Genomic DNA, 54,964 nt, shown 5'->3' with positions numbered 1-54,964 from the left:
TGGCGCACCAGGACGCCGGTAACGAGTACGACCTGTCGAGCCTGTTCCTGCTCGCCAGCACCGCCGCACTGTTCTCGACCAGTCTCAAGGAGAAATTCCTTGAGCTGCTGCCGAATCGGATCATCACCGACTCGATCGGCTCCTCGGAGACCGGCTTCGGTGGCACGTCCATCGTGGCCAAGGGCCAGTCGCACACCGGCGGCCCGCGCGTCACGATCGACAAGAACACCAAGGTCCTCGACGAGGACGGCAATGAGGTGGTTCCAGGTTCGGGCGTGCGCGGCATCATCGCCAAGTGCGGCCACATCCCGGTCGGCTACTTCAAGGACGAGAAGAAGACCGCCGAAACCTTCAAGACCATCAACGGTGTTCGCTACGCGATCCCCGGCGACTTCGCCGAGGTCGAGGCCGACGGCAGCGTGACCATGCTGGGCCGCGGTTCGGTGTCGATCAACTCCGGTGGCGAGAAGATCTACCCCGAAGAGGTCGAGGCCGCCCTCAAGGGTCACCCGGATGTGTTCGACGCCTTGGTCGTTGGCGTTCCGGACCCGCGTTTTGGTCAGCATGTCGCAGCCGTCGTGCAGCCGCGTGAGGGCACCAAGCCTGCGCTGGCCGATCTGGATGCATTCGTGCGCAGCGAGATTGCCGGCTACAAGGTGCCGCGCAGCCTCTGGCTGGTGGACGAGGTCAAGCGGTCCCCGGCGGGCAAGCCCGACTACCGGTGGGCCAAGGAGCAGACCGAGGCGCGTCCGGCCGACGAGGTGCACGCAAAACACGCCGCCGTACAAACATAGGAATCAGCATGAAAACCGAACTCTGCGAACGGTTCGGGATCGAATACCCGATCTTTGTCTTCACTCCGTCGGAGAAGGTGGCCGCCGCGGTGACCCGCGCCGGCGGCATGGGAGTGCTGGGTTGTGTGCGATTCAACGACCCCGACGACCTGGAAAACGTCCTGCAGTGGATGGACGCCAACACTGATGGCAAGCCGTACGGCGTCGACGTGGTGATGCCGGCCAAGATCCCCACCGAGGGGACATCGGTCGACATCAACAAGTTGATCCCGCAGGCGCACAAGGATTTCGTCGCGAAAACCCTTGCCGACCTTGGTGTTCCGCCGCTGCCCTCGGACGAGGAGCGCAGCGAGGGCGTGCTGGGTTGGCTGCACTCGGTGGCCCGCTCGCACGTGGACGTCGCGCTCAAGCATCCGATCAAGTTGATCGCCAATGCCTTGGGCTCACCGCCAAAGGATGTCATCGAACAGGTGCATGCCGCCGGAGTTCCGGTGGCGGCGCTGGCCGGTAGCGCCAAGCACGCGTTGCGTCACGTCGAGAACGGCGTGGACATCGTGGTGGCCCAGGGGCACGAGGCCGGTGGCCACACCGGTGAGATCGGCTCGGTGGTGCTATGGCCGGAAATCGTTGACGCCCTTGATGGCTCAGCCCCGGTGTTGGCCGCTGGTGGCATCGGCAGCGGTCGCCAGCTGGCCGCCGCGCTCGCGCTGGGTGCGCAAGGGGTGTGGATGGGCTCGGCGTTCCTCACCTCGGCGGAGTACGACCTGGGCGTGCGCCTGGAGTCCGGCCGCTCGGTGGTGCAGGAAGCCATGCTCAATGCCACCTCGGCCGACACCGTGCGCCGCAAGATCTACACCGGCAAGCCGGCTCGCCTGCTCAAGAGTCGGTGGACCGACGCCTGGGACGCCGAAGGTGCGCCCGATCCGCTGCCGATGCCGTTGCAGAACATCCTGGTCAGTGAGGCACACCAGCGGATGAACGAGTCGGGTGACCCGACCGCGGTCGCGATGCCCGTCGGTCAGATCGTCGGCCGGATGAACGAGATCCGTCCGGTCGAGGTCATCATCGCCGAACTCGTCGCCGAGTTCGAGGCCGCCACCAAGCGACTGGACGCCATCCGCGACAACTGATTTCGCGCGCGGCAGGTGAAGGTCAGCGCTACGGCGTGATCTTCACCTGCTTGGCCACCACATCGGTGGCTGCCTGGATGATGGGCGTCTGGTCCGCCGCGCCGTCTGAATTCAGTTGCAGGACATAGGTGGCCCCGTCAGACGGGAAGATCACCGTCTGCTGCGCGACGAACTTCTTCTTGCCGTCGGACACCCAGGTGCCGGCGATCCGGTAGGCGGGGTAGTCGCGCACCGTGGTCTCGGTTCCGGGGCCGGACGGCGTGAAGCCCGGCAGGTTCTGAATCTCGCCGGGCGCGGTGGCCATCAGCGCCTTGGCGTCGACGTCACCGGTCAGCTTCGACAGCAGCGCGACGACGCTCGGCGCGTAGTTCGCCGCGTCGACGGGTCCGTTGTAGATGATCGAGTCGTACGCCCACGACGGATTGTCGTCGCCGGTGGCCCGCCAACCGTCCGGCTTCGGCAGGTCGACCTTCGGCTCTCCCGGATCGGTGCGGTGCACCTGCTGTTCGGTGATCTTGTGCTCTTTGATGTAGCTGGCGATCGTCGGGTTGGGCCCGTCGGCGGCCTTGTTGCCGGCGTCCGCCGCGGTCGGCGCAGCGCTTGTCGCGGTGTCGGACGCTGCGCTCGCATCTTTGCCGGAGTCGCAACCGGCCAGCACCACAGACAGTGCGGTCGCTGCCGCGACGAGGCCGGTGATCGCGGACGTTCTCATACGGCCGAGACTAATCGACAATGCCCGGGCTGATCCTGTGAGCCGCACCCGCGCCGCCGCGAAATCGGCTCTAGCGTGGGTGTTAGCTGTGGCATTACTGTGTGCCCGTGGCAAACGCGCAGAAATCACCGCCCGGCTGGCTCATCGACGGCATCGGCCGGGTCCGTGGCGGCTTGAGCCAGTTGCGTCAGGCCGTGGTGCCGGCCAATCTCACCGTGTTCGAGATGGTGCAGGGCGGCTGGCTCACCCAGGCCATGTATGCGGCTTCCAAGCTCGGCATCTTCGACGAGCTGGCTACGGCACCGGCAACGGCCGAGGACATCGCCGGCCGGGTTGGCTCCCATCCTGCTGCCACTTTCCGGTTGATGCGGGCCTTGGCCAGCAACTCGCTGCTCAAACAGGACAGTGACGGGCGGTTCGCGCTGACCCGGCTCGGTCAAGCCCTGCGGTCCGATGCGCCGGGATCCATGGCGCCCATGTTGCAGTTCACCGGTCATCCGAAGCACTGGGAGCACTGGGGACAACTGCTGTATTCGGTGCAGACCGGGAAAACTTCGCTGGAGATGCTGCGGGGCATGCCGGCCTTCGAATACCTCGAGACCGATCCCGAACTGGCTGCGGTCTTCAACAACGCGATGACCGGACTCTCGGACATGGTGGTCGAAACTCTTTTGCCCGCTTACGATTTCAGTAAATTCAGCACCATCGTTGACGTCGGCGGCGGGCACGGCAGGTTGCTGGCCGCGGTGCTGCAGCAGGCGACTGCCGCGCGGGGCGTGCTGTTCGACCTACCATCGGTCGTCGCTGGTGCGGGTCCGGTGCTGGAGGCGTCCGGCGTGTCCGACCGGATCACCGTCACAGGTGGCTCGTTCTTCGAGTCGGTTCCCGAAGGCGGGGACGCCTACCTGCTGAAGACGATCATCCACGACTGGGACGAGGACAGCGCGCTGGTGATCCTGCGGAACATCCGCAAGGTGATCGACCCGGCCGGAACCCTGGCCCTCATCGAGTTGGTGCTGCCGGAAGGCACGCCGTATCACCCCGGCATGCTGCTGGACCTGGAGATGCTGGTGGCTGCCGGCGGCCAGGAGCGCACCGGTTCGGAATACGCGGAACTGTTGGCGCGCGCGGGCTTTCGGCAGACCCGCGTGGTTCCGACGGCCGGGCCCATGTCCCTCGTCGAGGCCGTCCCGGTCCACGACTAGCGGGCGATCGCGAAAACCGGATCGGCGCAGTCGGTGCCCTCGGCCGACAGCTGGCGCTTGATGACCTTGAAGGTCTCGGTGCGCGGCAGGTTCGTGGCGACGCGGACGAACCGGGGCCACTGCTTGGGGCCCAGATCCTCTTGCGCGGCAAGGAAAGCGCTGAAGTCGTCGGCGGAGAATGTCGCGTGGTCGAGCAGGACGAGTGCCGACATCACCTGATCGCCGACGGCGGGGTCGGGGATCGGGTAGACGGCTGCTTCGACGACGTCGGGGTGCCGCAGCAGCACCTGCTCGATGGGTGCGGTGCCGAGGTTCTCCCCGTCCACCCGCATCCAATCACCAAGGCGCCCAGCGAAATAGATGAATCCCGCTTCATCCCGGTAGGCCAGGTCGCCGGTGTGGTAGATACCGCCTGCCATGCGCTCGGCTTCGGCGGCCTCGTTGTTGTAGTAGCCGCGGAACCAGCCGCGGCCCGTCGGGTTCACCAGTTCGCCGACGACGCCGGGCGGGCACGGCAGGCCGGTCTCCACGTCGACGATGGCCACCTCGTCGGTCAGCGGACCGAGCGCACCGGGCGGGGTGTCCGGCGTCCGGGCGATCGCGACGCCGCCCTCGGTGGAGCCGAAACCGTCGACGACGACGACGCCGAAACGCTGTGCGAACCGGTTCAGGTCACGTGGGGCACCCTCGTTGCCGTACATGAACTTCAGGGGATTGTCGGTGTCGTCCGGCCGGGCCGGGGTGGCCAGGATGTATGACAGGGGCTTGCCGACGTAGTTGGCGTAGGTGGCGCCGTAGCGGCGCACGTCCCGGAGGAATCCGGACGCGGAGAACTTGCGGCGCAACGCGATCGAGCCCTGCGCCGCCAGCGCCACGGCCCAGCCGGCCATCACGGCGTTGGAGTGGAACAGCGGCATCGACAGGTAGAAGGTGTCGTCGCGGCCGAGGCCGAAACGGCCGGCCAGCATCTGCCCCGGAAACGCCACCTTGTCGTGTGTGACCCGCACGGCCTTCGGATCACCGCTGGTGCCCGAGGTGAAGATCAGCATGAACAGATCGTCGGGATCGACGTCGGCGAACTCCACCGGCGTACCCGCAAATCCGGCGAGTTCGGTTGCCCACGAAGCGGATTCGACGTCGATGACGTCGATGCCCACGGCGTCGAGACCGGCCGGTACCAGGTCCGGGTTGTCGGCGAGTACCAACTGGCAGTCGGAGCGTTCGGCGTCGCCGACCAGCGCCGCCCCGCGCCGGGTCGGGTTGAGACCGACCGGGACCAGCCCCGCCAGCGCGGCGGCCACCAGCAGCGAAGAGAAGAACGTCGTGTTGCTCAGCAGCACTCCGATGTGCGGCGGTTTGGCCGGGTCGAGTCGTGCCTTCAACGCCGCGGCCAACTGTGCGCCCGCCGCGATGTGGTCGGCCCAGCTGATGAGATCAGCCGAGCCGACCGGAGCATCGCCGGCGGAGCAGTCGTACAACCCGCGGTCGGTGACGCCGACCAGCGGGCGCAGCAGGTCGCTGACAGTCGGACGGGTGGACATCGACTAGACGGGCGTCTCGGCCAGTTCGCGCCCGATCTGCAGCAGCTGCCCGGTGGCGCTGCCGACCGCAAACTCGGTCTGCTTGGCCGCCAGGAAGTACCGGTGCACCGGGTGGTCCATGTCGATACCCACGCCGCCGTGCACGTGCACCGCGGTGTGCGCCACCCGATGTCCGGCCTCGGCGGCCCAGAAGGCCGCAGTGTTCACGTCCACGTCAGCGGGCAGACCCTCGGATACTCGCCAGGCTGCCTGGGTCAGCGTCAAGCGCAGCGCCTTGACGTCGATGTACCCGTCGGCCAACCGGGACGACACTGCCTGAAAGCTGCCGATCGGACGGTCGAACTGCTCACGCTCACGGGCGTACAACGCGGTGAGCTCCAACGCGCGCTCCACCACGCCGAGCTGAAATGCGCTGCGGCCCAGGGCGCTGTGCAACTGCAGCCAGGAGACGACGTCCGCACCGCCGACGACGCGGTCAGCGGCGACGGCTACGCCCTGCAGGTCCAGATGCGCGACGCTGCCGTGGCCGGTGGTGTCGAGCGAGGTGACGGTGACACCCGCATCAGCAGCGGCAACCAGGAAAACCTTGACGCCGGAATCGGTTTCGGCCGGGACCAGGAAGGCATCGGCGACCGGGCCGTAGGCGACCTGGGCGCGGGTACCGGTCAGGGTGTACCCGGACTCATCGGAACCGGTGGCCTGAACTGGGCCCTGGCCCATCTCGCCGTCCAGCGCAGGCACAACGATCTTGCTGCCGGCGACCGCTGGGGCGGCCCACTTAGATTGCAGTGCGGCAGAACCGAATTCGGCGATGGCGCCGGCGCCGAGCAGAGTCGACTCCAGGTATGGCACGGCGGCGAGCTGACGACCCAGTGCGGTCAGCACGGAAACCTGCTCCAGCGCACCGAATCCGCCGCCGCCCACCGATTCCGGTGCGGTGGTGGACAGGATGTCCGAGTCGATCAGCTTGTCCCACAGTTCGCGGTCGAAGCGCTCGTCGAGCTTGTCCAGCTCTTTCTGCCGCTCAGGGGTGACCACCGACTCGGTGATCGAGCGGACCAGGCCGCCGAGGTCGTCAGATGCTTCAGTCGTCTTGAAATCCATGATGTCCCTTACCGATTGACCCGGGGCAGGCCGAGAGCAACCATGCCGATGATGTCGCGCTGAATCTCGTTGGTGCCGCCGCCGAAGGTCAGGATCAGGCACGACCGGTGCCAGCGTTCGATCCGGCCGCGCAGCAGCGCGCCGGGGGTGTCCCGACGCAGCGTCGCCGAGGTGCCAAGTACCTCCATGAGCAGGCGGTAGGCCTCGGTGGCCAGCTCGGTGCCGTACACCTTGGCCGCAGAGGCGTCGGCGGGGGAGGGGGCAGAGTCGGTGGCCGAGGCCAGCTCCCAGTTGATCAGCTTGAGGACTTCGGCCTTGGCGTGCACGCGGGCCAGGTTCAGCTGCACCCACTCGGAGTCGATCAGTCGCTTGCCGTGGTGGTCCTTGGTGTTCTGGGCCCATTCGCGAACCCCGTCCAGCGCAACGAAAATCGGCTGCGCGGACACCAGCGCGACGCGCTCGTGGTTGAGCTGGTTGGTGACCAGCTTCCAGCCGCCGTGCTCCTCGCCGACCAGGCTGGTGGTCGGAACGCGAACGTCCTGGTAGTAGGTGGCACTGGTGTCGACACCGGACATGGTGTGCACCGGTGTCCACGAGAATCCCTCGGCGGTGGTCGGCACGATCAGCATCGAGATGCCGCGGTGCTTCTTGGCCTCGGGGTTGGTGCGGGCCGCCAACCACACGTAGTCGGCGTAGGCGATCAGCGACGTCCACATCTTCTGGCCGTTGATGACGTAGTCGTCACCGTCGCGGACGGCGGTGGTGCGCAGCGAGGCCAGGTCGGTGCCGGCGCCGGGCTCGGAGTAGCCGATGGAGAAGTGCAGCTGGCCCGCGGCGATCTTGGGCAGGAAGAACTTCTTCTGCTCCTCGGTGCCGAAGTGCATGATCGTCGGCGCCACCGAGTTGATGGTCAGGAACGGCACCGGGACGTTGGCGATGGCGGCCTCGTCGTTGAAGATCAGGCCGTCCATCGGCGGACGGGCCTGGCCGCCGTATTCCTTCGGCCAGCTCAGCGTCAGCCAGCCGTCCTTGCCCATCTGTTCGACGGTCTCGCGGTAGACGTTGCCGCGTCCCATCTCGCCATCGTTGGACGCCAGTGCCTCGGCGCGCTCGGGGGTCATGAGCTTGGTGAAGTACGAGCGCAGTTCGCGCCGCAGCTCCTCCTGCTCGGGCGTGTAGCCGATCCGCATCGAACTCATCCTTTATCAGTTGAATTGGGCTAGGTCTTCGGTCCGTTTGTCATGTTGCTGGGGCCGCTTTCGGCGACCCATGCCTACTCAAACTTGTAACACGTTCTAGTCTTGGGGTCCAGAGCGTGCCACACTGGCATCGCCATGGCGGGGTCGTTATGTTGGCCTCACCGTCGAAATCCGGGCTCTCAGGAGGGTGTCATGCGGGTTGAAGTTGATCACGATCGCTGTGAAGGAAACGCGGTTTGCGTGGGAATTGCGCCGGACCTTTTCGATCTGGACGACAACGACTATGCGGTAGTCAAGGCTGATCCGGTGCCTGCCGACCAGGAAGCACTGGCCGAGCAGTCCATCGCGGAATGCCCGCGTGCCGCCCTTCTCCGCAAAGACTAGAGGTATTCATAAAATGACGCCGCGCACGCGAGGAGCAAGATGACGGAAGCAATCGACTCGACAGATCTTTCCGGCAAGGTGGCCGTGGTCACCGGTGCCGCCGCGGGCCTGGGCCGCGCCGAGGCCATCGGCCTGGCGCAGGCCGGCGCCACCGTCGTGGTGAACGACATGGCCGGCGCGCTGGACAAGTCGGACGTGCTCGCCGAGATCGAGGCTGCCGGCTCCAAGGGCATCGCGGTGGCGGGGGATATCAGCGCCCGCAGCACCGCCGACGAACTCGTCGAGACCGCCGACAAGCTCGGTGGGCTGAGCATCGTGGTCAACAACGCGGGCATCACCCGCGACAAGATGCTGTTCAACATGACCGACGAGGACTGGGACGCGGTCATCGCGGTCCACCTGCGCGGCCACTTCCTGCTGACCCGCAACGCCGCGACCTACTGGCGCGCCAAGGCCAAGGAGTCGGCCGATGGCAAGGTGTACGGCCGGATTGTCAACACCTCGTCCGAGGCCGGCCTGGCCGGTCCGGTGGGGCAGGCGAACTACGGCGCCGCCAAGGCCGGCATCACGGCCCTGACCCTGACCGCGGCCCGCGGTCTGGAGCGCTACGGCGTCCGCGCCAACGCGATTGCGCCGCGGGCGCGTACCGCGATGACGGCCGATGTGTTCGGTGCGGCTCCTGGTGAAGGAGAGGTCGACCCGCTGTCGCCGGAACACGTTGTGAAATTGGTGCGTTTCCTTTCCTCGCCCGCGTCGGAAAACGTGAATGGCCAGCTCTTCATCGTTTATGGTCCGACTGTGACCCTGGTAGCAGCCCCGACCGTGGAGAGCCACTTCACGGCGTCGTCCGCTGAGTGGGACATGACACAACTGAGTGCCACGTTGCGCGGATATTTTGCTGACCGCGATCCGGAGCGGAATTTCTCGGCGACTGCCCTGATGGAGTCGAGGGACTGAACGTCCCGGATCGAGTGCTGACGCGGCGTAGAAAGCGCCGCGTAGGCACTAGAACTTGTTACAGTGACGGCAACGTCAAAATATATCCTGAGCTGCGATTATATGTCGTTTCTCAGTGATTTTGCTGTTCTTTTGCCAGTGCGAACATGTTCTAGCTACTAGGAGCCGGCTCACAAGAGCCATGCATTGCAACGTGGTGATCAGGCCGCTGTGGAAGAGGGAAACCCCACTCTTCGCCGTGACTGCTCAGCCCGGACCGAGAATGGAGTCGAAGGTTGATCGAACAGCTTGCGGCTCCGGCCCGGGCCGTCGGCGGGTTCTTCGAAATGGCCCTCGACACATTCACGAAGATGTGGCGTCGCCCTTTTCAATTCCGGGAGTTCTTCGAACAGACCTGGATGATCGCCCGCGTATCGCTCGTGCCGACCCTGCTCGTCGCCATTCCGTTCACCGTGCTGGTCGCCTTCACGCTGAACATCCTGCTGCGTGAGATCGGCGCCGCCGATCTCTCCGGCGCCGGCACCGCGTTCGGAACGGTCACCCAGCTGGGCCCCGTCGTCACGGTGCTGGTGGTCGCCGGCGCCGGCGCCACCGCAATCTGCGCCGACCTGGGTGCCCGCACCATCCGCGAAGAGATCGACGCGATGCGCGTGCTCGGCATCGACCCGATCCAGCGGCTGGTCGTGCCCCGCGTTCTCGCGTCGACCTTTGTCGCGGTGCTGCTGAACAACCTGGTGTGCGCCATCGGCATCTCGGGCGGCTACGTCTTCTCCGTCTTCCTGCAGGGCGTCAACCCGGGTTCGTTCATCAACGGCCTGACGGTGCTGACCGGCCTGGGCGAGCTGATGCTCGCCGAGATCAAGGCCGTGCTGTTCGGCCTGCTGGCCGGCATGGTCGGCTGCTACCGCGGCCTCACCGTCAAGGGCGGCCCCAAGGGCGTCGGCATCGCGGTGAACGAGACCGTGGTCTACGCCTTCATCTGCTTGTTCGTCATCAACGTGATCATGACCGCCATCGGCGTCCGAGTACTGGTGAGGTGATCCGGCCATGAGCTACGACGCGACACTCCGATTCAAACGCATGTTCCGGGCACTGCCCGGCATCGTCGACGGCCTCGGCGAGCAGGCCCTGTTCTACGGGGAGTCCTTCCGGTACATCCCCAACGCCCTGACCCGCTACCGTCGCGAGACCATCCGGCTCATCGCCGAGATGACGATGGGAACCGGTGCGCTGGTGATGATCGGCGGCACCGTCGGTGTCGCCGCGTTCATGACGCTGGCCTCCGGCGGCGTCATCGCCGTCCAGGGCTACTCCTCGCTGGGCAACATCGGTATCGAGGCGCTGACCGGCTTCCTGTCGGCCTTCCTCAACGTGCGCATCGTCGCGCCGATCATCGCCGGCATCGCGCTGGCCGCGACCATCGGCGCCGGCTGTACGGCGCAGTTGGGCGCCATGCGCGTGGCCGAGGAGATCGACGCCGTCGAATCGATGGCCGTGCACTCGGTGTCCTACCTGGTGTCCACGCGCATCATCGCGGGCCTGATCGCCGTCATCCCGCTGTACGCGCTGGCCGTCCTGGCGTCATTCTTCGCGGCGCGGGCCACCACGGTGTACATCAACGGCCAGTCGGCTGGTCTGTACGACCACTACTTCAGCACCTTCATGGTGCCCACCGACCTGCTGTGGTCATTCCTGCAGGCCATCGTCATGTCCGTCGCGGTCATGCTGGTGCACACCTACTACGGCTACAACGCCAGCGGTGGACCCGTGGGCGTGGGCATCGCCGTCGGTCAGGCCGTGCGGACCTCGCTGATCGTGGTCGTCACCATCGTCCTGCTCATCTCCCTGGCCGTGTACGGCGCGTCCGGCAACTTCAACCTCTCCGGATAGGGGGTGCACGACGATGTCTTCCGGCGGTCCTAAACGCAGCCATGTGAGGCTCGCGGCAGCGGTGCTGATCAGCATCATGCTGGCCGCCGTGGTGTTCACCTATTTGTCGTACACCGCGGCCTTCACCCCCACCGACACCGTCTCGGTCATGGCGCCCCGCGCCGGTCTGGTCATGGACCCTGATGCCAAGGTCAAGTACCGCGGCATCCAGGTCGGCAAGGTCGAGCAGATCGACTACGCCGGTGACCAGGCGAAGCTGAAGCTGGCGGTCCTGAGCGACCAGATGCGCTACATCCCGTCCAACGCCCGCGTCCGGCTCGGCAGCACGACGGTGTTCGGCGCCAAGTCGGTCGAGTTCCTGCCGCCGGAGCATCCGTCGAAGGAGTCACTGCGTCCCGGTGCCCAGGTGCAGGCCAAGGACGTCCAGCTGGAGATGAACACCGTCTTCCAGACGCTGACCGACCTGCTCGACAAGATCGATCCGGTCAGCCTGAACGCCACCGTCACCGCGCTCGGTGAAGGCCTGCGCGGCCACGGTGACGACGCCGGCGCCGCGGTGGCCGGGTTGAGCAAGTACCTGGAGTACTTCAACCCCAAGCTGCCCACGCTGCAGCAGGATTTGAAGGACACCTCGACGGTCGCCGGCATCTATGGCGACGCCGCGCCCGACCTGGCGAAGGTCCTGGACAACGCGCCGACCGTCAGCAAGACGCTGGTCGACGAGAAGGACGACCTGAACGCCGCGCTGCTCGCGTCCACCGGGTTCGCCAACAACGCGTACGCGACCATCTCACCGGCCGCCGACGACTACATCGCCGCAATCCAGCGGTTGCGGGCCCCGCTGAAGGTTCTGGGTGACTACTCACCGGAATTCCCATGCCTCATCCAGGGCTTGTCGAAGGCCGTCGACCGCTTCGGCCCGGTGTTCGGTGGCGTCAAGCCGGGCTTGTTCGTCTCCTCGAACTTCTTCCCGGGTGCGCCCAACTACACCTACCCCGAGAGCCTCCCGATGGTGAACGCCTCGGGTGGTCCGAACTGCCGTGGCCTTCCGGACGTGCCGTCCAAGCAGTACGGCGGCTCGTGGTATCACACGCCCTTCTTGGTGACCGACAACGCCTACATCCCGTACCAGCCGAACACCGAGCTGCAGTTCGACGCGCCCTCGACGCTGCAGTTCCTGTTCAACGGTGCCTACGCAGAGAAGGACCGCTACTGATGTCCGCGAGTGAGTGGGGCCGCCCATGAGACACAAGCGCGCAATGATCAACGTCACGGTGTTCACCGTCGTGATGTTGCTGGTCGCCGCCGGTCTGGTGGTGGTGTTCGGCCAGTTCCGCTTCGCCTCGTCGAACACCTATCACGCCAACTTCACCGACGCGTCCCGGCTCAAGGCCGGCGAGGACGTCCGCATCGCCGGTGTCCAGGTCGGCTCGGTGAAGAGCGTGAAACTCAAGAGCGACAACACCGTCGACGTCAAGTTCACGCTGAACGATCGCTACCAGCTGTACACCTCGAGCCGCGCCGTCATCCGCTACCAGAACCTGGTCGGTGACCGCTACATGGAGATCACCTCCGGCCCCGGCGAGCTGCGCAAGCTGCCCGCCGGCGGCACCGTTGCCCTCGCCAACACCCAGCCGGCGCTCGACCTCGACGCACTGCTCGGCGGTCTGCGCCCGGTCGTGAAGGGTCTGGACGGCAAGAAGGTCAACGAGATCACCGCCGCCATGATCGAGGCCCTGCAGGGGGAGGGCGGTGCGCTGAGCGACCTGCTGTCCAACACCGGTTCGTTCAGCCAGACGCTGGCCGAGCGCGACCAGCTGATCGGCGACACGATCACCAACCTCAACACGGTGCTCGGCACGGTCGACGCCAAGGGTGCTCAGTTCAACACCAGCATCGACCAGCTGCAGCAGCTCATCACCGGCCTGGCCAAGGGGCGCGACCCGATCGCCGGTGCCATCGGCCCGCTGGCCTCGGCCGAGAACGACCTGACCGAGATGCTGCAGAAGTCGCGGCGCCCGGTGCAGGGCGTCATCGAGAACGCCCGGCCGTTCGCGCAGCGTATGTACGAGCGCCGGGCGGAGGTGAACCCGGTCATCGAGAACCTCGCGGAGGACTACCTGCGACTCAACGCCCTCGGTGCCTACGGCGCGTTCTTCAACATCTACTACTGCTCGGTGAAGATCAAGATGAGTGGCCCCGCGGGTAGCGATCTGATCGTTCCGTTCGGTGGTCCCGCGGATCCGTCGAAGGGCAGGTGCTCCGAAAGTGGCTAAGCCAGAAAAGGATCCGGTTCGCACCGGCATTCTCGGTGTGTTCATCGTGGTGTGCCTGGTGCTGATCTCGTTTGGCTACACCGGCCTGCCGTTCTGGCCGCAGGGCAAGAACTACTCCGCGTACTTCGGCGACGCCGGTGGCATCACCCCGGGCAGTGACGTGCGCGTCGCGGGTATCAAGGTCGGCAAGGTCGGGGACGTGGAGCTCGCCGGGACCTCGGCGAAAGTGAACTTCACCGTCGACCGTCAGATCGTGGTCGGCGACCAGTCGCTGGCATCGATCAAGACCGACACGGTGCTGGGGCAGAAGTCTCTCTGGGTCACCCCGAAGGGCACGAAGGAAGCCACAGTTATCCCGTTGGGCCGCACCACGACTCCGTACACCATCAGCACCGCGCTGCAGGACCTGGGCCAGAACACCAGTGAGCTGGACAAGCCGCAGCTGCAGCAGGCGCTCCAGGTGCTGACCGACACGCTGCACGACGCGACGCCGCAGCTGCGTGGCGCGCTCGACGGGGTAGCTGCCCTGTCGCGCAGCCTGAACACGCGCGACCAGGCGCTCGAACAGCTACTCGGGCACGCCAATAAGGTGTCCGACACCCTGGCGCAGCGCGCCGACCAGGTGAACAAGCTGGTCATCGACGGCAATCAGCTGTTCGCCGCGCTGGGCGAGCGGCGTCAGTCGCTGGGCACGCTGATATCCGGTATTCGCGTTGTCTCGCAACAGCTTTCGGGATTTGTGGCGGACAACAAGCGCGAGTTCGGTCCGGCCCTCAAGCAGCTGAACCTGGTGCTGGACGAATTGCTGAAGCGCAAGGAACACATCAGCGAGGCGCTCAAGCGGCTGCCGGGTTACGCCACCACACTCGGCGAGGTGGTCGCTAACGGTCCGGGCTTCAACATCAACCTGTACGGCCTGCCGCCCTCGACGATGTCGGAAGTCGCACTCGACGCGTACTTTCAGCCGGGCAAGCTGCCGGCCAGCCTCGGCGACATGCTGAAGGGCTACATCTCTGAACGGATCGTCGTGAGGCCGAAGTCGCCATGATGAAGAACATGAACTCGCGGGGCGCGATCCTTGCGGTCGTAGCCGTGGTGGTCGCGCTGGTGGCTGCCGGCGCCTATCTGCTGTGGCCGTCACATGGCGGTCACAAGGTGGTCGCTCACTTCACCAACGCCGTGGGCCTGTACGCCGGCGACGAGGTGCGAGTGCTGGGGGTTCCGGTCGGCACCATCGATTCGGTTGAGCCGCAGGCTAATTCGGTCAAGGTCAGCATGACCGTCAAGGACGGCGTGAAGATCCCGGCCGACGCGCGGGCGATCATCATCTCGCCGAACCTGGTGGCGGCGCGGTTCGTGCAGTTCACCCCCGTCTACAACGGCGGAGCGGCGCTGGCCAACGGCGCCGAGGTGCCGCTGGCCCGGACCGGTGTCCCGGTCGAGTGGGACGACGTCAAGAAGCAATTGACCCAGCTCAGCGCTCAGCTCGGCCCGCAGGACGGTGCCCCGCAGGGTCCGCTCGGTGCGTTCATCAACCAGGCCGCCGACACCCTCGATGGCAAGGGCGATTCGTTCCGCAACGCCTTGCGTGAACTGTCGCAAACCGCTGGGCGCCTTGGTGATTCGCGTGGCGACCTGTTCGGCACCATCAAGAACCTGCAGATTCTGGTCAACGCGCTGTCCGGCAGCAACGAGCAGATCGTGCAGTTCACCGACCACGTCGCGTCCGTCTCGCAGGTGCTGGCGGAGAGCTCGGCCGGTCTGGACCAGACCCTTGGCGCCCTGAACCAGGCGCTGGGTGACGTCAAGGGCCTGCTGAAGGACAACAACGCGGCGCTGATCGACCAGGTCGGCAAGCTGGCCGAATTCACCCAGGTGCTGACCGACAACAGCGACAATATCGAGCAGGTTCTGCATATCACGCCGAACGGTCTGGCCAACTTCTACAACATCTACAACCCGGCGCAGGGCTCGCTGGACGGTCTGCTGTCGCTGCCAAACTTCGCGAACCCGGTGCAATTCCTGTGCGGCGGCAACTTCGACATCGGTGCCTCTCCGGACAACTACAAGCGGGCGGAAATCTGCCGTCAGCGCATGGGTCCGGTGCTGCGCCGGATCGCGATGAACTACCCGCCCGTGCTGTTCCATCCGATCAACAGCATCACGGCATATAAGGGCCAGGTCATCTACGACACCCCGCAGACTGAAGCCAAGGCGCAGACTCCGGTGCCGTACCTGCAGTGGAACGCCGCCCCTGGCGTCGTCCCGCCGAAGGTCCAGCCGGACGGGACGCTCAGCGACCTAATCCTGCCGCCGCCGGCCATTCCGGGTCAGATTTCGCCGGCCACGCCGCCGGTGGGACCGGGCTCGACGCCGCTGAACGGTTCTGGTCCGCTGCCCGGCCCCGCCCCGGCGCCCGCAGCCCCGGTGGGCGCACCGCTGCCCGCTGAAGCCGGAGGCAACTGATGAAGACGGTTGGAAAAGTCCTGGCACTCGGATCGAGTGCCGTGGTGCTCGCCGGTTGCCAGTTCGGTGGCCTGAACTCGCTGGACATGCCGGGTACCCAGGGCCACGGCGCCGGTTCCTACACCGTCACGGTGCAGCTGCCGGACGTCGCGACGTTGCCGCAGAACTCGCCGGTGATGGTCAACGACGTCACCGTCGGCAGCGTGTCGGGCCTGGACGCGGTCCAGCGTGCGGACGGCACGTTCTATGCCGCGGCGAAGCTGTCGATCAACGGCGATGTGAAGCTGCCGGCGAACGCGCGGGCGAAGGTCGCCCAGACCTCGCTGCTCGGCTCGCAGCACGTGCAGCTGTCGGAACCTGTCGGGGAAGCGCCGCAGGGCCGGCTCAAGCAGGGCTCGGAGATTCCGCTGGCGCACACCGGCCGGTATCCGACCACCGAAGAGGTGCTGTCGTCGCTGGGCCTGGTGGTGAACAAGGGCAATCTCGGTGCGCTGCAGGACATCACCGATGAGGCCTATGCCGCGGTCGCCGGCCGGGCGGGGCAGTTCGTCGACTTCATCCCGCGGTTGGCCGAGCTCACCCAGTCCCTGGACAAGCAGACCACCGACATCATCGGGGCCATGGACGGGCTGAACCGCTTCGCCTCGATCCTGACCAAGAGCAAGGACAGCCTGGGCCGCACGCTCGACACCCTGCCGGGGGCGATCAAGGTCCTCAATGACAACCGCAAGAACATCGTGGATGCGTTCACCGCGCTGCGGAAGCTCGCGGTGGTCGGTGCCAAGGTCATGGCCGCAACCAAGGATGACTTCGCGGCCGACTTCAAGGACCTCTTTCCTGTCATCAAAGCGCTCAACGACAACGCCGACGACTTCATCCACGACCAGGATCTGATGGCGACGTTCCCGTTCTCCAACAAGTACTTCAAGAACGCGGTGCGCGGTGACTACCTGAACGTGTACGTGACGTTCGACCTGACGCTGCGCCGCCTCGGTGAGACCTTCTTTGCGACCTCGGGGGGTCTCGACCCGAACATGAGGCGCCTGGACGAAGTGGTCAACCCGCCGGACTTCCTGTTGGGCGCACTGGCGAACCTGTCCGGACAGGCCGCCGATCCGTTCAAGATTCCGCCCGGCACAGCGACGCAACATGGAGGGGTGAAGCCGTAATGTTGTTGCCCCGTCTTGCGCGTTTCCAGCTGGCGATCTTCGGTGTCGTCACCGTCATCTGCCTCGCGCTGATCACGACGTCCTACCTGCACCTGCCGGCGGCGGTCGGCCTGGGAGTCTACAACGTGGACGCCAAGTTCGTCGTCGGCGGCGGCATCTACCAGAACGCCAACGTCACCTACCGCGGCGTGACGATCGGCCGGGTGATGAACGTCGGTCTGAACGACAACGGCGTAACGGCCCAGATGCGGCTGAACACCGACAGCCCGGTGCCGGACAACGTCACCGCCACGGTCAAGAGCGTCTCCGCGATCGGTGAGCAGTACATCGATCTGGTGCCGCCGCCGGCCGACCCCTCGAAGAACATGCTGAAGAACGGCGCCACCATCGGTGTCGACCGGACCGCGGTCGGCCAGGACATCGTGGACCTGCTCAACCAGGCGCAGTCCCTGGTCAGCAGCATCAGCAACACGCGCTTGCAGGACCTGCTCCGCGAGTCGTTCAAGGCGTTCAACGGATCCGGTCCGGAACTGGCGCGCATGATCCGGTCGTCGCGGCTGTTGGTCGATGAGGCCAACGCCAACACGAACGAGATCGACAAGCTGATCGACCAGGCCGGCCCGCTGCTGAAGGCACAGATTCGTGCCGGCGCCGACATCAAGACCATGGCGAGCAGTCTCGCGACGCTGACCGGCGAGGCCGCCCAGGCCGCCCCGCAGCTCCGTGCGGTGCTCAAGACCGTCCCGGGCGCTGTCCAGACCGTCAACGAGACGTTCGACGGCATCCGCCCGACGTTCCCGATGCTGGCGGCCAACCTGGCCAACTTCGGCCGGATCGGCGTCATTTACCACAAGTCCATCGAGCAGGCGCTGGTGATCTTCCCGGCGCTGATCGCGGCACTGCTGACCGACGCCGGTGGCGTGCCCATCGACGAAGGCGCGAAGCTGGACTTCAAGATCAGCCTCGGCCAGCCGGCGTGCTCGACGGGCTTCATCCCGGCTCCGGAGAACCGCACACCGGCCGACACCACCGTGCGCGATCTGCCGAAGGACCTGTACTGCAAGACCGCGCAGAGCGACCCGAGCACCGTCCGTGGTGCCCGCAACTACCCCTGCATGGAGTACCCGGGCAAGCGCGCCCCCACGGTGCAGATCTGTCGTGACCCGCGTGGTTACGTGCCGATCGGCAGCAACCCGTGGCGCGGTCCGCCAGTGCCGTACGACACCCCGGTCAACGACCCGCGGAACATCACCCCGCCGAACCGGTTCCCGATGATTCCGCCGGGTGCCGACTATGACCCGGGCCCGCCGTCGGTGCAATTGCCGCCGGGGGTGCCCGCCGGGCCGGGACCTGCGCCCAATGCGCCGTTCCCGCTGCCGTACCCGCCGAGCGATCCGGGTCCGCAGCCGCTGCCCTGGCCGTTCTTCGCGCCGCCGGATCAGGTGACTCCGCCGTACGCGATCAACAACCCGCCGGCGCCCGGCCCCGAGGGCCAGCCGCAGGCAAGCGGGCCGAAGGGGCCGCAGAGCACGACGTACGATGCGAATACCGGGGTCTTCGCTGACCCTGCCGGCGGTACTGGAGTGTTCAACGCCGGCTCGAGTAACGGCGACGCAGGCGAGTCCTGGGTCGACCTGATGAAGGATCCAAGGCAGGTTTGATGAGTGACGAACCGGCTGCGACGGACGAGACGTCGAAGCCGCCGGTGACCCGTGCGCGTCGGCGGGCCTCACGGCCCGCCGGCACCGCCGGTTCAGCAGAGGCAACAGTGCTCGACGTGGCGATCCCGTCGACAGCGAGCAAGACATCAGCAACCGAATCGGTGACCACCAAGGCGCGGCCCGCGGTCCAGGTGCCGCGACGGCAACCGCACCGGTCGCTGGTCATGACCATCGGCCTGGCGGTCGTTGCCGTGCTCGTGGCGGCGCTGGCCGGCGGCACCTGGTTCCTCCGGCACGGCAACGGGCAGATCGAGGCGACACAGGACCGCGATCAGCGGTTCGTGGACACCGCGAAGCAGACCGTGGTCAACATGTTCAGTTACACGCAGAACACCGTCGATGAGAGCGTGAACCGCTTCGTCAATGGCATCGGCCCTGGCCCGCTGCGCGACATGATGAACCAGAGCAACAACGCCGACAACCTGAAGTACCTGTTCAAGCAGACGCAGGCCAACTCGGAGGCCGTCATCACCGCGGCGGCGCTGGAGAGCATCGACAACACCTCCAACATCGCGAAGGTGCTGGTGACGGTCCGCGTGACGCTGTCCGACATGAACGGGGTGAACCAGCCGTCGACGCCGTACCGGCAGCGGGTGTTCATCCGCGAGGACGACAGCGGTCACATGGCGGCCTACGACATCAAGTACCCGGATGGAGGCAACTGATGAACCGGTTGCTGGTGGCGCTCGGCGCACTTTTGGCGGTCGCCGTGGTGGCACTCGGGGCGCTCGGCGGGTCGGCGTTCTGGAACCACGTGGAGCTCTCCGGAGAACAGGCGACGGCCGACGAGTTGCCGAGCCTGGCCAGGTCCCAGATCCCACAGATCCTCGGCTATGAGTACAGCAGCGTGCAGCGTTCCACGACGCAGGCACTGACGCTGATGACTCCGGCGTTCCGCAAGCGGTACGAGGAACTGACGGCCAAGAACAACATCTTCAACGACGCGGTGAAGCGCAAGCTCATCAGTCAAGTGAATGTCGTTGGCGCGGGCATGATCTCGTCGCACCGCGACTCGGGGACGGTTCTCGCTTTCGTGAACCGGGTCATCACCGATGAGCGCAAGCAGCCCAACTACGAGGGCAGCCGGCTGAAGGTCGACTACCGCAAGATCGACGGCAAGTGGCTGATCGACGAGATGACGCCGATCTTCTAGTACCCCAACCTGATTCAGGCCCCGGAGCACTGCTCCGGGGCCTGAATTCTTGGTCGGTCAGTCGCGGGTGTGCGACAGGGCGTCGAGGAACGCCCGGGCCCAGCGGTCGACGTCGTGGGCCAACACCTGCCGACGCAGCGCGCGCATGCGACGTCGGCCCTCTTCCGGGGACTGGGTGAGGGCGTCGGCAATGGCGTCCTTGACCCCGTCCAGGTGATGCGGGTTGGTCAGGTATGCCTGCCGCAATTCCTCTGCGGCGCCGGTGAATTCGCTGAGCACGAGGGCGCCGCCGAGGTCGCTGCGGCATGCCACGTACTCCTTGGCCACCAGGTTCATGCCGTCGCGCAGCGGCGTCACCAGCATGACGTCGGCCGCGACGAAGAACGCGATGAGTTCCTCGCGGCCGATCGCCCGGTGCATGTAGTGCACCACCGCGTGACCGACCTCGCTGTACTCGCCGTTGATGTGCCCGACCTGGCGCTCGATGTCTTCGCGCATGACCTTGTAACTGTCCACGCGCTCGCGGCTCGGAGTGGCCAGCTGTACCAGCACGGTGTCGTGCCGGTTGGCCCGGCCCTCGGCGAGCAGCTCCGAGAACGCGCGCAGCCGCACGTCGATGCCCTTGGTGTAGTCCAGCCGGTCCACGCCCAGCATGATCTTGCGCGGGTTGCCCAGCTCATCGCGGATCTGACGGGCGCGCTGCCGGATGGTGCGACTGCGGGCCTGAGCGTCCAACGCCGCCGAGTCGATCGAGATGGGGAACGCGCCGACCTTGACCGTGCGGCCGTCGTGGCTCACCTCGCCGAGCCGGGACCGGACACCGATGGTGTGGCGCGATGTGTTGGCATCGAGCAGTCGACGGGCCAGCACCAGGAAGTTCTGCGCGCCGCCGGGCAGGTGGAAGCCCACCAGGTCGGCGCCGAGCAGGCCTTCGATGATCTCGGTGCGCCACGGCATCTGCATGAACAGCTCGACGGGCGGGAACGGGATGTGCAGGAAGAACCCGATGGTCAGGTCGGGCCGGAGCTCCCGCAGCATCTTGGGGACCAGCTGCAGCTGGTAGTCCTGCACCCAGACGGTCGCGCCCTTGGCCGCGGTGCGGGCCGTGGCCTCGGCGAAGCGCCGGTTGACCGCGACGTAGGCGTCCCACCAGTGCCGGTGGTAGATGGGCTTGACGATGACGTCGTGGTACAGCGGCCACAGCGTCGCGTTGGAGAAGCCCTCGTAGTAGTCGGCGATCTCGTCGGCCGACATGCTGACCGGGCACATCGTGAGCTCGTCCTGGACGATCGGGTCTTCGTCGCTGTCGGCGACGCCCGGCCAGCCGATCCAGGCGCCACGCTGCTTGCGCAGCAGTGGCTCCAACGCGGTGACGAGCCCGCCGGGGCTGCGCTTCCAGGTGACCGAACCGTCAGGGAGCCGCTCCATGTCGACGGGCAGCCGGTTGGCGACCACGACGAAGTCGGAGTTGCCGACGGGCTTCACGGCGGACTTACCGCCCTTGGAGGATTTGGGACTCGCGGTGGACGCCGCAGAAGCGTCGTTGCCTCCGCGGGCCGTCACGCGTCGAGCTTCGTGGGCCCGATACCCAGCATGGACAGGAACATGCGACATTCGTCGGCATCGTTGGCGTACGCGGCCACGACGCGGCGGGCCTGACGGGCGGTGCTGTCGGCCAGGGGCTCCACGTCGCCGATATCGGCGGGATCAGTTTTTGCAGGCATTACACAACCTTAGGCGACTGTTGTTACGGGCTGGAACTCACCGACGAGTGCGGGTGCACCTCGGGCACCTGTTCTTCCGAGAGGCCGATGCATTCGCCGGTGTTGTGGCCGGTGCACGGGATGCCGTCGACCTGGCCAAGCTGGTTCGGTGCCGCTTCGACAGGGCCGGGTGCCTGCTCGTTGCCGCTCTCGAAACAGGACCCGCTGATGGGGTTCGCCGTCATGCCGGGCGGGCAGCTGGTTTCCCCGAGTAGTGCGGGGGACGCGGGGCCGCTCAGCGCGAGTACGGCGGGCGCGGCGACCGTCGCGACGGCGAAGCCGCCGGCGACCAGGAGACGTCGATGGATCGGGATGCTCATGGCGTCACCGCTTTCGTCGGGGAAAATTTCAGCGTACGCCCAGGTGCTGTGTAGCGAACGGGGAAATTGGCCGCCCGACCAGCATTGTATACAACTTTTGAAAAGTGTATACAGGACGTGTCCCCGTCGATCTGTCCAGAGGAGTACGTCGGTGCAATTTTCAGTCCAGGGTTGGCTGACGGACCGGACGGTGTTGATCACCGGCGGTGGCAGCGGCATCGGTAAGGCCATCGCCCAGGGCGTCGTGGCCGCCGGCGGCAACGCGCTCATCTTCGGCCGTACCGAGGCCACGTTGCAGTCGGCAGTCGACGAGATCTCGGCCGCCGGGGGACCGGGCGCCATCCGCTTCCAGACCGCCGACGTCACCAACGAGGACGACGTCGCCGCCGCTGTCGCGACCGCCGCCGCGTGGAACGGCAAGCTCTCCGGCGCCGTGCACTGTGCCGGTGGCTCGCTGACCGTCGGGCCCGTCACGCACCTGGATTCGGAGATGTGGCGCCAGACCGTCGACCTGAACGTCAACGGCAGCATGTACGTCGTCAAGCACACCGCGCGGGAAATGGTGCGCGGCGGCGGCGGCTCGTTCGTCGGCATCTCGTCGATCGCGGCGAGCAACACCCACCGCTGGTTCGGGCCGTACGGCGTCACCAAGTCCGCGCTCGATCACCTGGTCCAGCTGGCGGCCGACGAACTCGGCGCCTCTTGGGTGCGCGCCAACAGCATCCGCCCCGGCCTGATCCGCACCGATCTGGTGGCGGCGAGCATCTTCGAATTCGAGCCGCTGCGAGAGGATTACCGGCAGTGCACGCCGCTGCCCCGGGCCGGCGAGGTCGAGGACGTCGCCAACCTGGCGCTGTTCCTGCTCAGCGACGCATCGCAGTGGATCACCGGCCAGCTGATCAACGTCGACGGCGGCCAGAAGCTGCGCCGCGGCCCCGACTTCTCGGCCATGATGGAGCCGATGTTCGGCGCCGACGCCATGCGCGGGGTTTTCGCCGACTAGGCGGGCGCTGCGCCTACTTCGGCGCGACCACGCCGTGGTCGTACGCGTAGACGATGGCGGCCGCGCGGTCCCGTAGGTCCAGCTTGGTGAAGATCCGTCCGATGTGGCTCTTCACCGTCACCTCTGAGATGACCAGTCGGCCGGCGATCTCGGCGTTGGTCGCGCCCGACCCGATCAGCTGCAGCACGTCGAGCTCGCGGGCGGTCAGCCGGTCGGCGACGTCGTCCGACGGGGCGCCAGGGGCGCGCCGGTAGCCGTTCAGCACGCGCGCGGTGACGGCCGGGTCCAGGTACGCCTCGCCGCGTGCGACGGCGTGCACGGCCCGGATCAGTTCCTCGGCCGGCGAGTCCTTGAGGACGAAGCCGGACGCCCCGGCGCGCAGCGCCGCGGACAGCAGGTCGTCGTCGTCGAATGTGGTGAGCGCCAAGGCCGGTGGGCCGCCGCCGGCGCGCAGCGCGCGGATCGCGTCGACGCCGCTGGCGCGCTTCATCCGCAGGTCCATCACCACCACATCGGGACGGCACCGGAGCACTTCCCGCGGCACCTCGTCGCCGTCGGCGCATTCACCGACGATCGAGAAGCCGTCCTTGCGTCGGAGGATCCGGCGCAGGCCCGAGCGGACGAGTTCCTGATCGTCGACCAGCAGGACGTCAACGTCAGTCATGGCGAACCTCGTTGCGTGACAGCCGGATTCGGTGCATGGCGCAGTGCGCGGCGGTTGCCGTGGCGACCGGTACACGCGCCTGCACCGTCCACCCCTGCGGTCCGGGACCGGCCTCGAATTCGCCGTCGAGCAACGCGATGCGCTGACGCATCCCGGGGAGCCCCGCACCGGCTGTTGCGCCGGCCACGGGTCTCGGTAGCTCGTTGTCGACCGACAGGACGGCTGCGCCCTTCTCCACATACAGCCGCAGCCGCGCCGCCGAGGACGGGGCGTGCTTGGCGACGTTCGCCAGTGACTCCTGCGCCACCCGGTACAGCGCCAGGCCGATCCCGGGAGTGACCGACGCCGGGTCGACCTCGATGCTCGACTCCACGTGCAAGCCCGCGTCGGCGAAACTCGTCACCAGATCGGGCAGGTCGGACAACCCCGGTTCGGGGGCCAGCCGCAACGGGGCGGCGTCGCGCGCGCCGAGCAGACCGACCGTCTGCCGGATGTCCGACATGGCCTGCCGGCCGAGACGCTCGGCGTCGAGCAGGCCGTCCACCGCCTCGTCGACGTCGCTGTCCTCCTGCAGGGCGCGCCGGGCGCCCGTCAGGTGCAGCATGGTGACCGACAAGGAGTGGGCGATCACGTCGTGCACTTCGCGGGCGATGCGTCGGCGCTCGTCGGCTGCGGCCTGTTCGGTGAGGACGTCCTGACGGGCACGTTCCTCGATGACGAGACGCTGTTGCAGTTGCAGGATGTGCCCCATCATCGCGGCGATGGCCAGGAAGAACAGCAGGTAGGGCACGAACGTGCTGAGGTGTCCCGTGCGGGACGCGCCGATCAACAGCAGCGCGCTGGCGAGCAGACTCGCGAGGCCGATGCGCATCGGACCCAGCGCGAACACCTCTCCGAGCATGAACATCAACAGGAACGGCGCTGCGTCGAGGAAGACCGGCGGCCAGCACAACAACAGCAGCGCCACCCCGGCCAGCACCGACGCCGCGCTGACCGCAGTCGACGGCTTGTAGCCGCCGACGATGAACGCGAGGATCGGCGCGAACACGAGCCCGACGGCGACGAGCAGCAGCCACGGCTTGGTGAAATCCCGCTGCGTCGCGGCGGTTGCCGCGACCACCAGCGTGCCGGTGTACATCACGATGGGGACCGTGAATGGGTACTGGTAGGCCACGAGCTCGCGCCGACGCAGCGCGAAGTCACGGAGCCAGGCCATACCGCCAGCGTAGAGCCGGTGCCGGGATTTACACATCATTCGCGGGACGGCTCGGGCCTCCTACCACGGTAGGAGGCCCGGTCTCGTCCGCAGCACGACGCTTCCGGGCCTTCGCCGCTCGTAGGTTCGGAATCCATGTGGGACGTCATCGCAAGATTCTGCAGCCGCTTCGCGGTCCTGATCATCGGATTGTGGGTGCTGGCCGCGGCGGCGGGCAATCTGCTTGTGCCGCAGGTGGAAACCACCGCGCACAACCACGCGCGGGGCTTCCTGCCCGCCGATGCCCCGGTGAACCTCGCCGGCGTCCAGATGGACGAGCAGTTTCATGACGGGTCCGGCGGCAACCTCAATTACCTGGTGCTGGAGGGCGATCACCCGCTCGGCGCGCCGGAGCGGGCCTACTACGACCGCCTGCTGAGCACCTTGCGCGCGGATACCGAGGATGTGGATTCGGTGATGGACCTGTGGTCCGACCCGGTGACGGCGGCCGGCGCGCAGAGCACCGACGGCAAGGCGGTGTACACGATGCTGCGGATTCGCGGCGAGCTCGGTGCCGCAAAGGCGAACGCCGCACTGGACGCGGTGCGGCGGATCGTCGCGGCCGCTCCCGCACCTGCGGGCCTGCACGCGTACGTCACCGGACCGGGCGCCACCATCGCCGACGAGCTCAGCGCGATCGACAAGCAGATGCTGATGATCACCGGTGTCACAGTCGTTCTGATCGCGGTGCTGCTGTTCGTCGTCTACCGCTCGGTGATCACGTCGGCGATCCCGCTGCTGACCGTCGGCCTGGGCCTCGGGGTCGCGCGGGGCGTCGTGGCGTTCCTGGGGGAGCGGGACCTGATCGAGGTGTCGATCTTCTCGGTGTCGCTGCTGGCGGCGATGGTGCTCGGGGCGGCAACGGATTACGGCATCTTCCTGCTGGGCCGCTATCACGAGCAGCGCCGCGCCGGCGTCGATCACGAGCAAGCGCTGGTGATAGCGAACCGCAGCGTCGCGCCGGTGATCGCCGCGTCGGGCTTGACCATCGCGGCGGCGCTGTCGTGCCTGCGGTTCGCTCAGGTCGGCATGCTGCGCAGTGCCGGATTGCCCTGCGCCATAGGCATTCTCACCGGTATGTTCGCATCGCTGACGTTGTTGCCGGCGTTCATCGGGCTGGCCGGGCGGCATGGCCTGGCGCAGCCCCGCCGTCGTGCCGCGGCGAAGGTGCCCGGCCGGAGCTGGCGCCGGGTCGGGACCGTCGTCGCCCGGTGGCCGGGGCCGGTACTGGTGGCGTCGTCGCTGGTTCTGGTGGTCTGTGCCATCCCGGTGGCCGGCATCCGTCTGGGCTTCGACGAGCTTGCCGCGCAACCCGATTCCACGCATGCCAACCGGGGCTACCAGGCCATGGACCGGCACTTCCCGCCCAACCGGCTGTTGCCCGAGACCGTCTCGATCGAGACCGACCACGACCTGCGCAACCCGGCGGGCGTCATCGCGGTCGAACGGGTGACCCGGAAGATCATGGAGATTCCCGGGATTCGCATGGTGCAGTCGGCATCGCGGCCGGCGGGTTCGCTGCCCGAGCAGGCGGCCCTGACCGATCAGGCCGGCACCATCGCCGACCAGCTCGACGACGGGGTGGCCCAGCTGAGCAAGCGGCTCGGCGCCGTCAACCAGCTGTCCGCGACGCTGGACCAGTTCTCCTCGGCCATAACGCAATTGCAGAACGGGCTGGGCGGCAGCGTCCGTGGCCTCGGGCAGTTGGGCTCGGGAATCGACGCCATGCACGGCGGCATGCAGCAGTTGCGGGACAACGTCACCTCGGTGTCTCAGTACATGGATCCGTTGCGCGGCTTCACCAATGCCAACCCGAACTGCGCGGGCGATGCCATCTGCTCGCTGGTGCTCAAGGTCGTCGAGCCCATGGATTCCGTGGTGGCGGCCACCAGCACGCTGACTGACAGCACAGTGGGTTTCAGCGCGGGCACCACCGAGATGGCCAAGTCGCTGACCGGCGCGCAGGCCTCGGTGCGCTCGATGCGGGCCGCGGTCGACCAACTCGGCGCAGTCACAACACAATTGACCAAGACCGTCGGCGAGACCCGCGGCATGTTCTCCGGCCTGACGGACTATCTGCGCGGCGTGCGGGCGGACTTCCAGGACAGTAGCGAGGGCGGCTTCTATCTGCCGCAGCGCGCGTGGCAGGACCCGCGCTTCCAGCGTGCGGCCGGGCTGTACTTCGCGCCCGACGGCCGGTCGACGCGGCTGCTCGTCTACGGCGACGGCAAGGTGTTCGGCACGGACGGGGCGCTGCGCTCGCCCGAGATCCTGGCCGCGGTCCAGGAGTCCACGAAGGAGGGCACCCTGGTCCGAAACACCGTCTTTGTCACCGGTTTCGGCACCGGCACCGCGGAGCTCCGTGGCTATGTGTCGGACGACTTCCTGTTGCTCGCGGGCGTCGCGCTCGCGCTCGTGTTCCTGATCATCCTCATCATGCTGCGCAGCCCGGTGGCGGCCGCGGTGGTGATCGGCACCATCGTGGTGTCCTACGCGTCGGCGGTCGGGGTGAGCAGCTTCATCTGGCAGGACCTCCTGGGCAGAGAGCTGCACTGGGCGGTGCCGTCGATCGCGCTCATCGCGTTGGTGGCCGTCGGCGCCGACTACAACCTGCTGCTGACGATGCGGCTGCGTGAAGAGGTGAGCCGGCCGGACTCGGGGTTGAAGACCGGCATGATCCGGACGTTCGGCGGTACCGGCGGCGTGGTGACCACCGCCGGAATCGTCTTCGGCATCACCATGTTCGCGATGCTGTCCAGCGACGTGCTGAGCATCGAGCAGGTCGGTACCACCATCGGCGTCGGTCTGCTCATCGACACCTTGATCGTGCGGACCTTCGTCGTGCCGGGCATCGCGGGGTTGCTCGGCCGGTGGTTCTGGTGGTCCCCGGTTCCCCTGGTGCGCGGAGTGTTGTCGCGGACGTTCACGCGTCGGCCGTCGCGACCGCGGCGGGACCTGCCGTTGATCGCCGGCACGGCGCCGGGTCGAGAAGTGTTGCAGGGTGCCGCGGGCTGAACTCAGCCGCTCACCTTCGCGGTCAACGTGATCAGTTGGTCCAATAGCCCGGCCAGTTCTCCGGCACGCCGCTCCAGCGGGGTGAAGCCGTCGGCGCCGAACTCGGTGAACAGGGACAACGACACCTGAGCGCGGACGTCGAGCATCTGGAAGTTGGCGACGATCTGCCGCCACTGCTCCACGGCGCGCACCCCGCCGTCGGCACCGTAGGACACGAAAGCCACTGTCTTGCCGAACCATTCAGAACCGAGGCTGTCCACCGCGTTCTTGAACGCACCAGGGACACCGTGGTTGTACTCGGGGGTGACGAAGATGAATCCGTCGCAGGCATCGATCGTCGCGCTCCACCGCTGCACGTTCTCCGATTCGTACTGCTTCTTGGCCGCGGCGGGAACGGTCGCGGACGTGAGCAGTGGCACGTCGAAGGTTTTCAGGTCGACTATCTCGAACTGGGCGTCGTCGCGCCCGGCCGCCTGTTCGGCAACCCAGGTGCCGACGCCGGCGCCGGCGCGCCCGTCCCGAATCGATCCCACGATGATGCCGATTTTCATGTAGTGCTCCTCTTCTGCGTCGTGACCCCGATGGCGGCTCCTGACAGCCTGCCGAACTCGGGGTACCCGCGCGGAAGAATGGCAACCACTCACACAATCAATGCCCGGCGTCGAACTCCACCGACAGCGTCTGCGGCCCACTGACCGCCATCAGCGGCTTCCACGGTGCCGGACCCGTGCGGCGAATGTTCGGCATCCGCTGCGTCAGCACGGTGAGTGCGCGGACCAGTTCCAGGCGCGCGAGATGCGAGCCGAGGCAGTAGTGCACACCGCCGCCGAACGTGAGCATCGGCGGTACGTCATGCCGCGTGATGTCGAACTGATCGGGGTTGTCGTACACCAGCGGATCACGGTTCGCCGCAGCGGTATTGGCGACGACGAGCGAGTCGCGCGGAAAGAAGAACCCCGACAGCTCCACGTCTTCGGTGACATACCGTGGCACGTTCAGGACGATCGGCGCGAACCGCATCACCTCGTCGACCGCCTGGGGCACCAACTCGGGATGTGTTGCCAGGAGCGCCCATTGGTCCGGGTGGTCGCAGAAGGTGTCGACGGCGGCGGCGAGTTGGTTGCGTGTGGTGTCGGTCCCGGCCGCAAGGATCCCCATGGACAGCATGAGCAGTTCGGAGTGGCTGAGCCGGTCGCCGTCGTCCTCCGCCCGGATGAGGCCCGACAGCAGGTCGTCCGTCAGCGCGGCGCGGCGGTCCGTGATCATCGCGTCGATGTAGTCGTCGAACTTTTGCCAGGCCGTGAGGATTTCGGATTCGTGGGCCGCCACATCCCACCAGAACATCTTGAAGATGTCGTCGGTCCAATCCGAGATCATCCGCCAGTCGGTACGCGGCGCGCCGAACAGTGCGCAGATCACCGGGATGGGATAGGGCTGGGCGACGTCGGCGACGATGTCGCAATGCCCCACGGCGGCAACGGGATCGACCAACTCGGCCAGGATGGAGTCGATCAGCGAATCGAGCCGGCCGACGGCCTTGCCGGTGAACGCTTTGCACACCAGCTTCCGCAGCCGAGTGTGCTCATCACCGTCGAGACTGAGCAGTGCACTGCCGATGCGATCCCACAACGGACCTCCGGTGACTCCGCGCGGCACCAGCCCGCGCACGCCGGGTTGATGAAACCGCGAGTCGCGCAGGACCGTACGGACCAATTCGTAGCTGAGCACCTCCGGTGCGTGCGGCCCGATGGCCACGGGCGACTGCCGGCGGACCTCCTTGATCATCCGGTGGGCCGCCGCCGGATCATCGATGGTTTCGTAATCGATCCTGGGCAGGCCGGCATCCGAGACGTCGACGACGGCGTTCGTGGCGATGGTCATCGATGTCTCCCTCGGCTCCGATAGAAGTCACTATCGGGCCGAGCGGGGCGCAACACATCAGCCGAACGGCGTAATTAACCACCTAGTCGAGCTGCACGGTCAGCTCGGCGCCGGTCGCCGCGATGACATCGTCGACGCTCACGCCCGGGGCGGTCTCGCGCAGGATCAAGGTGCCGTCGCCGGGCACGTCGATGACGGCCAGGTTCGTGATGATCCGGTCGACCACACCCTGACCGGTCAGCGGCAGCGTGCAGACCGGGACGATCTTGGGGTTACCGGCCTTGTCGGTGTGCTCCATGAGCACGATGACCCGCGACGCGCCGTGCACCAGGTCCATGGCGCCGCCCATGCCCTTGACCATCTTGCCGGGCACCATCCAGTTGGCCAGGTCGCCGGTGCGCGAGACCTCCATGCCGCCGAGTACGGCGGTGTCGATGTGGCCGCCGCGGATCATCCCGAACGACAGCGACGAATCGAAGTACGCCGCACCGGGATTCACCGTCACGGTTTCCTTGCCGGCGTTGATGAGGTCGGGGTCGACGTCGTCCTCGGTGGGGTAGGGGCCCGTCCCCAGGATGCCGTTCTCCGAGTGCAGGGTGACGTGGACGTCGCCTGTCAGAAAGCCGGGGATGAGGGTGGGCAGGCCGATGCCGAGGTTGACGTACTCGCCGTCGATCATGTCGGCCGCGGCGCGGGCGGCCATCTGGTCACGGTTCCAGCCGGTGGGCGCGGTCACTTCGCGGCTCCCTCGTTCGCGCGCACGGTGCGCTTCTCGATCTGCTTGTCCTGCGGCCCGGTGTGCACGATGCGCTGCACGAACACGCCGGCCAGGTGGACGTCGTCGGGGTCGATCTCGCCGGGCTGCACCAGTTCCTCGACCTGGACGATGGTGATCCGGCCGGCCATCGCGGCGAGGGGGTTGAAGTTGCGCGCGGTCTTGTTGAAGACCAGGTTGCCCGCGGTGTCGGCGCGCAGCGCGTGCACGAGCGCGAAGTCGGCGTTGATCGACTCCTCGAGCACGTAGCGCTTGCCGTTGAATTCGCGAATCTCCTTGGGCGGCGAGGCAACTGCGACGGAACCGTCGGCCGCGTAGCGCCACGGCAGACCGCCGTCGGAGACCGGGGTGCCGACGCCGGCCGGGGTGTAGAACGCGGGGATGCCGGCGCCGCCGGCGCGCATCCGCTCGGCCAGCGTGCCCTGCGGGGTGAGTTCCACCTCGAGCTCGCCGGACAGGTACTGGCGGGCGAACTCCTTGTTCTCCCCGACGTATGACGCGGTGACCCGGCGGACCTTGCCGAGGCCCAGCAGCACGCCGAGGCCGACGCCGTCGACGCCGCAGTTGTTCGAGAACACCTCGAGATCGGTGGCACTCGACGCGGCGATGGCATCGATGAGTTGGTCGGGGATGCCGCATAGACCGAATCCGCCGACAGCCAGCGTGGCGCCGTCACCGATGTCGGCGACCGCTGCGGCAGCCGAGGCGTACACCTTCGAGGTCATGACACTCCGTTCATCCAGTAAACGCGTGACCCACTCAACACGGCACGCCGCTGACAAGGCAAGTCTCTGCTCGAAGCAGGTCGAAAGTGTTCACATGGCGAGCATTGACGCTGTGTGCGTTCACTGAATGAACGCCTAGGATGTGGTGATGACCGGTCCGAATGTCGTCGCCCGCGTGGGGGCGATGCTGCGGGCAGTGGCCACGGCCGAACCCGAAGGCGCCTCCACCACCGAGCTCGGAAAACTGGCGGGGCTGGCCCGGCCGACGGCACACCGGCTGCTCACGGCGCTGGCCGACGAACATCTGGTCAGCCGGGATCAGAAGACCGGCCGCTGGTCACTCGGACCCGAGCTGTATCTGCTCGGGGTCGGTGCGGCCCAACACCACGACGTGACCGATCAGGCGCGTGCGGTGGTGACGCGGCTGGCACGCGAGACCGGCGAGAGTGCGTTCTTCTCGGCCCGTCGCGGCGATCAGACCGTGTGCGTACTGAGCGAGGAGGGCAGCTTCCCGTTGCGCTCGCACGTCCTGCAGGTCGGTATCCGGTTTCCGCTCGGGGTGGCCAGCGCCGGGCTGGCGATCCTCAGCCACCTACCGGCCGCCGACGTCGACGACTACTTCTCCCGCGAACAGCCGGAAACCAATTGGGGGCCAAATCATTCCGAAGCGGCCATCCGCAAGCGCATCGAGCAGACCCGGCGCGCCGGCTATGCCGTCAATCCCGCGCTCCTGGTGGAAGGCAGCTGGGGCATGGCGGCCGCGGTGTTCGACCGACGCGGCCTGCCCGGCTGGGCCCTGAGCCTCACCGGTGTCGAGACCCGGTTCCGTGCCGGGCGTCGACGTGAACTGGGGCGGCTGCTTCTCGAGCAGGCTCACGAGCTGTCGGGCCGGCTGCAGGGGTGACCCCGCGTCGCCGCCCGCGTGGCGGTAGGCGATTGTGGACTGGTGACTGAACGCGCGCGCATCGACTTTCCGTCCCGCATCGGCGTCTGGTGGGCCAGCGACAGCTGGGCCATGCCGGAAGCTCAGGCCGTGGCCCGCGACATCGAAGCCATGGGCTACGGCTCGTTGTTCCTGCCCGAAACCGTCGGCAAGGAATGCCTCACCGAATCGGCGGCGTTCCTCGCGGCCACCGACCGGCTGGTGGTCGGTACGGGCATCGCCAACATTCACGTGCGCCTGCCGTCGGCCGCCGAGGCCGGTGCCCGCACGCTGACCGCGCTGTACCCGGGACGGTTCGTGCTGGGCCTCGGCGTCAGTCACGGCCCGCTGGTGGAGCGGGGGATGGGCGGCACCTATGAAAAGCCGCTCGCGACGATGCGCAGCTACCTGGAGCGCATGGCCGCCGTGCCGGAGGCCATCGAACCCGGGGTGGGCCGGCCGCCCCGACTGCTTGCGGCATTGGGCCCCAAGATGATCGAGCTGTCGGGCAGACAGGCCGACGGTGCGCATCCGTACCTGGTCGTGCCGTCGGCCACTGCGACGACGCGGGAAATCCTCGGGCCGGACAAGTGGATCGTCTCCGAGCAGGCCGTGGTCGTCGGCGGTGATGACGCTGAACAGCTGCGCCGCGCGCACGATCACCTGAACGTCTACAGCGGCCTGCCCAACTACCGGAACTCGTGGCTGCGCCAGGGCTTCGACGAGAGCGATCTGGTCCGTGGCGGGTCCGAGCGACTGGCCCGCGCGCTGGTCGGGATGGGCAGCGTCGAAGACGCAGCGGCGAAGGTGAAGGCGCACCTCGATGCCGGCGCCGACCACGTCGTGGTGCAGATGCTCGGCGAGCATCCGACGGCCGACCCGCGGCCGGGCCTGCGTGAGCTGGCCGCAGCATTGGGGCTGTAGGTCGGCTGCCGGTTTGACCGGCCTGCCAGGGTGCGCTTCAGCCCGTCCCCGGTAAGGCGACCATCAGCGCCGCAGCGAAGGGTTTCTGCTGCGTCGGCCAATCAGTTTGTTGCATAGTCACTTTCGCCGTCCTCACTCTCCTGTGGGTAGAGGGTGGGGTGCCAGTAGTGGTTGGTTCGGGGTTGGCCGACGTCCAGTAGTGGTGGTGGGGTCCAGTGGGCGCGGCCGTTGGCCATGGTGGTGTGCCAGCCGCCGGTGTCGGCGAGGCGGTTGTCGCAGCCGCAGGCCAGGGCGAGGTTGGTGATGTCGGTGGGGCCATCATCGGCCCAGTCGGTGTCGACGTGATGGGCCTGGCAGCGCGAGGCGGGGGCGGTGCAGTGGGGTTTGGTGCAGCCCAGGTCGCGGGCGAAGAGGGCGAATCGTTGGGCGACGGTGGCGGTGCGCCGCGCTCGGCCCAGGTACAGCGGTTGTTCGGTGTGGTCGTCAAAGACGACGAGGTAGTGGTCGGCGCCGCGGGCAGCCATGCGGATGAGATCGCGGATCGGTAACCGGCTGCCGGTGAGGGTCAGTGCGTGGCCGGTGCCGCGCTCCAAGTCGGCGACAGTGCAGGTGGCCGCGATGGCCACAGGTAGGCCGTTGTGGTCGCCGAGGTCGGTGCCGAGGGCGATGCGGCCCATGGCGGCCAGGGCGTCGTGGTTGCGTTGGTCGGTGCTGCGGGTGTCGTTGTCGATCTGGGCCTGGGTGGGGGTGCCCGATTGGCAGGGTGTGGGGTCGGCGGGGTTGCACATGCCGGGGGCGCCGAGTTTGTCGTGGACTGCTTCGAGGGTGGCGCGTGCTTCGGGGTCGAGCCAGCCGTCCACTTTGGACATGCCGTCGGGTTGTTGTTTACCGATGCGGAAGCTGCGTTTGCGGGCGCGTTCGGCGTCATCGGGCAGCGGCCCGTCCTGATCGAGCAGGTACAGCAGCGCCTCAGCGGCGGCCCGCAGTTCGTCCGGGCTCTGGTGCCGCGCCCCAGCAACCAGGGACTGTTCGAACTGCCCGCGGGTGGTGGGGTCCACCCAGCCGGGGAGTTTATTGATGAACTGGCCGATCACCTTCACGTGCTCGGTGTTGATCACGCCTTCGGCCTGGGCCGCGGCGACAAACTCCCACAGCGGCGCCAACGGTTCGCCGGTCAGCCCGGCGCGGGCCGCCAAATACTGCGCGTCGCGGACCCGGCGGTTGGCTTCCGTGGCGTCCAGGCGCAGGCGGATACGCAGCACCTCAGCCCAATTTTTCGCGCCAAGTTCTCGGGCCGTGACCTGAGACTGCGCCGCAACCAGGATCCGGTGATCCACCGCTTCGGCGGCGCACTTCAACCTCTCGCGGCGGGACTTCAATTCCAGCAATGTCGCCACGTCCAGGCCGGTGTAATCCAGGGATGCGAGCCGCGCGTGCGCAGCTTCGTAGGCGGCGTACGCCTCCTCGACAACGGCTGGATCGGTCAATCCCATATATCGAACACTAGTTCGAACCACCGACAAGAAACCGTCGGCGATGTGACGCTAGTTACCTGCCGTGACCAGCGCTAACAAAGTGACCAAACTTTTTCGAACCCGACCGTCGGGCCGGCTCAGCCCTCCGTCGCGGCAGCCTTGCGCCGCTTGTACCACTCCCAGATCATCGGCGTGATGGATGCGACGAGGATCAGGATGAAGATCGGCTCGAGCAGCTTCTGCACGATCGGGAACTGCCCCAGCCAGTAGCCCAGCAGCGTGATGCCGCAGCCCCACACGATCGCGCCGATCACGTTGTACAGCGTGAAGGCGCCGTATCCCATCCGGGCGGCGCCGGCGGTGATGGGCGCCAGGGTGCGCACGATAGGCACGAAGCGGGCGAGCAGGATCGCGAACGGTCCGCGTTCCTCGAAGAAGGTGTGCGCCTCGTCGAGGTACTTCTGCTTGAGGACGCGGGCGTCGGGCTTGAACATCGAGGTACCGAGGAAGCGTCCGATGAAGTATCCGACCTGCCCGCCGAGGATGGCCGCAACGGGGATGGTCACCATCAGCAGCCAGATGTTGAAGTTGGCCTGGGCGGCGACCTCGGCCTGGGCGGCGGTGCCGGCGGCCAGCATGCCCGCGACGAACAGCAGGGTGTCGCCGGGCAGGATCGGGAACAGCACGCCCGACTCGACGAAGATGACGACCAGCAGTCCGACCAGCGCCCACGTGCCGAAATAGGCGATGAGCTTCACCGGATCCATGAAGTCCGGCATGAGCGACAGCGTGCTGATCATGGGGTCAACATACCGGTGTGTGTTGGCTGTTCCCTTAACCGCACATCGCCCATAGGGTCGGCACATGGCCACTCACAGGGCAGTTCACGTCGCGCACGCCGACGGTCCGCTCGCACTTGCCGACGTCGACACCGTCTCGCCGCCGCGCGATCACGTCCGCATCGCCGTCAGGGCGTGTGGGGTGTGCGGCACCGACCGCGAGTTCCATGCGGGGCACTTTCCGGGGCTGTCGTGGCCGATCACACTCGGCCACGAGATCGCCGGCACCATCGCCGAACTGGGTGACGGGGTCGAGGACTTCGCCGTCGGCGATCGCGTGGCGGTGGGCTGGTTCGGCGGCAACTGCAACCGGTGCGTGCCATGTCGCCAGGGCCACTTCATGCAGTGCGTGCGCATGGAGGTGCCGAGCTGGCACTATCCCGGCGGATACGCCGAGTCGGTCACGGCGCCCGCGACTGCGCTGGCCCGAATCCCGGACGGATTCTCGTTCGCCGAGGCCGCTCCGATGGGCTGCGCGGGGGTGACGACGTTCAACGGGCTGCGCAAGACGCGCGCCAAGGCCGGCGACCTGGTCGCGGTGATCGGGATCGGTGGCCTCGGCCACCTCGGCGTGCAGTTCTCCCGGGCGATGGGCTTCGAGACCGTCGCGATCGCGCGCGGGCCGGAGCGTGAGGCCGCCGCCAAGGAACTCGGCGCCCATCACTACATCGATTCGAACGCCTCGGACGTCGCCGCCGAACTGCAGCGTCTCGGTGGGGCGACCGTCGTGCTCGCGACGGCCGCGAGCTCGACGGCGATGGCCGCCACGGTCGGCGGGCTGGCACCCGAGGGGCAACTCGTGACGGTCGGTGTCACGCCCGAGGCCCTGCCGATCAGCCCGCTCGACCTCATCAACGGTGGCTTATCGGTCATCGGGCATCCGTCCGGCACCGCACGCGATATCGAGGAGACGTTGCACTTCGCCGCGCTGACGGGCGTGCGGGCCGTCATCGAGGAACGGCCTCTCGCGCAGGCTGCCGAAGCTTTCGAGCGCATGAACGGCGGCCACGCGCGCTACCGGATGGTCTTGACCGTCTGACCACATGAGCCGACGGTGTCCCCGGGTGCCGCACTTCAGCTCCACGTGACTGACATACTGGCCCAGACTGCAGGTTCGCCGAGAGGAAAAACATGCCCATCGCCACGCCCGAGGTCTACACGGAGATGCTGGCCCGAGCCAAGGAACACTCTTTCGCGTTCCCGGCCATCAACTGCACGTCGTCGGAAACCATCAACGCGGCGATCAAAGGTTTCGCCGACGCAGGCAGCGACGGCATCATCCAATTCTCCACCGGCGGTGCCGAATTCGGCTCCGGCCTGGGGGTCAAGGACATGGTCACCGGCTCGGTCGCGCTGGCCGAGTTCGCCCACGTCGTCGCCGCCAAGTACGACATCACCGTCGCGCTGCATACCGACCACTGCCCCAAGGACAAGCTCGACGGTTTCGTCCGGCCGCTGCTGGCCATCTCGGCCGAGCGCGTCGCCCGCGGCGAGAACCCGCTGTTCCAGTCGCACATGTGGGACGGCTCCGCGGTGCCGATCGACGAGAACCTGGAGATCGCGCAGGAGCTGCTGAAGCTGACGTCGGCCGCCAACATCATCCTCGAGGTCGAGATCGGCGTCGTCGGCGGTGAAGAGGACGGCGTCGAGGCCGAGATCAACGAGAAGCTGTACACCAGCTCCGAAGATTTCGAGAAGACCATCGACGCGCTGGGTTCCGGCGAGAACGGCAAGTACCTGCTGGCCGCCACCTTCGGCAACGTCCACGGTGTCTACAAGCCGGGCAACGTCAAGCTCAAGCCCGAGGTGCTGGCCGAGGGCCAGAAGGTGGCCGCCGCCAAGCTCGGTCTGCCCGCCGGCTCCAAGCCGTTCGACTTCGTGTTCCACGGTGGCTCGGGCTCGCTGAAGTCCGAGATCGAGGACTCGCTGCGCTACGGCGTCGTGAAGATGAACGTCGACACCGACACCCAGTACGCGTTCACCCGTCCCGTGGCGGCGCACATGTTCACCAACTACGACGGCGTCCTGAAGATCGACGGCGAGGTCGGCAACAAGAAGGTCTACGACCCGCGCAGCTACCTGAAGAAGGCCGAGGCCTCGATGACCCAGCGTGTCATCGAAGCGTGCAACGACCTGCACAGCACGGGCCGCAGCGTCTCCGCGGGGCTCGGCAAGTAGCCGAAGCTGGACACCGCCGACTGGCCGGTCATGACGCAGGAATCGTGAAACCCTGTGTCGTGACCGGCCATTCGGCGTTCATGGCCGAGTGACCGCGCGTGAGGAGCACCGTGCCCAGCACCGCGACGGCGGCGATGGCCGCGATCACCAGCACCAGCGCGATGACCCAGCCCCAGCTGCGACGGTCCTTCGGCGGCTTGACGGCGCCGGGGATCACCTGCGGCGCGGCCGGCGGCATCAGTTCGGTTTCCGGGTCCGGCAGCGGTGTGATGATCTGCGTCTTGCCGTCGAAGCCCGACGGCGCGGTGAAGCGCCGCACCGGGATCGTCGGGTCGGTCGCTGGATCTGCGGGCTCGAAGATTTCGGTTGCCGCCGCGGCGTCGTCGCCTGTCGAGGCAGCGCGCTGATCGGCATCACGACGGCCGTCCGGTCCCGTCGGGTTCGACATGGCGGCTGGGTTCGACATGGGGGTGACTGTCCTCCCGAGATCAGATCGCGCACTGGGGCCGATGCGTCCTGGAGCAGGCCGCGACGTCCTACCTGGAGCTTAATCTCCCGCCTGCGGGATCTTCGTGAGCGGCCGCACGGCACAATGGCGCTCATGACGCGAATGGGTGATCTGCTGGGTCCGGAGCCGGTGTTGCTGCCTGCCAACTTCGAGGCCGAGGACGCTCTCGCCGCCGGTAAATCGCCGACCGACGTTGCTGCGGCGCAGCCGACGGCCTCTGTCGCGTGGGCCGCCCTCGCCGAGGCCGCGCTGGCCGACGGTCAGACCATCACTGCCTACGCCTACGCGCGTACCGGTTACCACCGCGGCCTGGATCAGCTGCGTCGCAACGGCTGGAAGGGTTTCGGCCCGGTGCCGTTCGCGCACGAACCGAACCAGGGCTTCCTGCGCTGCGTGGCAGTGCTGGCGAAGGCGGCGGAATCCATCGGCGAGCAGGACGAGTACCTGCGCTGCCTGGACCTGTTGGACGACTGCGATCCCGCGGCGCGCGCCGAGCTGGGTCTCTGACTAGTCCATCTCGCAGTGGCAGTCGCCGGCCGGCGGCTCCACCTGAACGGTGGCGTGGTCCAGCCCGCGGGCGGCCAGCACGGCGCGCGCCGACTCGAGGACGCGTGCCGAATCCGCCGCGGACGTCAGGTGGGCGGTGGCCATGTCCTTGCCGGGCACCAGGGTCCACACGTGCAGGTCGTGCACATCGGTGACGCCGTCCACGGCGGCCAGCGCTTCGCGCAGCTCGTCGACGTCGATGTGGCGGGGTGAGGACTCGGACAGGATCCGCAGCGCGGCGCGGGCCAGCGCGATGGCGCGCGGCAACACCCACAGCGCGACCAGGACGGCGACGACGACGTCGGCGTACGGCCACCCCGTGGTGACGTTGACGATGCCCGCGATCAGGACGCCGACGCTGCCGACGGTGTCGGCGACGACCTCCATGTAGGCACCCTTGACGGCGAGGCTGCTGTCGGCGTCGGAGCGCAGTAGCAGTACCACGACCAGGTTGGCGAGCAGCCCCGCGAGGGCGACGACGATCATCGGCACACCCGGGATCCCCGGCGCGTTGCCGATGCGCTCGACGGCCTCGTAGAGGATGAACGCCGCGACGCCCATCAGCAGGACGGCATTGGCGACCGCGGTGAACACCTCGGCGCGGTGCCAGCCGTAGGTGCGGGCGGCGGACGTCGACCCGCGGCGGGCGAGGAGGACGGCGCCCAGGCCCATGAACATCGCGACCAGGTCGGTCAGCATGTGGCCGGCGTCGGCCAGCAGCGCGATCGAGTTGATCAGCAGCGCGGTGGTCAGCTCGATGACGAAGAAGACGCTGAGTACGGCTGCGGCGATGATCATGCGGCTGGCGCGTGCGTTCGAGCCATGGCTGTGGTCGTGTCCGGCACCCATGCCAGCAATATATGCAGAACTCTGCATATGTCGCAAGGCGCCCTGGGATTTGTGCACGATTTTCCGCGGTCAGCGCGGAAAATCGTGCACAAATCCCTGCTACCAGGCGGACCAGAAGCGAGTCAGGGCGCTGCCGATCATCGCCAGGCGCGGCGGCACGCCGGTGAGGCTGACGGCGGAGTACACGACGTTGAAGAACAGCCGGTTGAGCTCGGGGACGATCAGCAGCAGCATCAGGATCAGGAAGCCCCACTGCCGAGCGGGGAGCAACGCGCGTTGCGTGTCGGCGCTCAGGTGCGGTTCCAGCGCGCCGTAGCCGTCCAGGCCGGGGATGGGCAGCATGTTGAGGAACAGCGCCGTCACCTGCAGGAATCCCAGGAAGGCCAGCCCCGCCCAGAACACCGGATGGTCGTTGTCGAACAGCACCGCCGTCGCGACCAGCAGGATGACGGCGAGCACCAGGTTGGCGAACGGTCCGGCCAGGCTGACCAGGGTGCGCTGCCGCGGCGTCATGTACTCGGTGCGCACGTACACCGCGCCGCCGGGCAGGCCGATGCCGCCGAGGGCGATGAACAGCGCCGGCAGGCCCAGCGACAGCAGCGGGCTGGCGTACTTCGCGGGGTTCAGCGTCAGATAGCCACGCAGCTCGACGTCGCGGTCACCGAACCGCCAGGCGGTGTAGGCGTGGCCGAATTCGTGCAGGCACAGCGAGACGGTCCAGCCCGCGATGACGAACACGAAGACGCCGGCGTAGGCCAGCGGCCGCACCTCGGCGCCGCAGAACCAGGCCAGGGCGCCGCCGGCGACGGTCAGGGCCACGATGGCCCAGAAGACGGGGCTGGGACGGACGGCGCGCCGGACAGGCATGGTCATGACTGCAAACTAGCCGACCCGCAGCCAACCCTGGATATGGCGGTAAAACGCCGACCGGCGCGCCGGACGGGCGGCCGCCACGCCGTCGCGCTCAACCAAAACTCCGGTGCTGCCGAGCTGCGCGGCGCGGCCGGCGACCCAGCCCCGTCCGGGTCCCGAACGTCCGGCCCCGAGGGCCCGCGCACGCAGCCCCGGCATGCCGGCCAAAGGCTCGATCACGACACCCGCCGACTGTCCGTCGAACAGCACCGTGTCGTCGACGACGGCCTCTCCGGTGATGGCGTCGCCGCCCGACGGCAACCAGCGCGCGGACCGGACGATCACCGCGCCGGTCTCGTCGCGGATCAGTGGAACACGTTGGGCGACACCATCTCTGGCGCGCCGTGCGGCACCCAGCCCGCCGCGGGTCAGGGGTGGGACGAAGCCGACCTCGACGTCGAGCCGGTCGTCGCGGAGCAGCCGGGCCAGGGTGGCCGACAGGTCGGTGTGATCGCCGACGACGATGATCCGGACCGTGCCGTCGGGGATCGTCGGAGCGCCGTCCGGGGGCACCTGGAGAGCCGTCAGATCCGCCAGTGCGCGGGGTGTCCGGCGGTCGCCGAAGACCAGCGCCACGACATCCCCGGAGACCTCTCTGGCGGTCAAGGCCATTCCTCTCGTCCTGCTGGGATAAGGTTGCTCACCGGCTGCCACTGTATTCAGGCAGGTAATGCGGGAGGCAAAACGATGCCGGCAATCGTGCTCATCGGGGCCCAATGGGGTGACGAGGGCAAAGGTAAGGCCACCGATCTACTCGGTGGACGTGTGCAATGGGTGGTTCGCTACCAAGGCGGCAACAACGCCGGGCACACGGTGGTACTGCCCACGGGGGAGAACTTCGCTCTTCACCTCATCCCCTCGGGCATCCTGACACCCGGGGTCACCAACGTCATCGGCAACGGTGTGGTGGTCGACCCGGGCGTGCTGCTCAGTGAGCTCTCCGGGCTCGAGGACCGCGGTGTGGACACCTCGAAACTCATGATCTCGGCTGACGCGCACCTGCTCATGCCGTACCACGTGGCCATCGACAAGGTCACCGAGCGGTACGCGGGCAGCAAGAAGATCGGCACCACCGGTCGCGGCATCGGTCCGTGCTACCAGGACAAGATCGCGCGCATCGGCATCCGGGTCGCCGACGTCCTCGACGAGGAGCAGCTGGCCAACAAGGTCGAGGCCGCGCTGGAGTTCAAGAACCAGGTGCTGGTCAAGATCTACAACCGCAAGGCGCTCGACCCGGCCGAGGTCGTCGAGAGCCTGCTGCAGCAGGCCGAGGGCTTCAAGCACCGCATCGCCGACGCCCGGCTGCTGCTGAACCAGGCCCTGGAGCGCGGCGAGACGGTCCTGCTGGAGGGCTCGCAGGGCACCCTGCTCGACGTCGACCACGGCACCTACCCGTTCGTGACGTCGTCCAACCCGACGGCGGGCGGTGCGGCCGTCGGCTCGGGCATCGGCCCCACCCGGATCACGACCGTGCTGGGCATCCTCAAGGCCTACACGACCCGGGTTGGCTCGGGCCCATTCCCGACGGAGCTGTTCGACGAGTACGGCGCCTACCTGTCCAAAACGGGCGGCGAGGTCGGCGTGACCACGGGCCGCGCCCGGCGCTGCGGCTGGTTCGACGCCGTCATCGCCCGGTACGCGACCCGCGTCAACGGCATCACCGACTACTTCCTGACCAAGCTCGACGTGCTGTCGAGCCTGGAGACGGTGCCGATCTGCGTCGGCTACACCGTCGACGGCAAGCGCACCGACGAGATGCCGATGACGCAGGCCGACATCGCCCGCGCCGAGCCGATCTACGAAGAACTGCCGGGCTGGTGGGAGGACATCTCCGGAGCCCGCGAGTTCTCGGATCTGCCGGCCAAGGCGCAGGACTACGTGCTGCGCCTGGAGGAACTGTCCGGAGCACACGTGTCGTGCATCGGCGTCGGTCCCGGCCGGGACCAGACGATCGTGCGCCGGGACATCCTCGGGTGACCCACGGGGCGAGCGAAGCGACGGGGAAAACCGAAGGTTTCATCGACCAGCACGGCGGGTTCCCACGATTCGAGGTTGCCGACCCCGGCCCGGGGTTCGGCCGCTTCCTCGAGGGCATGAGGCGGCTGCAGGACCTGGCGGTCTCGGCCAACCCGGACAGCGACACCTGGGATGACGCCGCCGACCGCGTCGAGGAACTTGTGAAGTTGCTCGGGCCGTTCCAGGCCGCCGAAGGCGTCGGCCCGGCCATCCGGGTGCCGTCGCTGCCGGGTGCCGGCAGTCTGCTGATGCCGCCGTGGACCGTCACGAAGTTCTCGCCCGAGGGCGTCGAGATGGAGGTCGAGTTCAGCCGGTACCACGTGGGCGGCAACTACGCCGTGCACGGCGGGGTGCTGCCGCTGCTGTTCGACCAGGCCTTCGGGATGCTGATCCACGCCGTCAACCGGCCCATGAGCCGCACCGCGTATCTGCACGTCGACTACCGCAAGGTCACCCCGATCGACACGGTGCTGACCGCCAAGGCCCACGTCACCGAGGTCGACGGCCGTAAGACCTTCGTCGCCGCCGAGCTGTTCGATCCCGAGGGCAACCTGCTGGCCGAGGCCAACGGCCTGATGGTGAGCCTGCTGCCCGGCCAGCCTTAAGGCTCGGCGCGCAGTGCGGGCCACCAGATGCGGGGCCCGATGAGGGTGAACAGCGCCGGGATGATGACGGTGCGCACCACGAAGGTGTCCAGCAGGATGCCGAGGCCGACGATGATGCCCAGCTGCGTCAGCACGATCAGCGGCAGCACGCCGAGCACGCAGAACACCGCGGCCAGCACGATGCCGGCGCTGGTGATCACCGCGCCCGTCGCCGAGACCGCGCGCACGATGCCCTCGCGGTTGCCGAATTCCGGTGTCTCTTCGCGCGCTCTGGTCACCAGGAAGATCGTGTAGTCGACGCCGAGCGCGACGAGGAACAGAAACGCGAACAGCGGAGTTCCGTTGTCCAGCGCGGAAAAACCGAACAGGTGCACGCTGGCCCAGCCGCCGACTCCGAGCGCCGCCAGCGCGCTCAGCACCGTCACCGCCACCAGCAGCAGCGGTGCCAGCGCCGAGCGCAGCAGCACGTAGAGGACGGCCAGGACGACCAGCAGGATCGCCGGGATGACGATCTTCCGGTCGTGTTGCGCTGCCGCCGCGGCATCGCGGGCCTGTGCGTCGGGGCCGCCGACGACTGCTTGCGCATCGATCTGGTGCACCGAGTCGCGAAGGGCGTCAATCGTTTTGAATGCCTCCGGGGAAGCAGGCGCGGCAGCCAGCACCACCGACCACTGCGTCAGGCCCGACGCCGAGCGCCCGGCCGGCGTCGCCGACACCACGCCAGGGGAGTGGGTGATGACGTCGGCGACCGCGGGGTCCGCTGCGATGACGGTCGTGGGATTCGTCAGGCCGCTGGGGAAGTGCGCGGCCAGGGTGTCATAGCCGGCTACGGACTCGGCCTGCACCCGGAACTGCTGGGTCTGGGACAACCCGATGGGCAGATTCACCAGCCCGACGCACAGCGCGGCCAAGCCCGCCAGCGCCACGGTGGCGACGCGGCCCGGCCGGCGGGACACGCCTGCCGCGATGCGGTGCCAGAGGCCGCTGTCGGTGAGTGGGGCGGCGTGCGACCCGGTTTCGGGGATGAAGGGCCAGAACAGCCGGCGGCCGAACAGCCCGAGCAGCGGCGGCAGCACCAGCAGGACGAACACCGCCGCGACCACCAGGCCCGACGCCGCCTGCACCCCGAGGCTGCGGTTGCTCGGCGCCGAGGCCAGCAGCAGTGTCAGCAGCGCCAGGACCACGGTGGCGTTGCTGGCGATGATCGCCGGGGCCGCCGCGCGCCACGCTGCTCGCAGGGCGTCGCGATGGTCGCTGCGCCGGGACAGTTCCTCCCGGTAGCGCGAAATGAGCAGCAGCGCATAGTTGGTGCCCGCGCCGAACACCAGCACGCTGGTGATGCCCGCCGTCGAACCGTCCGGGTTCAGGCCCGTCGCCGCGGCCACCGCGGTGCCGACGACCGCGCCCACCTGGTCGGCGAAGCCGATCACCAACAGGGGGATCAGCCAGAGGATGGGGGAGCGGTACGTCACGATGAGCAGTAGTGCCACGACGGTTGCGGTCACCGCGAGCAGCGTGAAGTTTGCGCCGGCAAAGGAATTCGCGATATCGGCGCCGAATGCGGGCCCGCCCGTGACCTGAGCGCGTAGGCCGTCGGGCAGCGAAGCCGACACCTGCGACCGCAGCTCCTGCACCTTGTCGCGGAGTGCGAAGCCGGACAGGTCGCCCGCCAGCGGCGCCACCCGCACCGCGGCCTTGCCGTCCTCGGATACCCGCGCGTCCGCCCCGGCCGCGGCGATATCGGCCGGCGTCAGGGGCGCGTCGTCGCTGCGGGTGACGACGATGATCGCCGGCGCGGTATCGCCGCCCGGGAACTGCGCGCGCAGGGCGTCGGCGCGGGCGGACTCGGCACCGGCGGGCACCGCCACCGGCGATTGCGACGACGAATCCCCGGCGCCGAGCAATGCCATGGCAACGCCGGAGAGCAACAGGACGATCAGGGCCGACGCCCATGCGATTCGGGTGGACACCCCCAAAATATTTCAAATACTTAACTATTAATCAAATGAAATTCGACGGGCGCTATGCTCTCCGCGTGCCGAAGCCGTCCGACCGCGCCGACCTGGAGGCGCAGATCGCCGCCGACGTGCGGGCGTTGACGGCTGAATCCGACCAGATCGGCCGGGCTTTCGCGGTGCAGAACGAACTGGGCGCCAACGACTTCCGGGCGCTGCTGCACATCATGGTCGCCGAATCCGCGGGGACACCGCTGACTGCCGGTGAGCTACGCAAGCTGATGGGCACGTCGGGTGCGGCCATCACCTACCTGGTGGAGCGGATGATCGCTTCCGGGCATCTGCGCCGCGAAGCCGATCCGGCCGACCGGCGCAAGGTCATCCTCCGGAACGACGACAAGGGCCTCGCCACCGGCCGCGAATTCTTCAGCCCGTTGGCGCACCTCAACACGCAGGCCCTGGCGGACCTGCCCGATGCGGACCTCGAGGCGGCGCACCGGGTTTTCTTGGCGCTCACCGGTGCGATGCGGACGTTCCGGGCCGAGCCGGCACCGGAGGCGCCGTGATCACACGGCAGACGAGGCCTTGAGGGCGTCGACGTCTGCCCGGAGTGCGGCCAGCGCGTCCACCACCGTCAGGTTCTGGCCGGCGGCGTTGTGGCCGAGCTGCGGCCAGCCGTTGAGGTTCGGGCCGCGGAGCTGGGTTTGAATGTCCTGCACGATGGCCAGGATCTGGTTGAGAGCCGCGGTGGTGGGGTCGGGTTGAGTCACGGTGCCTCCCTGCAGCAGTGAGATGAGTTGATCGAGCGTGCCCTGGAATGCGTTGCAGTCCAACGAGAGATTCCCGATCAGCGCGGCGTCGGTGAATTGCAGGATCTGCGGCGTGGCTCCGCCGTAGGGGAACCAGTAACGCTGATTGTCATTGCCGGGATAGAGATTTGACGCGTAGCCGGTGCCGTTGACGTAGTTCGATGCGATGAGGCCCGGTACCTGAGAGATGTCGGGCGAGCCGATCTGTTGCCAGTACCAATGCGGGATGTACGACAGCGAGATCGTCACCCCGACGGCATTGAAGGCATTGACCACGGCCCAGAAGTTGTGGATGTCACCGGAATTCGCCTCGAAGTCGAGCATCGCATACTGGCCACCGTTATTGCTGAGCCACGTCTGGGCCTGCGCCGCCGGGCTGTTGGTGGTGACGTAGTGATAGCCGATGTGCGGAAAGTGGTTGTCCCGGCACCACTGTGCGATCACCGGCCAGTACGGATCCCGGTAGTAACTGCCTTCGGACACCTTCTGCTCGATCCAGGAGAAACCCTGGCCGGGTAGCTGGGAGACGAAGGCGATGGCATCGGCCGCCGAGCGGAAGTTGTTGTTCGACGTGTCCGGTCCGTAGAGCGTCACAGCACCGTCTCCGGATTCACCGGCGTCCAGCTCGTCGTGCTCGCCAAAGCCTTTGTGTCGGCGCTGGATCCGTCGTGAGACTGCACCGTCCACTGCAACCGGCCGTCGGCGTCGTGCGTCGCCGTGGCGATCGCACCCGCCTGCTCGTACACCTCGCCGAGGGCTTCGGGTTTGCCCGCCGCGTTCATAGCGAATCCTCGCCTTCTACTGTAGAGGTATTGTCCCGCTTTGATTCTCGTTCACAGTCTGTGTCGAAGGGCACTTTCCACGATAGCGCGATTTCGCGGCCGGGCTCGGTCAGGCGTTCTCCAACTCGGCGATGACGATCTTCTTCTGCCGCATCATCGTCTGGATCTGTTCGGGCCGGCCCAGTAGCTGATCCATCTTGGCCGGGATGATCTGCCAGCTGACCCCGAATCGGTCCTTGCACCAACCGCATTGTTCCGATTCGGGTACGTGCGAGAGTTTGGACCAGTAATGGTCGATCTCGTCCTGGTCGGCGCATTCGACGACGAATGAGATGGATTCGTTGAAGGTGAACATCGGCCCGCCGTCGAGGCAGACGAAATCGACACCGTTCAAATTGAATCGGCCGTTGAGCACCTTGCCGGCCATGCCTTTGAAATGTTCGTCGAGGGCCTCGTCCGGGTACTCCTCCACCGAGACGATCCGGGAGTTCGGAAACACCTCGACGTAGTAGTTCATGGCCTCGCGGGCCTGGTCGTTGAACCACAGACATGGCTGGATGGCGGTCGGCACGTCGTTCTCCTTGTCTTTCAGTCGCTTTCGTTCAGGCGGCCAGCAGTGCGTCGATCTGACCCAGGGCGCCGGTCATGCCCTCGACCATGCCCATCGCGGTCACCTTCTCGAGTTGTTCGAGGTCGGTGAACCGGGTGACGATCGTCATCCGCGTGCCGGTGTCGATCGCGTCGAACGACACCTCGAGGCGCATGGTGGGCATCTCGGGGTCGGGCTCGCCGTCGGGCTGCGAAAAGCCGTCCTCGATGAGAAGCCGCGACGGTGCGTCGACCTCGAGCGTGGTCCACCAGCCCGGCGCCTTCTCGCCCTCGGGTCCGGTCATGTGATAGCGCGACTGCCCGCTCGGGGTGAGTTCATGCCGGGTGAACGTGGCCGGCCACGTCGGCGGACCCCACCAGCGTTCCAGCTGCCGCGGGTCTTCCCACACCTGCCAGACCCGGGCCGGCGGCGCGGCGAACTCGGCCACGAAGGTCATGGTGAGGGCTTGCGGGTCGGCGGCGCTGCTGATCACCGTCATCGGTGGTCCTTTCGTTTTGTGCTGCTTGATTTTTCGTGTGGTGGGTAACCGTCTTCGGCGAGGATCGCCTCGATGCTCGCGGCACGGTCGTGCCAGAGCGCCGCGTACCGCTCCAGGAGCACGCCCGCTCGGTGCAGGGTTTCGGGCACCGCACGCACGAGTTGTTCCCGGCCGCGGCGCTCTTTATGCACCAACGCGGCACCGGCCAGTACCGCGACGTGTTTCTGCACCGCCGCGAAGCTCATGTCGTAGCCGCGGGCGAGCGCGCTCACCGACTGGTCGCTGCGCATCGTGCGGGCGACGATGTCGCGGCGGGTGGCGTCCGCCAATGCGTGGAAGATCCGGTCGATCTCCGCATCGGTGAAGGCCTCAGGGGAAGCATTTACAACCATTTGGTTGTAGGTTAGGTCGGCGTCGCGGCGGCGTCAAGGGCTGGTTGCGTCGAAAGTGCACGGTGGCCCGTTGATCCTGTACCTAGGGCGTATTTGTGCGAGTAGGTTGCGCCCTCACTACAGGCTCAACTTGAATCGGCGGCTCGACCTCGGTGACCCTGAACTCAGGGCGCAGGGTCGCCTCGACAGTGTGCGATATGGCCGTGAATTCGCCGAGATGTAGGCCATTTCCCGCACTCTCGGCGCGGGAGCCGAGCCCTACTCCCGGTTGAGCGCCGCTTCTTCCAGGTCCAGCCCGTGGAGCACCGACCGCAGCACCTCGTCGTCGATGTTCCCGGCGTCGCGTTCGGCGATGTAGGTCTCGCGCTCGGCCGCCAGCATCTCGAGCCGCAGCCGCCGCATGGCCGACGCCGGGCTTTCGCCGATGTCGTCGTCACTGCGCCCGAGTCGTTCCCACACCGCGTTGCGGCGCCGGTCGTTCCAGCTCTGCAATACCTCGCCGACGTGCTGTTGGGCGCTGGAATCGCTGCTGCGAGCCAGCAATTCGTCGAGCCGGTCGGCCGCCGCCTGCGCCGCGCGACTCGAGGCCGCGGCCTGCTCCAGGGCATCCTGATGGGCCTCGGCCTCACTGCGCACGTCGAGCGTGCGAATCAGCCATGGCAACGTCAGGCCGTGCAACAGCAGCGTGCCGATCACCACGACGAACGTCAGGAACACCAGCTGCGGCCGGCCGGGGAACGGGTCGCCGCTCAGTGTCACGAGAGGCACACCGAACGCCGCGGCCAGTGACACGACACCGCGCATGCCTGCCCACGCCACGATGAAGACCTGCGACGGGGTCGGGGCGGGTTCTCGGTCCCGGACCCCGCGGAACAGCATCCGTGGCGTGTAGGCCATGACGTACACCCAGACGATGCGGACCGCGATCACCGTCGCCAGCACCGCGGCCGACGCCACGGCGAGGGTGACGGCGCGGATGCCGGTCAGCTCGTCGATGACGGTCGGCAGCTGCAGTCCGATCATCAGGAACGCGAAGGATTCCAGTACCAGCTGGATCGACTTCCATACCGCGTCGTCCTGCAGCCGGGTGGCGTACGACGCCCGTGTCGCGCGCTGTCCCAGCAGCAGCGCGGCGACCACCACCGCGATCACCCCGGAGCCGTGTGCCTCTTCGGCGAGCCAGTAGACGAAATACGGTGCGACGAGCCCGATGGCGCTCTCCACGAGGGGGTCGTCCAGCCAGGTCCGGATGAATTCGATGAGCCACCCGATCAGCCCGCCGATCACGACACCGCCCAGCGCGGCGAGCGCGAACGTGCCCAGCGCGCCCTGCCAGGTCGCTGCCGCGCCGACGGCGGCGGCCAGCGCGACCTTGTACGCGGTCAGCGCCGTGGCGTCGTTGAGCAGGCTCTCGCCGCCGAGCAGCGTCATGATCTGGCGGGGCAGTCCGAGGCGCCGGCCGATGGCCGCGGCCGAGACCGCGTCGGGCGGCGCGACGATGGCGCCCAGCGTGAGCGCCGCGGCGACCGTCAGCTCCGGGACGGTGTGAAACGCGACGAACCCCACGACCAGGGTGGTGGCCAGTGGCAGCCCGACCGCGAGCAGCCCGATGGGACGCACGTTCTTGCGCAGGGCCAGGTAGCTGCTCTCCAGCCCGGCCGACCACAGCAGTGGCGGCAGCACGACGAACATCACCAACTGCGGCTGCATCTCGATGGCCGGCACGCCGGGGATCAGCCCGACGGCCAGTCCGGCGACGACGAGTCCCAGTGGCGCGGAGACGTCGTAACGGCGGGCCAGCGCGGCCAACAACACCGAGGCCACCAGCACTGCCAGCAGTGGGGCACCCATGTCCTCAAACCTCCTCGGTCAGCCGGGCCCTATCCTTGTTCAACATGCTGGGGAAATGGATGCAGTCACGGGCAACGCGTCCGCGTGAAGAAAATTCCCCGACTACCTGCACGCACCTCGCCGACGCCGTCGGCCAAGCAGAACCGGAGCCGCAGACGCCCGGCCGCTGTGGTGACTGTGCGGCACTTGGGGAGGATACGTGGGCGCACCTTCGGATGTGTCTGACCTGCGGACAGGTCAGCTGTTGTGATTCCAGTCCGCACCAACACGCCAACGAGCACTACCGTCGCACGGGCCACCCCGTGATGCGCTCGGTCGAGCCGGGGGAGAGCTGGCGCTGGTGCTACGTCGACATCAGGTTGGGTTGACGGGAGATTGGCCGGCGGGGCGAGCGGAGCGACGGGGGAGGTTGGTGACTTGGTAGACCGGACAACGGTTCTGGTGCTCGGTGCCGGTGAGCTGAGCAGTGAACTGGTGCTGTCGTTCCAGCGGCTGGGGACGCGGGCGACCGCGGTGCCCGCGCCGACCGGAGCGGCGGCGTTGCGGACCCTGATCGACCGGCACACCCCACAGGTGGTGGTCGTGCAGTCCCCGGCGGCGGATCTCGGCGCCGACGTCGTGCAGGCGCTGGCCGGGCTCGAGGAAGTCGCGGTGTTCCCGACGCCGGGTGCCTTGCGGCTCGCGTCCGACCGCGAGGCGTTGCGCACCCTGGCGGCCAACGAGCTGGGGCTGCCGACGGCGCCGTTCTGGTTCGCCGGATCGGTCGACGAACTCACCGCGGTGGCCGAGCACGCCGGGCTGCCGCTCACCATCACGCCGGTGACGCATGCCGCGAACGAGGGCGCGGGGCGTTCGGTGCTGTCGCGTCTCGAGGACGTCGACGTGGCGTGGCACCGTGCGGTGGCCGCGGGCGGCGAGCGCGTGATGGCCGAGACGGCCGTCGACGTGACGGCGGAGTTCACCATGCTGACGGTGCGGACCCAGGGTCAGGCGGGTCCGGTGGTGCAGTTCTGTGAGCCGATCGGTCACCGCCACGAGACGGGCGGTCCGCTGGAGTTGTGGCAGCCGCAGCTGTTGTCGGAGCCGGCGCTGGACGCGGCGCGCTCGATCGCCGCCCGGATCGCGGGCAAGCTGGGCGGCACGGGGCTGTTCACGGTGGACCTGCTGCTCGGTGCCGACCCGGAGTCCGGGGCCGAGGAGGTCTATTTCGCGACGGTCCATCCGATGCTGACGGGCGCGGGCTTCGTCACGACGCGTTCGCAGCGGCTGTCGCAGTTCGACCTGCACGCGCGGGCGATCCTCGGACTGCCCGTCGACACCATCATGATCTCGCCGGCCGCCGGTGAGGTGAGCCGCCCGTCGGCCGACAGGGCCGCGCTCGTGCGCGCACTGCCGGATGCGCTGGCCATCGCCGAGAGCGACGTGCGGCTCTCCGGTGAGGTGTGCGTGGCATTGGCGACGGCGCCGGACGTCGTGCGGGCGCGCGACCGCGCGCATCAGGTGGCCGCTGTGCTCAACCACTCGGCGATCAACCAGACGGGGACGTGACCATGACCGAATCGGAATCGCACCCGCGGCAGACGCTGGGCCCGTTCCTGGCCGCGCTGGCGCTGATTGTGGTCCTCGTGGTCATAATCGCCGTCCTGAACGCGATCGGGGTGTTCGGCCGGAACGATCCGACGCCGGAGCAGCTGGTGCGCACCGCGGTCGTCGGCCAGAACGACGGGCTGCAGCGCAAGGACTACGCGCGCTTCCAGACGTACACCTGCAAGGCCCAGGCCGGTACCGAGGCGGATTTGCTTGCCAAGCAAGAGGATTCGGCCGCCAAGAACGGGCAGCGCTACGTCGACGAGGTGCGCGACATCAAGTTCGACGGCCAGAAGGCCACGGCCGTGTTGATGTACCACTTCGACAAGACGCCGGACCAGAAGCCCACGGCGCCGGTGGTGCTGGTGAACGAGGACGGCGCGTGGAAGGTGTGCTCGCCGGTCCCGAGCTAGTTTGTGACAGACTCGCATCCGTGAGCTACGCGGGAGATATCACGCCGCAGCAGGCCTGGGAACTGCTGAGCGAGAACCCCGAGGCGGTGCTTGTCGACTGCCGGACCGACGCCGAATGGCGCTGGGTGGGCGTGCCCGACATCTCCAGCCTCGGACGTGACGTTGTGTACATCGAGTGGGTGTCGAATGACGGCAAACGCAACACCGGTTTCGTCGACGACCTGCTGGCCGCGGGTGTGACGCCCGGCGAGCGGCCGGTGGTGTTCCTTTGCCGCTCGGGTAATCGTTCGATCGGTGCCGCCGAGGCGGCGACGGCGGCGGGCATCGGCCCGTCGTACAACGTGCTCGACGGTTTCGAGGGCCACCTGGACGAGCAGGGGCATCGCGGTGGCAGCGGCTGGCGCGCCATCGGACTGCCGTGGGTGCAGTCATGAGGGGCCTGAACGCCGACGGCGTCCCCTCGGTCCGGGTCCCGGCGCCGCTGCCCGACGGCGTGAGCCAGGCGACCATCGGTGTCCGCGGCGGCCTGCTGCGGTCCGAGTTCGAGGAGACCGCCGAGGCGATGTTCCTGACCTCGGGGTACGTCTACGAGTCGGCGGCTGCCGCGGAGCAGGCGTTCACCGGTGAGATCGACCGCTACGTGTACTCGCGCTACGGCAACCCGACCATCCAGATGTTCGAGGAACGGCTGCGGCTCATCGAAGGGGCACCGGCCGCTTTCGCGACGGCAACCGGCATGGCGGCGGTGTTCACCGCGCTGGGCGCGCTGCTCGCCGCCGGCGACCGGCTGGTCGCGGCGCGCAGCCTGTTCGGTTCCTGCTTCGTGGTGTGCAACGAGATTCTCCCGCGCTGGGGCGTCGAGACCGTCTTCGTCGACGGCGACGACCTGTCGCAGTGGGAGGAGGCACTGTCGGTGCCGACCACCGCGGTGTTCTTCGAGACGCCGTCCAACCCGATGCAGTCGCTGGTCGACATCGCCGCGGTTTCGGAGCTGGCGCACGCCGCCGGGGCAAAGGTGGTGCTGGACAACGTCTTCGCGACACCACTGCTGCAGCAGGGGATGGAGCTGGGCGCCGATGTCGTCGTGTACTCGGGTACCAAGCACATCGACGGCCAGGGCCGGGTGCTCGGTGGTGCGATCCTCGGCGACAAGGAGTACATCTCCGGGCCGGTGCAGCAGCTGATGCGGCACACGGGCCCGGCGATCAGCGCGTTCAATGCCTGGACGATGCTGAAAGGCCTTGAGACGCTGGCCATTCGGGTCGACTACTCGAACCGGTCCGCGCAGCGGGTGGCCGAGTTCCTGGAAGGTGTGCGCGGCGTGAACTGGGTGAAATACCCGTTCCTGCAGTCACATCCGCAGCACGACCTGGCCAAGCGGCAGATGCGCGGCGGCGGCACCGTCGTCACCTTCGAGCTCGACGGCGGCAAGGACCGGGCGTTCGAGGTGCTCGACAAGCTGCAGGTCATCGACATCTCCAACAACCTCGGCGATTCCAAGACACTGATCACCCACCCGGCCACCACCACGCACCGCGCGATGGGGCCGGAGGGCCGGGCCGCGATCGGGCTGGGCGACGGCGTGGTGCGGATTTCCGTCGGCCTCGAGGGCACCGAGGATCTGATCGCCGACCTGGACCAGGCGCTGAGCTAGGGGGCTGGAGCATGTCCAAGCAGACAGCGGCCAAGAAGGCCCGTCGCAAGAAGCGGCAGACCACCCGCAACGCCAACTGGCTGCCCGACGAGGTGCATGCCGAAGTCGAGGCCGTCGGGCGGATCGCGGGCGAAATCCTGCCGCGCGGTTGGGTATTCGATTCGGACTACTCCAACGACGAGTACCTCATCTGGTACTATCCGCCGTCGGGCTTCGAAAGCACCGAGGACGATCCGCGTGAGTTGGTGACGCGGATCTGGGTCTCCGATCCGGACCAGCCGCAGCTCATCCTCGTCGGTACCGAAGAGGACGGCGAGATCTACAGCTTCACGGTCGAGCAGTTGATGGCGAACCTGGATGTCATCGAGGCCTACCGCGTCGGGGAGCCGTTTCCGCAGTTCTGATTTCGACCGTCAGCCGACGGGCGAGACCTGATAGTGCGCGATCTGCCAGCCATTGTCTCCTTGTGTGACAAGGACACTCAGGTTCAGGCTGATCACCGCGCCGTCGGGGCGGGTGAAGTCGGCCCGGGTGTAGGCCAGGACGACGCCGGCCGCGGGCTCCCGGATCTCGTTGATGCGGTAGTCGACCGTCAGGCCGACCGGCTGAGATTCGTAGTAGTCGAAGACGCCCTGGCGCCCCACGGTGTAGGGCCGTAGCCCCTGGAATATCGCGTCGTCGGTGAAGACCGCCGCGACCTGGTCCGGCCGGTGGGCGGCGATGCCCGCCTGCCACCGGTCCAGGACCTCGCGGACCACGTCAGTGCCCGGCACTCTGACCACCATCCACGTGCAGGATCTCGCCGGTGACGAACTTGGCGTTCTCCAGGTACAGGACGCCGTCGACGACGTCGGAGATGTCACCCATGTGGCCGACCGGGTGCAGCGCCGAGAGGAACTCGTGCGTCTCCGGCGCGTGCATCGGAGTGCGGATGATGCCCAGGGCGACGGCATTGGCCCGGATTCCGCGGGTGCCGTATTCGACGGCCAGCGCCCTGGTCGCGGCGTTCAGGCCACCCTTGGTCAGTGACGCCAGCGCCGAGGGCACCTGCGAGTTGGCCTGATCCACCAGGCTGGTCGAGATGGTGACGACGTGCCCGCCGTCGCCCTGGGCCTCCATGGTCCTGATGGCGGCGCGGGTCAGTTCGAAGAAGCCGCGGGAATTCACGCCGGTGATGGCGTCGTAGTCCGCGTCGGTGTACTCGGTGAAGGGCTTGGCGATGAAGATGCCGGCGTTGTTGACGACGGTGTCGACGCGCCCGAAGTGCTCGACCGCGGCATCGACCAACCGCTGGCCGACGCCCGGCTGGGCGACGTCACCGGCGACGGTGAGAACCATGGGATCGTCGCTCTCGGCGATGGTGCGGGAGTTGGCGACGACGGCGTAGCCCAGCTTGCGGTAGCCGGCCACCAGGGCTTCGCCGATGCCCTGGGATGCGCCGGTGACGATCGCGACGCGGGTTGTGGTGCTCATCGGGGGTTCCTTAAGTTCGTAGTTGCAGTTATTTCGTGATGTTGTGACGGTTACGTTGAACTGCGACCCGGGTGGGTCGGGTGA

General features: G+C 67.4%; 59 protein-coding genes (1 of these 59 cut by a window edge). 31 read left to right on the top strand and 28 right to left on the bottom strand.

All coding sequences use genetic code 11. The annotated features are described in order from the left end of the window. Both ACJH7A_RS06145 and ACJH7A_RS06140 read left to right on the top strand, forming a co-directional pair. On the top strand, positions 1-794 hold the 3' portion of the coding sequence (locus ACJH7A_RS06145) for an acyl-CoA synthetase (protein ID WP_406801589.1). 859 nt of this gene lie to the left of the window's left edge; the window shows 794 of its 1,653 coding nt (coding positions 860-1,653); the start codon falls outside the window, past its left edge; its stop codon occupies positions 792-794. 8 nt (positions 795-802) lie between these two features. Further along, complete coding sequence (locus tag ACJH7A_RS06140) at positions 803-1,924, top strand: NAD(P)H-dependent flavin oxidoreductase (protein WP_406801588.1); 1,122 nt, start codon at positions 803-805, stop codon at positions 1,922-1,924. 28 nt (positions 1,925-1,952) lie between these two features. Here ACJH7A_RS06140 and ACJH7A_RS06135 read toward each other — a convergent pair whose 3' ends face one another. Then, positions 1,953-2,636: an LpqN/LpqT family lipoprotein gene (locus ACJH7A_RS06135; protein WP_406801587.1), complete on the bottom strand. Its 684-nt coding sequence runs from the start codon at positions 2,634-2,636 to the stop codon at positions 1,953-1,955. A gap of 101 nt (positions 2,637-2,737) precedes the next feature. On the opposite strand from ACJH7A_RS06135, the gene ACJH7A_RS06130 reads away from it, so the two are divergent. Then, complete coding sequence (locus ACJH7A_RS06130) at positions 2,738-3,841, top strand: methyltransferase (protein ID WP_406801586.1); 1,104 nt, start codon at positions 2,738-2,740, stop codon at positions 3,839-3,841. Here ACJH7A_RS06130 and fadD17 read toward each other — a convergent pair. From fadD17 to ACJH7A_RS06115, 3 genes are read right to left on the bottom strand one after another with little or no spacing between them, the layout of a single operon-like run. Beyond that, positions 3,838-5,382, bottom strand: coding sequence for a long-chain-fatty-acid--CoA ligase FadD17 (gene fadD17, locus ACJH7A_RS06125; RefSeq protein WP_406801585.1), 1,545 nt, complete (start codon positions 5,380-5,382; stop codon positions 3,838-3,840). The genes ACJH7A_RS06130 and fadD17 overlap by 4 nt on opposite strands. A 3-nt stretch (positions 5,383-5,385) precedes the next feature. Continuing rightward, positions 5,386-6,486, bottom strand: a complete 1,101-nt coding sequence (locus ACJH7A_RS06120) for an acyl-CoA dehydrogenase family protein (RefSeq protein ID WP_406801584.1) — start codon at positions 6,484-6,486, stop codon at positions 5,386-5,388. Between the two features lie 8 nt (positions 6,487-6,494). Further along, positions 6,495-7,676, bottom strand: a complete 1,182-nt coding sequence (locus ACJH7A_RS06115; protein ID WP_406801583.1) for an acyl-CoA dehydrogenase family protein — start codon at positions 7,674-7,676, stop codon at positions 6,495-6,497. Between the two features lie 201 nt (positions 7,677-7,877). Between ACJH7A_RS06115 and ACJH7A_RS06110 the strand changes: the two genes are divergently transcribed. The 12 genes from ACJH7A_RS06110 (at position 7,878) to ACJH7A_RS06055 (ending at position 19,701) form a co-directional block, all read left to right on the top strand. Next, positions 7,878-8,069, top strand: a complete 192-nt coding sequence (locus tag ACJH7A_RS06110; protein ID WP_029105068.1) for a ferredoxin — start codon at positions 7,878-7,880, stop codon at positions 8,067-8,069. Positions 8,070-8,108: 39 nt separating this feature from the next. Beyond that, positions 8,109-9,026 carry a 3-oxoacyl-ACP reductase gene (locus ACJH7A_RS06105; protein ID WP_406801582.1) on the top strand — a complete coding sequence of 306 codons (918 nt, stop codon included), beginning with the start codon at positions 8,109-8,111 and terminating at the stop codon, positions 9,024-9,026. A 275-nt stretch (positions 9,027-9,301) separates the two neighbouring features. Beyond that, a complete protein-coding gene (locus tag ACJH7A_RS06100) occupies positions 9,302-10,066 on the top strand; it encodes an ABC transporter permease (protein WP_029105067.1) in 765 nt (254 codons plus the stop codon). A gap of 7 nt (positions 10,067-10,073) precedes the next feature. Further along, a complete protein-coding gene (locus ACJH7A_RS06095) occupies positions 10,074-10,916 on the top strand; it encodes an ABC transporter permease (protein ID WP_138250776.1) in 843 nt (280 codons plus the stop codon). A gap of 13 nt (positions 10,917-10,929) precedes the next feature. Next, positions 10,930-12,132, top strand: a complete 1,203-nt coding sequence (locus ACJH7A_RS06090) for an MCE family protein (protein ID WP_406775244.1) — start codon at positions 10,930-10,932, stop codon at positions 12,130-12,132. Between the two features lie 25 nt (positions 12,133-12,157). Continuing rightward, positions 12,158-13,192: an MCE family protein gene (locus ACJH7A_RS06085; RefSeq protein WP_406775245.1), complete on the top strand. Its 1,035-nt coding sequence runs from the start codon at positions 12,158-12,160 to the stop codon at positions 13,190-13,192. Then, complete coding sequence (locus tag ACJH7A_RS06080; protein WP_406775246.1) at positions 13,185-14,240, top strand: MCE family protein; 1,056 nt, start codon at positions 13,185-13,187, stop codon at positions 14,238-14,240. Before ACJH7A_RS06085 ends, ACJH7A_RS06080 begins: the two co-directional genes overlap by 8 nt. Next, a complete protein-coding gene (locus ACJH7A_RS06075; RefSeq protein WP_043984610.1) occupies positions 14,240-15,658 on the top strand; it encodes an MCE family protein in 1,419 nt (472 codons plus the stop codon). The genes ACJH7A_RS06080 and ACJH7A_RS06075 overlap by 1 nt, the downstream gene beginning before the upstream one ends. Next, on the top strand, positions 15,658-16,827 hold the full coding sequence (locus ACJH7A_RS06070; protein ID WP_406801581.1) for an MCE family protein: 1,170 nt from the start codon (positions 15,658-15,660) through the stop codon (positions 16,825-16,827). The genes ACJH7A_RS06075 and ACJH7A_RS06070 overlap by 1 nt, the downstream gene beginning before the upstream one ends. 2 nt (positions 16,828-16,829) lie before the next feature. Then, positions 16,830-18,488 carry an MCE family protein gene (locus ACJH7A_RS06065; RefSeq protein ID WP_406801635.1) on the top strand — a complete coding sequence of 553 codons (1,659 nt, stop codon included), beginning with the start codon at positions 16,830-16,832 and terminating at the stop codon, positions 18,486-18,488. Beyond that, positions 18,488-19,213, top strand: a complete 726-nt coding sequence (locus ACJH7A_RS06060) for a DUF6445 family protein (RefSeq protein ID WP_406801580.1) — start codon at positions 18,488-18,490, stop codon at positions 19,211-19,213. The genes ACJH7A_RS06065 and ACJH7A_RS06060 overlap by 1 nt, the downstream gene beginning before the upstream one ends. Then, on the top strand, positions 19,213-19,701 hold the full coding sequence (locus tag ACJH7A_RS06055) for a mammalian cell entry protein (protein WP_043984613.1): 489 nt from the start codon (positions 19,213-19,215) through the stop codon (positions 19,699-19,701). Before ACJH7A_RS06060 ends, ACJH7A_RS06055 begins: the two co-directional genes overlap by 1 nt. Before the next feature lie 57 nt (positions 19,702-19,758). Here ACJH7A_RS06055 and ACJH7A_RS06050 read toward each other — a convergent pair whose 3' ends face one another. The 3 genes from ACJH7A_RS06050 to ACJH7A_RS06040 are packed head-to-tail and all read right to left on the bottom strand — an operon-like array spanning position 19,759 to position 21,784. Continuing rightward, a complete protein-coding gene (locus ACJH7A_RS06050; RefSeq protein WP_293017893.1) occupies positions 19,759-21,264 on the bottom strand; it encodes a trehalose-6-phosphate synthase in 1,506 nt (501 codons plus the stop codon). Beyond that, positions 21,261-21,425, bottom strand: coding sequence for a hypothetical protein (locus ACJH7A_RS06045; protein WP_090562895.1), 165 nt, complete (start codon positions 21,423-21,425; stop codon positions 21,261-21,263). The genes ACJH7A_RS06050 and ACJH7A_RS06045 overlap by 4 nt, the downstream gene beginning before the upstream one ends. Positions 21,426-21,448: 23 nt before the next feature. Further along, positions 21,449-21,784, bottom strand: coding sequence for an intersectin-EH binding protein Ibp1 (locus ACJH7A_RS06040; RefSeq protein ID WP_293017889.1), 336 nt, complete (start codon positions 21,782-21,784; stop codon positions 21,449-21,451). Between the two features lie 151 nt (positions 21,785-21,935). Here ACJH7A_RS06040 and ACJH7A_RS06035 point away from each other — a divergent pair, with 151 nt between their 5' ends. Beyond that, positions 21,936-22,787, top strand: a complete 852-nt coding sequence (locus ACJH7A_RS06035; RefSeq protein WP_293017887.1) for an SDR family oxidoreductase — start codon at positions 21,936-21,938, stop codon at positions 22,785-22,787. Positions 22,788-22,800: 13 nt separating this feature from the next. On the opposite strand, the gene ACJH7A_RS06030 is transcribed toward ACJH7A_RS06035, so the two are convergent. Together ACJH7A_RS06030 and ACJH7A_RS06025 are read right to left on the bottom strand one after the other, a co-directional pair. Beyond that, complete coding sequence (locus ACJH7A_RS06030) at positions 22,801-23,451, bottom strand: response regulator (RefSeq protein ID WP_406801579.1); 651 nt, start codon at positions 23,449-23,451, stop codon at positions 22,801-22,803. Further along, complete coding sequence (locus ACJH7A_RS06025) at positions 23,444-24,667, bottom strand: sensor histidine kinase (protein ID WP_267324100.1); 1,224 nt, start codon at positions 24,665-24,667, stop codon at positions 23,444-23,446. The genes ACJH7A_RS06030 and ACJH7A_RS06025 overlap by 8 nt, the downstream gene beginning before the upstream one ends. 135 nt (positions 24,668-24,802) lie before the next feature. Between ACJH7A_RS06025 and ACJH7A_RS06020 the strand changes: the two genes are divergently transcribed. Next, positions 24,803-27,721 (top strand): RND family transporter, encoded by a 2,919-nt coding sequence (locus ACJH7A_RS06020; RefSeq protein WP_406801578.1) that lies wholly within the window; start codon positions 24,803-24,805, stop codon positions 27,719-27,721. Positions 27,722-27,723: 2 nt separating this feature from the next. On the opposite strand, the gene ACJH7A_RS06015 is transcribed toward ACJH7A_RS06020, so the two are convergent. The 4 genes from ACJH7A_RS06015 to ACJH7A_RS06000 all read right to left on the bottom strand — a co-directional run bounded on the left by ACJH7A_RS06015 (position 27,724) and on the right by ACJH7A_RS06000 (position 31,102). Beyond that, on the bottom strand, positions 27,724-28,272 hold the full coding sequence (locus ACJH7A_RS06015) for an NADPH-dependent FMN reductase (protein ID WP_406775251.1): 549 nt from the start codon (positions 28,270-28,272) through the stop codon (positions 27,724-27,726). A 97-nt stretch (positions 28,273-28,369) separates the two neighbouring features. Further along, positions 28,370-29,602, bottom strand: coding sequence for a cytochrome P450 (locus ACJH7A_RS06010; protein ID WP_406775252.1), 1,233 nt, complete (start codon positions 29,600-29,602; stop codon positions 28,370-28,372). Positions 29,603-29,684: 82 nt separating this feature from the next. Next, on the bottom strand, positions 29,685-30,338 hold the full coding sequence (locus ACJH7A_RS06005) for a 3-oxoacid CoA-transferase subunit B (protein WP_406775253.1): 654 nt from the start codon (positions 30,336-30,338) through the stop codon (positions 29,685-29,687). Continuing rightward, complete coding sequence (locus tag ACJH7A_RS06000) at positions 30,335-31,102, bottom strand: CoA transferase subunit A (protein WP_406775254.1); 768 nt, start codon at positions 31,100-31,102, stop codon at positions 30,335-30,337. Before ACJH7A_RS06000 ends, ACJH7A_RS06005 begins: the two co-directional genes overlap by 4 nt. A gap of 148 nt (positions 31,103-31,250) precedes the next feature. On the opposite strand from ACJH7A_RS06000, the gene ACJH7A_RS05995 reads away from it, so the two are divergent. Continuing rightward, positions 31,251-32,006 carry an IclR family transcriptional regulator gene (locus tag ACJH7A_RS05995; RefSeq protein ID WP_346416019.1) on the top strand — a complete coding sequence of 252 codons (756 nt, stop codon included), beginning with the start codon at positions 31,251-31,253 and terminating at the stop codon, positions 32,004-32,006. A 42-nt stretch (positions 32,007-32,048) separates the two neighbouring features. After that, the gene (locus ACJH7A_RS05990; RefSeq protein ID WP_406801577.1) at positions 32,049-32,948 is read left to right on the top strand and encodes an LLM class F420-dependent oxidoreductase; all 900 of its coding nucleotides are present in this window, start codon (positions 32,049-32,051) and stop codon (positions 32,946-32,948) included. A gap of 101 nt (positions 32,949-33,049) precedes the next feature. Here the strand turns inward: ACJH7A_RS05990 and ACJH7A_RS05985 are convergent, their stop codons facing one another. After that, positions 33,050-34,441: a DUF222 domain-containing protein gene (locus tag ACJH7A_RS05985; RefSeq protein WP_406801576.1), complete on the bottom strand. Its 1,392-nt coding sequence runs from the start codon at positions 34,439-34,441 to the stop codon at positions 33,050-33,052. Between the two features lie 119 nt (positions 34,442-34,560). Then, complete coding sequence (locus ACJH7A_RS05980; RefSeq protein ID WP_318985489.1) at positions 34,561-35,223, bottom strand: VTT domain-containing protein; 663 nt, start codon at positions 35,221-35,223, stop codon at positions 34,561-34,563. 64 nt (positions 35,224-35,287) lie between these two features. On the opposite strand from ACJH7A_RS05980, the gene ACJH7A_RS05975 reads away from it, so the two are divergent. Together ACJH7A_RS05975 and fbaA are read left to right on the top strand one after the other, a co-directional pair. Continuing rightward, on the top strand, positions 35,288-36,301 hold the full coding sequence (locus ACJH7A_RS05975; RefSeq protein ID WP_406801575.1) for an alcohol dehydrogenase catalytic domain-containing protein: 1,014 nt from the start codon (positions 35,288-35,290) through the stop codon (positions 36,299-36,301). Positions 36,302-36,393: 92 nt separating this feature from the next. Beyond that, complete coding sequence (fbaA, locus tag ACJH7A_RS05970) at positions 36,394-37,440, top strand: class II fructose-bisphosphate aldolase (protein WP_406801574.1); 1,047 nt, start codon at positions 36,394-36,396, stop codon at positions 37,438-37,440. A gap of 28 nt (positions 37,441-37,468) precedes the next feature. On the opposite strand, the gene ACJH7A_RS05965 is transcribed toward fbaA, so the two are convergent. Beyond that, the gene (locus ACJH7A_RS05965; RefSeq protein WP_406801573.1) at positions 37,469-37,906 is read right to left on the bottom strand and encodes a hypothetical protein; all 438 of its coding nucleotides are present in this window, start codon (positions 37,904-37,906) and stop codon (positions 37,469-37,471) included. Between the two features lie 135 nt (positions 37,907-38,041). On the opposite strand from ACJH7A_RS05965, the gene ACJH7A_RS05960 reads away from it, so the two are divergent. Then, on the top strand, positions 38,042-38,455 hold the full coding sequence (locus ACJH7A_RS05960) for a DUF3151 domain-containing protein (protein WP_346416009.1): 414 nt from the start codon (positions 38,042-38,044) through the stop codon (positions 38,453-38,455). Here ACJH7A_RS05960 and ACJH7A_RS05955 read toward each other — a convergent pair whose 3' ends face one another. The 3 genes from ACJH7A_RS05955 to ACJH7A_RS05945 all read right to left on the bottom strand — a co-directional run bounded on the left by ACJH7A_RS05955 (position 38,456) and on the right by ACJH7A_RS05945 (position 40,867). Further along, positions 38,456-39,343, bottom strand: coding sequence for a cation diffusion facilitator family transporter (locus tag ACJH7A_RS05955; RefSeq protein ID WP_346416007.1), 888 nt, complete (start codon positions 39,341-39,343; stop codon positions 38,456-38,458). Positions 39,344-39,442: 99 nt separating this feature from the next. Continuing rightward, positions 39,443-40,216, bottom strand: coding sequence for a site-2 protease family protein (locus ACJH7A_RS05950; protein WP_406801572.1), 774 nt, complete (start codon positions 40,214-40,216; stop codon positions 39,443-39,445). 9 nt (positions 40,217-40,225) lie between these two features. Next, the gene (locus ACJH7A_RS05945; RefSeq protein ID WP_406801571.1) at positions 40,226-40,867 is read right to left on the bottom strand and encodes a peptidase M50; all 642 of its coding nucleotides are present in this window, start codon (positions 40,865-40,867) and stop codon (positions 40,226-40,228) included. A gap of 75 nt (positions 40,868-40,942) precedes the next feature. On the opposite strand from ACJH7A_RS05945, the gene ACJH7A_RS05940 reads away from it, so the two are divergent. Both ACJH7A_RS05940 and ACJH7A_RS05935 read left to right on the top strand, forming a co-directional pair. Further along, positions 40,943-42,232: an adenylosuccinate synthase gene (locus ACJH7A_RS05940; RefSeq protein WP_267318636.1), complete on the top strand. Its 1,290-nt coding sequence runs from the start codon at positions 40,943-40,945 to the stop codon at positions 42,230-42,232. After that, positions 42,229-42,876 (top strand): PaaI family thioesterase, encoded by a 648-nt coding sequence (locus tag ACJH7A_RS05935; RefSeq protein ID WP_406801570.1) that lies wholly within the window; start codon positions 42,229-42,231, stop codon positions 42,874-42,876. Before ACJH7A_RS05940 ends, ACJH7A_RS05935 begins: the two co-directional genes overlap by 4 nt. Here ACJH7A_RS05935 and ACJH7A_RS05930 read toward each other — a convergent pair. Beyond that, positions 42,873-44,846: an MMPL family transporter gene (locus tag ACJH7A_RS05930; RefSeq protein ID WP_406801569.1), complete on the bottom strand. Its 1,974-nt coding sequence runs from the start codon at positions 44,844-44,846 to the stop codon at positions 42,873-42,875. The genes ACJH7A_RS05935 and ACJH7A_RS05930 overlap by 4 nt on opposite strands. A 65-nt stretch (positions 44,847-44,911) precedes the next feature. Here ACJH7A_RS05930 and ACJH7A_RS05925 point away from each other — a divergent pair, with 65 nt between their 5' ends. Beyond that, positions 44,912-45,397, top strand: a complete 486-nt coding sequence (locus tag ACJH7A_RS05925) for a MarR family winged helix-turn-helix transcriptional regulator (RefSeq protein ID WP_406801568.1) — start codon at positions 44,912-44,914, stop codon at positions 45,395-45,397. Here ACJH7A_RS05925 and ACJH7A_RS05920 read toward each other — a convergent pair whose 3' ends face one another. From ACJH7A_RS05920 to ACJH7A_RS05895, 6 genes are all read right to left on the bottom strand, one after another. Beyond that, positions 45,398-46,234: a GH25 family lysozyme gene (locus ACJH7A_RS05920; protein ID WP_406801567.1), complete on the bottom strand. Its 837-nt coding sequence runs from the start codon at positions 46,232-46,234 to the stop codon at positions 45,398-45,400. Beyond that, complete coding sequence (locus tag ACJH7A_RS05915) at positions 46,231-46,422, bottom strand: hypothetical protein (protein WP_020100680.1); 192 nt, start codon at positions 46,420-46,422, stop codon at positions 46,231-46,233. The genes ACJH7A_RS05920 and ACJH7A_RS05915 overlap by 4 nt, the downstream gene beginning before the upstream one ends. Before the next feature lie 109 nt (positions 46,423-46,531). Further along, on the bottom strand, positions 46,532-46,993 hold the full coding sequence (locus ACJH7A_RS05910; RefSeq protein ID WP_346415997.1) for a VOC family protein: 462 nt from the start codon (positions 46,991-46,993) through the stop codon (positions 46,532-46,534). Between the two features lie 31 nt (positions 46,994-47,024). Continuing rightward, positions 47,025-47,510, bottom strand: a complete 486-nt coding sequence (locus ACJH7A_RS05905; RefSeq protein WP_020100678.1) for an SRPBCC domain-containing protein — start codon at positions 47,508-47,510, stop codon at positions 47,025-47,027. After that, complete coding sequence (locus tag ACJH7A_RS05900) at positions 47,507-47,902, bottom strand: helix-turn-helix domain-containing protein (RefSeq protein WP_318986956.1); 396 nt, start codon at positions 47,900-47,902, stop codon at positions 47,507-47,509. The genes ACJH7A_RS05905 and ACJH7A_RS05900 overlap by 4 nt, the downstream gene beginning before the upstream one ends. 258 nt (positions 47,903-48,160) lie before the next feature. Beyond that, on the bottom strand, positions 48,161-49,753 hold the full coding sequence (locus tag ACJH7A_RS05895) for a Na+/H+ antiporter (protein ID WP_133427873.1): 1,593 nt from the start codon (positions 49,751-49,753) through the stop codon (positions 48,161-48,163). Positions 49,754-49,812: 59 nt separating this feature from the next. Here ACJH7A_RS05895 and ACJH7A_RS05890 point away from each other — a divergent pair, with 59 nt between their 5' ends. The 6 genes from ACJH7A_RS05890 to ACJH7A_RS05865 are packed head-to-tail and all read left to right on the top strand — an operon-like array spanning position 49,813 to position 53,811. Continuing rightward, a complete protein-coding gene (locus tag ACJH7A_RS05890) occupies positions 49,813-50,121 on the top strand; it encodes a UBP-type zinc finger domain-containing protein (protein WP_082762320.1) in 309 nt (102 codons plus the stop codon). 49 nt (positions 50,122-50,170) lie between these two features. After that, positions 50,171-51,301, top strand: a complete 1,131-nt coding sequence (locus ACJH7A_RS05885) for an ATP-grasp domain-containing protein (RefSeq protein ID WP_061004550.1) — start codon at positions 50,171-50,173, stop codon at positions 51,299-51,301. 2 nt (positions 51,302-51,303) lie between these two features. Then, the gene (locus ACJH7A_RS05880; protein WP_061004548.1) at positions 51,304-51,753 is read left to right on the top strand and encodes a hypothetical protein; all 450 of its coding nucleotides are present in this window, start codon (positions 51,304-51,306) and stop codon (positions 51,751-51,753) included. Positions 51,754-51,773: 20 nt separating this feature from the next. Continuing rightward, complete coding sequence (locus ACJH7A_RS05875) at positions 51,774-52,187, top strand: rhodanese-like domain-containing protein (protein ID WP_061004545.1); 414 nt, start codon at positions 51,774-51,776, stop codon at positions 52,185-52,187. Further along, positions 52,184-53,407 (top strand): O-succinylhomoserine sulfhydrylase, encoded by a 1,224-nt coding sequence (locus ACJH7A_RS05870; RefSeq protein ID WP_064857499.1) that lies wholly within the window; start codon positions 52,184-52,186, stop codon positions 53,405-53,407. The genes ACJH7A_RS05875 and ACJH7A_RS05870 overlap by 4 nt, the downstream gene beginning before the upstream one ends. Positions 53,408-53,418: 11 nt before the next feature. Next, positions 53,419-53,811 carry a hypothetical protein gene (locus ACJH7A_RS05865; RefSeq protein WP_064857500.1) on the top strand — a complete coding sequence of 131 codons (393 nt, stop codon included), beginning with the start codon at positions 53,419-53,421 and terminating at the stop codon, positions 53,809-53,811. A 9-nt stretch (positions 53,812-53,820) separates the two neighbouring features. Here ACJH7A_RS05865 and ACJH7A_RS05860 read toward each other — a convergent pair whose 3' ends face one another. Further along, positions 53,821-54,180 (bottom strand): SgcJ/EcaC family oxidoreductase, encoded by a 360-nt coding sequence (locus ACJH7A_RS05860; RefSeq protein ID WP_306307986.1) that lies wholly within the window; start codon positions 54,178-54,180, stop codon positions 53,821-53,823. Further along, positions 54,167-54,880, bottom strand: coding sequence for an SDR family NAD(P)-dependent oxidoreductase (locus ACJH7A_RS05855; protein WP_064857502.1), 714 nt, complete (start codon positions 54,878-54,880; stop codon positions 54,167-54,169). The genes ACJH7A_RS05860 and ACJH7A_RS05855 overlap by 14 nt, the downstream gene beginning before the upstream one ends. Positions 54,881-54,964: the final 84 nt, after the last annotated feature.

The sequence above is a fragment of the Mycobacterium sp. SMC-17 genome (assembly GCF_045310915.1).
Classification (GTDB): domain Bacteria; phylum Actinomycetota; class Actinomycetes; order Mycobacteriales; family Mycobacteriaceae; genus Mycobacterium.
The sequence above is the reverse complement of the archived record's forward strand: the minus strand, read 5'-3'. Positions and strand labels throughout refer to the sequence as shown.

Bases quoted from the DNA above. Each gene is read 5' to 3' on its own strand.
- ACJH7A_RS06140 (WP_406801588.1), top strand. From the start codon at position 803: ATGAAAACCGAACTCTGCGAACGGTTCGGGATCGAATACCCGATCTTT.
- ACJH7A_RS06135 (WP_406801587.1), bottom strand. From the start codon at position 2,636: ATGAGAACGTCCGCGATCACCGGCCTCGTCGCGGCAGCGACCGCACTG.
- fadD17 (WP_406801585.1), bottom strand. From the start codon at position 5,382: ATGTCCACCCGTCCGACTGTCAGCGACCTGCTGCGCCCGCTGGTCGGC.
- ACJH7A_RS06120 (WP_406801584.1), bottom strand. From the start codon at position 6,486: ATGGATTTCAAGACGACTGAAGCATCTGACGACCTCGGCGGCCTGGTC.
- ACJH7A_RS06115 (WP_406801583.1), bottom strand. From the start codon at position 7,676: ATGCGGATCGGCTACACGCCCGAGCAGGAGGAGCTGCGGCGCGAACTG.
- ACJH7A_RS06110 (WP_029105068.1), top strand. From the start codon at position 7,878: ATGCGGGTTGAAGTTGATCACGATCGCTGTGAAGGAAACGCGGTTTGC.
- ACJH7A_RS06105 (WP_406801582.1), top strand. From the start codon at position 8,109: ATGACGGAAGCAATCGACTCGACAGATCTTTCCGGCAAGGTGGCCGTG.
- ACJH7A_RS06095 (WP_138250776.1), top strand. From the start codon at position 10,074: ATGAGCTACGACGCGACACTCCGATTCAAACGCATGTTCCGGGCACTG.
- ACJH7A_RS06090 (WP_406775244.1), top strand. From the start codon at position 10,930: ATGTCTTCCGGCGGTCCTAAACGCAGCCATGTGAGGCTCGCGGCAGCG.
- ACJH7A_RS06085 (WP_406775245.1), top strand. From the start codon at position 12,158: ATGAGACACAAGCGCGCAATGATCAACGTCACGGTGTTCACCGTCGTG.
- ACJH7A_RS06075 (WP_043984610.1), top strand. From the start codon at position 14,240: ATGAAGAACATGAACTCGCGGGGCGCGATCCTTGCGGTCGTAGCCGTG.
- ACJH7A_RS06070 (WP_406801581.1), top strand. From the start codon at position 15,658: ATGAAGACGGTTGGAAAAGTCCTGGCACTCGGATCGAGTGCCGTGGTG.
- ACJH7A_RS06060 (WP_406801580.1), top strand. From the start codon at position 18,488: ATGAGTGACGAACCGGCTGCGACGGACGAGACGTCGAAGCCGCCGGTG.
- ACJH7A_RS06055 (WP_043984613.1), top strand. From the start codon at position 19,213: ATGAACCGGTTGCTGGTGGCGCTCGGCGCACTTTTGGCGGTCGCCGTG.
- ACJH7A_RS06045 (WP_090562895.1), bottom strand. From the start codon at position 21,425: ATGCCTGCAAAAACTGATCCCGCCGATATCGGCGACGTGGAGCCCCTG.
- ACJH7A_RS06040 (WP_293017889.1), bottom strand. From the start codon at position 21,784: ATGAGCATCCCGATCCATCGACGTCTCCTGGTCGCCGGCGGCTTCGCC.
- ACJH7A_RS06030 (WP_406801579.1), bottom strand. From the start codon at position 23,451: ATGACTGACGTTGACGTCCTGCTGGTCGACGATCAGGAACTCGTCCGC.
- ACJH7A_RS06025 (WP_267324100.1), bottom strand. From the start codon at position 24,667: ATGGCCTGGCTCCGTGACTTCGCGCTGCGTCGGCGCGAGCTCGTGGCC.
- ACJH7A_RS06020 (WP_406801578.1), top strand. From the start codon at position 24,803: ATGTGGGACGTCATCGCAAGATTCTGCAGCCGCTTCGCGGTCCTGATC.
- ACJH7A_RS06015 (WP_406775251.1), bottom strand. From the start codon at position 28,272: ATGAAAATCGGCATCATCGTGGGATCGATTCGGGACGGGCGCGCCGGC.
- ACJH7A_RS06010 (WP_406775252.1), bottom strand. From the start codon at position 29,602: ATGACCATCGCCACGAACGCCGTCGTCGACGTCTCGGATGCCGGCCTG.
- ACJH7A_RS06000 (WP_406775254.1), bottom strand. From the start codon at position 31,102: ATGACCTCGAAGGTGTACGCCTCGGCTGCCGCAGCGGTCGCCGACATC.
- ACJH7A_RS05995 (WP_346416019.1), top strand. From the start codon at position 31,251: ATGACCGGTCCGAATGTCGTCGCCCGCGTGGGGGCGATGCTGCGGGCA.
- ACJH7A_RS05985 (WP_406801576.1), bottom strand. From the start codon at position 34,441: ATGGGATTGACCGATCCAGCCGTTGTCGAGGAGGCGTACGCCGCCTAC.
- ACJH7A_RS05980 (WP_318985489.1), bottom strand. From the start codon at position 35,223: ATGATCAGCACGCTGTCGCTCATGCCGGACTTCATGGATCCGGTGAAG.
- ACJH7A_RS05975 (WP_406801575.1), top strand. From the start codon at position 35,288: ATGGCCACTCACAGGGCAGTTCACGTCGCGCACGCCGACGGTCCGCTC.
- fbaA (WP_406801574.1), top strand. From the start codon at position 36,394: ATGCCCATCGCCACGCCCGAGGTCTACACGGAGATGCTGGCCCGAGCC.
- ACJH7A_RS05965 (WP_406801573.1), bottom strand. From the start codon at position 37,906: ATGTCGAACCCAGCCGCCATGTCGAACCCGACGGGACCGGACGGCCGT.
- ACJH7A_RS05960 (WP_346416009.1), top strand. From the start codon at position 38,042: ATGACGCGAATGGGTGATCTGCTGGGTCCGGAGCCGGTGTTGCTGCCT.
- ACJH7A_RS05955 (WP_346416007.1), bottom strand. From the start codon at position 39,343: ATGGGTGCCGGACACGACCACAGCCATGGCTCGAACGCACGCGCCAGC.
- ACJH7A_RS05950 (WP_406801572.1), bottom strand. From the start codon at position 40,216: ATGACCATGCCTGTCCGGCGCGCCGTCCGTCCCAGCCCCGTCTTCTGG.
- ACJH7A_RS05945 (WP_406801571.1), bottom strand. From the start codon at position 40,867: ATGGCCTTGACCGCCAGAGAGGTCTCCGGGGATGTCGTGGCGCTGGTC.
- ACJH7A_RS05940 (WP_267318636.1), top strand. From the start codon at position 40,943: ATGCCGGCAATCGTGCTCATCGGGGCCCAATGGGGTGACGAGGGCAAA.
- ACJH7A_RS05915 (WP_020100680.1), bottom strand. From the start codon at position 46,422: ATGAACGCGGCGGGCAAACCCGAAGCCCTCGGCGAGGTGTACGAGCAG.
- ACJH7A_RS05905 (WP_020100678.1), bottom strand. From the start codon at position 47,510: ATGACGGTGATCAGCAGCGCCGCCGACCCGCAAGCCCTCACCATGACC.
- ACJH7A_RS05900 (WP_318986956.1), bottom strand. From the start codon at position 47,902: ATGGTTGTAAATGCTTCCCCTGAGGCCTTCACCGATGCGGAGATCGAC.
- ACJH7A_RS05895 (WP_133427873.1), bottom strand. From the start codon at position 49,753: ATGGGTGCCCCACTGCTGGCAGTGCTGGTGGCCTCGGTGTTGTTGGCC.
- ACJH7A_RS05890 (WP_082762320.1), top strand. From the start codon at position 49,813: ATGCAGTCACGGGCAACGCGTCCGCGTGAAGAAAATTCCCCGACTACC.
- ACJH7A_RS05880 (WP_061004548.1), top strand. From the start codon at position 51,304: ATGACCGAATCGGAATCGCACCCGCGGCAGACGCTGGGCCCGTTCCTG.
- ACJH7A_RS05870 (WP_064857499.1), top strand. From the start codon at position 52,184: ATGAGGGGCCTGAACGCCGACGGCGTCCCCTCGGTCCGGGTCCCGGCG.
- ACJH7A_RS05865 (WP_064857500.1), top strand. From the start codon at position 53,419: ATGTCCAAGCAGACAGCGGCCAAGAAGGCCCGTCGCAAGAAGCGGCAG.
- ACJH7A_RS05855 (WP_064857502.1), bottom strand. From the start codon at position 54,880: ATGAGCACCACAACCCGCGTCGCGATCGTCACCGGCGCATCCCAGGGC.